Annotated in this window: 31 protein-coding genes; 6 read left to right on the plus strand and 25 right to left on the minus strand. The window is 62.5% G+C overall.

Annotated features, from left to right (window positions below):
• Positions 1–249, plus strand: a 249-nt coding sequence (locus tag JW929_14855) for a hypothetical protein (GenBank protein ID MBN1440683.1), incomplete at its 5' end; no start/stop codon positions are given.
• A gap of 289 nt (positions 250–538) precedes the next feature.
• Here the strand turns inward: JW929_14855 and JW929_14860 are convergent.
• The 5 genes from JW929_14860 to JW929_14880 form a co-directional block, all read right to left on the minus strand.
• On the minus strand, positions 539–1813 hold the full coding sequence (locus JW929_14860) for a sigma-70 family RNA polymerase sigma factor (protein MBN1440684.1): 1275 nt from the start codon (positions 1811–1813) through the stop codon (positions 539–541).
• 309 nt (positions 1814–2122) lie between these two features.
• The gene (locus JW929_14865; protein ID MBN1440685.1) at positions 2123–2836 is read right to left on the minus strand and encodes a DUF4340 domain-containing protein; all 714 of its coding nucleotides are present in this window, start codon (positions 2834–2836) and stop codon (positions 2123–2125) included.
• A gap of 48 nt (positions 2837–2884) precedes the next feature.
• A complete protein-coding gene (locus JW929_14870) occupies positions 2885–4525 on the minus strand; it encodes a GldG family protein (GenBank protein MBN1440686.1) in 1641 nt (546 codons plus the stop codon).
• 19 nt (positions 4526–4544) lie between these two features.
• Positions 4545–5312 (minus strand): ABC transporter permease subunit, encoded by a 768-nt coding sequence (locus tag JW929_14875; protein ID MBN1440687.1) that lies wholly within the window; start codon positions 5310–5312, stop codon positions 4545–4547.
• Between the two features lie 6 nt (positions 5313–5318).
• Positions 5319–6275, minus strand: coding sequence for an ATP-binding cassette domain-containing protein (locus tag JW929_14880; protein MBN1440688.1), 957 nt, complete (start codon positions 6273–6275; stop codon positions 5319–5321).
• Positions 6276–6627: 352 nt separating this feature from the next.
• On the opposite strand from JW929_14880, the gene JW929_14885 reads away from it, so the two are divergent.
• Positions 6628–9012 carry a sodium-translocating pyrophosphatase gene (locus tag JW929_14885; protein MBN1440689.1) on the plus strand — a complete coding sequence of 795 codons (2385 nt, stop codon included), beginning with the start codon at positions 6628–6630 and terminating at the stop codon, positions 9010–9012.
• A 697-nt stretch (positions 9013–9709) separates the two neighbouring features.
• Here JW929_14885 and JW929_14890 read toward each other — a convergent pair.
• The 3 genes from JW929_14890 to mdh all read right to left on the minus strand — a co-directional run bounded on the left by JW929_14890 (position 9710) and on the right by mdh (position 12683).
• Entirely contained in the window at positions 9710–10450 is a 741-nt protein-coding gene (locus tag JW929_14890) for a nucleoside-diphosphate kinase (protein MBN1440690.1), read from the minus strand.
• Positions 10451–10526: 76 nt separating this feature from the next.
• The gene (locus JW929_14895) at positions 10527–11711 is read right to left on the minus strand and encodes a citrate synthase (protein MBN1440691.1); all 1185 of its coding nucleotides are present in this window, start codon (positions 11709–11711) and stop codon (positions 10527–10529) included.
• A gap of 36 nt (positions 11712–11747) precedes the next feature.
• Positions 11748–12683, minus strand: a complete 936-nt coding sequence (gene mdh, locus JW929_14900) for a malate dehydrogenase (GenBank protein MBN1440692.1) — start codon at positions 12681–12683, stop codon at positions 11748–11750.
• Between the two features lie 165 nt (positions 12684–12848).
• On the opposite strand from mdh, the gene JW929_14905 reads away from it, so the two are divergent.
• Both JW929_14905 and JW929_14910 read left to right on the plus strand, forming a co-directional pair.
• A complete protein-coding gene (locus JW929_14905) occupies positions 12849–15674 on the plus strand; it encodes a DEAD/DEAH box helicase (GenBank protein MBN1440693.1) in 2826 nt (941 codons plus the stop codon).
• Positions 15675–15679: 5 nt separating this feature from the next.
• Positions 15680–16636 carry an NAD(P)H-binding protein gene (locus JW929_14910; GenBank protein MBN1440694.1) on the plus strand — a complete coding sequence of 319 codons (957 nt, stop codon included), beginning with the start codon at positions 15680–15682 and terminating at the stop codon, positions 16634–16636.
• A gap of 234 nt (positions 16637–16870) precedes the next feature.
• On the opposite strand, the gene JW929_14915 is transcribed toward JW929_14910, so the two are convergent.
• From JW929_14915 to JW929_14955, 9 genes are all read right to left on the minus strand, one after another.
• On the minus strand, positions 16871–17398 hold the full coding sequence (locus JW929_14915; GenBank protein MBN1440695.1) for a VTT domain-containing protein: 528 nt from the start codon (positions 17396–17398) through the stop codon (positions 16871–16873).
• A gap of 197 nt (positions 17399–17595) precedes the next feature.
• Positions 17596–18471 (minus strand): mevalonate kinase, encoded by an 876-nt coding sequence (gene mvk / locus JW929_14920; GenBank protein ID MBN1440696.1) that lies wholly within the window; start codon positions 18469–18471, stop codon positions 17596–17598.
• Positions 18472–18521: 50 nt separating this feature from the next.
• Positions 18522–19400, minus strand: a complete 879-nt coding sequence (locus tag JW929_14925; protein ID MBN1440697.1) for a decaprenyl-phosphate phosphoribosyltransferase — start codon at positions 19398–19400, stop codon at positions 18522–18524.
• Positions 19375–20142 (minus strand): response regulator transcription factor, encoded by a 768-nt coding sequence (locus JW929_14930; protein ID MBN1440698.1) that lies wholly within the window; start codon positions 20140–20142, stop codon positions 19375–19377. The genes JW929_14925 and JW929_14930 overlap by 26 nt, the downstream gene beginning before the upstream one ends.
• 56 nt (positions 20143–20198) lie before the next feature.
• Positions 20199–20441 (minus strand): hypothetical protein, encoded by a 243-nt coding sequence (locus JW929_14935; GenBank protein ID MBN1440699.1) that lies wholly within the window; start codon positions 20439–20441, stop codon positions 20199–20201.
• Positions 20442–20445: 4 nt separating this feature from the next.
• Entirely contained in the window at positions 20446–20961 is a 516-nt protein-coding gene (locus tag JW929_14940) for an FHA domain-containing protein (protein MBN1440700.1), read from the minus strand.
• Positions 20958–22223 carry a VWA domain-containing protein gene (locus JW929_14945; GenBank protein ID MBN1440701.1) on the minus strand — a complete coding sequence of 422 codons (1266 nt, stop codon included), beginning with the start codon at positions 22221–22223 and terminating at the stop codon, positions 20958–20960. Before JW929_14945 ends, JW929_14940 begins: the two co-directional genes overlap by 4 nt.
• Positions 22220–23062: a serine/threonine-protein phosphatase gene (locus JW929_14950; GenBank protein ID MBN1440702.1), complete on the minus strand. Its 843-nt coding sequence runs from the start codon at positions 23060–23062 to the stop codon at positions 22220–22222. The genes JW929_14945 and JW929_14950 overlap by 4 nt, the downstream gene beginning before the upstream one ends.
• Before the next feature lie 21 nt (positions 23063–23083).
• Positions 23084–24967 carry a serine/threonine-protein kinase gene (locus JW929_14955; protein MBN1440703.1) on the minus strand — a complete coding sequence of 628 codons (1884 nt, stop codon included), beginning with the start codon at positions 24965–24967 and terminating at the stop codon, positions 23084–23086.
• Positions 24968–25143: 176 nt separating this feature from the next.
• Between JW929_14955 and fabF the strand changes: the two genes are divergently transcribed.
• Entirely contained in the window at positions 25144–26433 is a 1290-nt protein-coding gene (gene fabF, locus JW929_14960; protein MBN1440704.1) for a beta-ketoacyl-ACP synthase II, read from the plus strand.
• Between the two features lie 21 nt (positions 26434–26454).
• On the plus strand, positions 26455–27198 hold the full coding sequence (rnc, locus tag JW929_14965) for a ribonuclease III (GenBank protein ID MBN1440705.1): 744 nt from the start codon (positions 26455–26457) through the stop codon (positions 27196–27198).
• 465 nt (positions 27199–27663) lie between these two features.
• On the opposite strand, the gene JW929_14970 is transcribed toward rnc, so the two are convergent.
• The 8 genes from JW929_14970 to JW929_15005 form a co-directional block, all read right to left on the minus strand.
• The gene (locus JW929_14970) at positions 27664–28593 is read right to left on the minus strand and encodes a hypothetical protein (protein MBN1440706.1); all 930 of its coding nucleotides are present in this window, start codon (positions 28591–28593) and stop codon (positions 27664–27666) included.
• Positions 28590–33449: a PAS domain S-box protein gene (locus tag JW929_14975; GenBank protein ID MBN1440707.1), complete on the minus strand. Its 4860-nt coding sequence runs from the start codon at positions 33447–33449 to the stop codon at positions 28590–28592. The genes JW929_14970 and JW929_14975 overlap by 4 nt, the downstream gene beginning before the upstream one ends.
• 72 nt (positions 33450–33521) lie before the next feature.
• Positions 33522–33968: a response regulator gene (locus JW929_14980; GenBank protein ID MBN1440708.1), complete on the minus strand. Its 447-nt coding sequence runs from the start codon at positions 33966–33968 to the stop codon at positions 33522–33524.
• A gap of 43 nt (positions 33969–34011) precedes the next feature.
• Positions 34012–35835 carry a PAS domain S-box protein gene (locus tag JW929_14985; GenBank protein ID MBN1440709.1) on the minus strand — a complete coding sequence of 608 codons (1824 nt, stop codon included), beginning with the start codon at positions 35833–35835 and terminating at the stop codon, positions 34012–34014.
• A 285-nt stretch (positions 35836–36120) separates the two neighbouring features.
• On the minus strand, positions 36121–37125 hold the full coding sequence (locus tag JW929_14990; GenBank protein MBN1440710.1) for an NUDIX domain-containing protein: 1005 nt from the start codon (positions 37123–37125) through the stop codon (positions 36121–36123).
• A 499-nt stretch (positions 37126–37624) separates the two neighbouring features.
• A complete protein-coding gene (locus JW929_14995; GenBank protein ID MBN1440711.1) occupies positions 37625–39283 on the minus strand; it encodes a restriction endonuclease subunit S in 1659 nt (552 codons plus the stop codon).
• Positions 39280–40734, minus strand: a complete 1455-nt coding sequence (locus tag JW929_15000) for an SAM-dependent DNA methyltransferase (GenBank protein MBN1440712.1) — start codon at positions 40732–40734, stop codon at positions 39280–39282. Before JW929_15000 ends, JW929_14995 begins: the two co-directional genes overlap by 4 nt.
• A 6-nt stretch (positions 40735–40740) precedes the next feature.
• Entirely contained in the window at positions 40741–43089 is a 2349-nt protein-coding gene (locus tag JW929_15005) for a DEAD/DEAH box helicase family protein (GenBank protein MBN1440713.1), read from the minus strand.
• Positions 43090–43263 lie beyond the last annotated feature (174 nt).

The following is a 43263-nucleotide window of genomic DNA, read 5'->3' on the forward strand; positions in this document are numbered from 1 at the left end:
AGGCAAAAACACTTTTTCCGCGTTGTCCACAGGATCCGACAAAATCTTCACAATGTTTACCTTAATGAAAAACCGGAAAAACAAGGGTTTTTATTACCACTCAGCATGATTGATATTGAAAGGATAACCGGCCATTTTACATCCTCACCTCTATCCCCGGTCCCCTTCCCCCTCTCCTGGCATAAGCCAGGAGAGGGGGAAGGGGTGAAGGGGAAGGGGGGTGAAGATTGGGTGATGGCGGGATGCTGAGCAATTACCAAAAATCCTAAAAAACCTTACCGTCGTTCTTGGCTTTGTTCGTCATCCCGGCGCCCATCTTTACAAAGCGATGGTGCTCGAAGCCGTGATGGAGTGGTTATTGATAATTAAAAAGACGCCGGCGAAATTCACCCACGGCGAAGAACACGTCGAGGATGGTAGCCGGCGTGACGATGATTGGCTCAGCGGTAAAAATTTTGGATCATTGCCTGAACAAAATAAACCGAGTAAAGCCCGTCCAATAATGTTCGCCGCCCCGCAATTGCCCGGGGCGGCGCCGTCACTCGCTGATGTAATCCCGCAGTTTGCGGCGGTGGCTGGGGTGCCGCAGGCGGCTGAGCGCTTGGGCCTCGATCTGCCGCACGCGTTCCCGGGTGACGCCCATTTTACGGCCGACTTCCTCGAGGGTGTAGGATTGCCCGTCCAACAGGCCGTACCGCAGCTGCAGAATCCGGACTTCGCGCGGGGGCAGGGTTCCGAGCACTTCCTCCAGCTGTTCGCGCAGAAGGTTGCGCGTGGCGGCTTCGGCCGGGGCGGGGCTTTCCTCGTCCTCGATGAAATCCCCCAGAACCGAATCCTCTTCCTCGTCGGTCGGGGTTTCGAGGGAAAGCGGCCGGCGGGCAACCTGGATCATGTTCTCGACCTTCTTCGAGGTCACGCCCAGCGCGTCGCCCAACTCGTCCGGGCTGGGGTCGCGTCCGAGTTCCTGCGTCAGCTGGTGGGAGACGCGCAACAGTTTGTTGATCTGGTCGCCCATGTGGACCGGGACGCGGATCGTGCGGCCTTGGTCGGCGATCGCCCGGGTCACCGCCTGGCGGATCCACCAAGTGGCGTAGGTGCTGAACTTGTGCCCCCGGCGGTAGTCGAACTTCTTCGCCGCCCGGATCAGGCCGATGTTCCCTTCCTGGATCAGGTCCAGGAACGGGACACCGCGGCCCATGTATTTCTTGGCCACGCTGATCACCAGCCGGGAATTGGCGGTGATCAGATGCTCGCGGGCGGACCACCCGTCTTCGATCCCGGATTGCAGCTGAGCCCGCCGGCGGAGTTCCGCGACGCCCCGTGCGAGGGATTCCCGCGCCAGCTTGCCGCGTTCGATCCGCTTGGCTAGGGTCACCTCTTCGACGGCCGTCAGCAACGGCACCCGTCCGACTTCTTTGAGGTATAGCCCGATTGTGTCGTCGGCGTCGATCGCCGAGAGGTAGGTGTCGTCTTCAAGGAGTTCCCCGGACAGCGGGATTTCCTCTTCCACCTCCGCCAGCTCCTCGTCGCCCGGTTCCGGTTCGGCGGATTCGCTGGTGTCGAAGATCTCCACCCCCGCCGAGAGCAGGGCGGCGTAAGTCTCCTCCAATTGGTCGATATCCCGCTCGGCCTCCGGAAAGTAGCGCAGGATGTCGTCGATGGTGACGAATCCCTTTTCCCGGCCTTGTTCGATCAGGGCGGCGATCGAGGGATGTTCCTCGTCGATCGGAAGGGAATCGTCCACCGGGGCGACGGCCGGAGCGGCCCCGAAGTGTTTCTCGGCCGGGGAAGCGGCCAAGCGCCTGCCGAGCATCGTCACGGCCTTGTGGCGCGCCAAATCCTTCCCCTTCGGAGACGCCGTGCCGCCGGTGGTTTTCACCGGGCGGTTCCGAAGCGGAGATTTGTTGTCTTTGGGCTTGGATCGTTTGGCAGGAGAACGTGGCTTTCCCGCGTTTTTTCCTTTGGCAACCATACTCCACCAGCATACAACGGAAAATTGGGAGGTGCAATAGGCGGCGGCTTTTTCCCTGAAATTTGGGATTTTTCCGAAAAAACCGCCAGTCCATCTCCGGTTGCTTCCATGAGATGGACTGGCGGGGCAGGACGTGTAGGGTGCTGTTTCTCAGGAAGTCGGACTTGCCGTGGGCGTCGCCGGCGCCATCGACGGGGTCGGCGTCACGGTCGGGGTTTCCGTCGGCGTCGCCGTCTCGGTCGGGGTCAGCGTCGGCGTGCGCGTGATCGTCGGCGTGGTGGTGTTGGTCGGCGTGATCGTGAAGGTCGGCGTGATCGTCGGCGGCAACGGCTTATTGGAGATCCAGCCGATCACCCCGGACAGGAAGGTGGTCCGCACGGAGATGATCTTCGGCGAGCCCTCAATCCGCGCGTAGTAGCCGGTCTGGGTCGGATTCATGGCGCCGATTTCCAGCACGAACGATTTCCCTTCCGAGGTCTTCACCGTCAGTTTGTAGTTGGGCTTGTCGAGGTCGAATATCTCCAGTTCCAGGTCCGTGCCGTGTTCGCGGTATACCTCCACCTTGGCGAGCGATGTCACCACCGAGGTTACCGAAGTCTGGTTTGCCTCCGCCGAAGGAATGTCCATCACCATCCAGGTGCCTTTGGTGTTCTTCTGGACTTCCACGTGCATCCCGGCGTTGAGGTCCTCGATCCGGATGAAGTTGATGCTTGCGCCGTCAACGCTCCACAGCGGTTCGAGGGTGGCCGTGACGGAGGAGGCCGGTGTGGGGGCGGGCTGGATGATGTTCGAATCCAGCAGAGCCGCCAGGGCGATCAGTACGACGAGCAGGACCAGCAAACCGTAGGTAATTCTTCTATCCATGGAGTTCTCTCTGTTCCGGAAGGCTCAGGTCCGATTCCGGAGAAGGAATTATTTATGCTTGCGGCGGTTGTACCACACGATCCCGTACAGGGCGACGAAGCTGCCCGGCAGCAGGCAGGCGGAGGTGAGCACGATCGCGTTCATCACCCAGGCGTCCGTCGGCAGCGAGATGTAGCGGTAGGTCGAGGGCTTTTGGGAAAGGCTGATCAGGTTTTCCTGAAAGCTGGCCCAGTTCACGGCGTTCTCCATCAGTTCGCGGTTGGCGCCGGACCTCCAGTTGACGGCCTGGTTCTCGGCGAAATCCTCGTCGCCGAACACCACCACCCGAGAGGAAAGGGTCGCGTCCTCGGCCGAGACGCCGATGTTCAGCGGCGAGTCGTAGTCGACGTCCTTGTTGAAGACTGCGGACCGGTTTTCCGTCGTGAAGGAGATTTCCCCGACCGACGCCGTGTCGGTCTCGCCCCAAACCTTGTTGTTGGGGGCGTCGACTTGGACGAACCCGAGCGGCGTGAACGTCTTCCCGTCCGGCATGGCGATCTCGACGCTCATCGCGGTTGGGAACATCGTCATGGTTTCCGCGGTGGTCAGCTGCGTGATCGGGCTCGCGGAGGGATAGGTCGAGGCGATCGGCGTGAGGATATAGGTGTTGACCAGGTTGACGATGATGTCGTTGCGCAGGGTGATCCCCCACGCCTCCTTCAGGTACGCCGCCAGGATGTCCTCCGACGGGTTCATTTGGGTCACGACGTAGGGGTTCTGCAGAAGAATCAGCCCGCCGCCCGCTTCCAGGTATTCCTTGATCGCCGTGAGTTCAAAATCCAGGAGGGGCGTTTTCGGGCCGGCGAGCACGAGCACCGACGCATCCTCCGGGATTTTCTCCTCCTGGGTCAGGTTCAGAGTCTCGACGATGTAGTTCTTGCTGCGTAGGGCGGAAGCCAGCGTGCTGACGTCGGTATTCTCGCTGCTGTCGATCGAAGCTTCCCCGTGCCCTGCCAGGAAGTAGACCTTGTGCTCGCCGGGATTCATCAGCTTCACCAGGGCGGTGGTGAATTCGCTTTCGGTCGAAGAAGTCACCAGTTCTTTTTGTTCGCCCATCGCAAAGACTAGTGTGCCGTCTTGGGAGATCCCGTCCTGGTTGGCGAGCACCGGATTGGCGTCCGGGTCGATTTTGGTGTAGGTGATCAGCCCGCCCGACTCCGCCATGTACTTTTCCAAAAGCTCCATCGTGCTCTCCCAGCCGGTGTGGCTGGGGCCGTACCACGCGCGGACTTCGACCGGGTTGGCCAAGGTTTGCAGGGTCCGCAGGGTTTCCGGCGAGAGCGTGTTGGATTCATCCTCGGTCAGGTCGACCCACAGCGTGGTCTGGGTCGACGCCTGATACAGGATGTAGTTCACGGTCACGACGATCGCCACCAGCGACAGGCTGGTAATTAACATGTTGGTGCCGTATTTGGCTTGCCGGCTGCCCAGCCAGGATTGGACCCGCTCCGGGTCCAGGAACGCGAAGGCCAGGATGCCCACCGCCCCGATCAGGAGCGGGACGTAGGTGTAAACGTCCACCGCGCCCCGCACGAGGTACGCGATCAGCGCGGTGACCAGCCCGGCCACCCCGGCCAGCAAGAGCCAGGGGGCGATGGCCGCCGGATTGAAATCCCTAATGGAATCCTTTTTATCATTCTGCAAAGACATGGGACGGTTTCCTCCGGTCTTACCGCCACCGCTTGGATTCGATGACGCGGGTGGCGAAGAACAAGCTCAAGGCGATGAGGCTGAGATAGTAAACGATGTCGGTCAGGTCCAGGCGGCCGGCGTAGGCCGTGTTGTAGAAGTGGGAGGTGAAATCCAGGTATTGCAGGACGGTCCCCCACAGCGATGTGCCGCCCATCCCGCCCATATAGCTGAGGGTGCTGGTGGCCAGGCCGGAAACCCACAGACCGAGGCTGACGACCAGCGAGGCGAAGAAGGCCGCCGTCGCGTTGGCGAACAGGGACGAAACCGCCACGCCGATCGCCAACAGCGCCCCAACCAGCAGGAACAGGACGATGTAGGAGCTGACCAGCGGGCCTTGGTCGATCCCGTTCGGCTTGGTGATCGCCTGCAGGAAGATCGGATACACCCAGGTGAGGGCGAGGATCACCGAGGCGAACATCGCAGCGCCGACCCATTTGCCGACGACCAGTTCGGAATCGCGCACCGGTGCGGTCAACAGCAGTTCCAGCGTGCCGGCCCCGTTTTCCTCCGCCAACAGCTTCATGGTGATGGCCGGGGTCGCAAAAAGCAACAGGGTCAGCAACGGGCCCAGCACCGTGGTCCCGGCAAGTTCCTGCGCCGAATAGGTGTTGTTCAGGGTTTGCACCAGGTCGAGCGAGAAGACGATTCCCAGGAACAGGAAGATCACCACGGCCAGAAAATAGGCGATCGGGGAACCGAAATATTGACGGAATTCCTTCCAGGCGATGATCCAGATGTTGCGCATGAATTCCTACTCCTTCTGTTGCCGGGAGCCGCGTTTTCCCTTGGATTTGTCGTCCGTACGGGTCAGTTCCAGGAAGATCTGCTCCAGGTCCACGCCCTGGCTGTGGACTTCGACCACGTCCTGCCCGCCGCGGGTCAGCGCGCGGACGATCGCCGGCCGGATTTCCTTCCCGGGGGCGATTTCCACTTCGAAGATGCCGTTGCCCATCGGTTCGACCGTCAGGACTCCCTTGACCGCGGCGATGATGTTCTCGGCGCCTTCGGTTTCCCCGGCCAGCTCGACGGTGATGCGCTCGGCGCCCGCCAGCCGCGCCTGCAGGTTTTCCGGCCGGTCCTCGGCGACGATGTGGCCTTTGTTGATAATCAGCACGCGGTTGCAGATCTGCTGGGCTTCGGAGAGAATGTGGGTCGAAAGCAGCACCGTGTGATCGGCGCCGAGCTCCCTGATGAAGTTGCGGATTTCCACCACCTGGACCGGGTCGAGGCCGATGGTCGGTTCGTCGAGGATCAGAACCTCCGGCTTGTGGAGCACGGCCTGCGCCAAGCCGACCCGCTGGCGCATGCCTTTGGAGAGGTTGCCGATGTAGGATTCCACCCGGTCTTCCAGGTTCACGCGCTGGATGGCCTCGTCGACGCACTGGTCCGGATTTGGAAGGTGGCGCATCGCGGCCATGAAGTCGAGGTAGTCGAGCACCGTCATGTCGGAGTAGAGCGGCACGGTTTCCGGCAGGTAGCCCACCCGCCGCCGGACCTCGAGCGACTCGTCCACGACGTCGAAGCCGGCCACGATCGCGCGCCCTTCGCTGGGCGGCATGTAGGCCGTCAGGATCCGCATCGTGGTGGTTTTCCCGGCGCCGTTCGGCCCCAGAAAGCCGACGATCTCCCCCTTCTTGGCGTGGAAGTTTAACCCGTCGATGGCTTTGCGCAGGCCGTACCATTTGGTCAGGTTGGTGACTTGAATCATCCTGTCCTCGTAAAAGGGTATGGAGAGATGAGCCCGAAGGTGTTGATCGGGGGATGCTACTGTTTATTTATACTTGTTTTTCGGCTCAAATCAAGGACGGTTCGGGGCTTCTCATCAAACCTTTAGCTGGTCGCGGACCCGCTGGAAGCCCCGTTTCCACCGCCGAAGGCGCGCGCTCCGCCGCGCTTGACAAGGCGGAGGCCCCAAACTAAAATGCGTGAGCTGTTCCCGGCCGACGCGGATGCATCACCCCCGCTGCCAGCGAATGATTAAGAAGAATCCCCGGTCATCCTGCCGCGCCTAATGCGCGGCTTATCTTGTGTGTCGATCCGGACACTCCGTGGAGGACTACATGGAAAATCTTGACATTTTCGGAATGGCAACACGGCACGGCTTGAACCCTGTCGAGCAGATCTTCATCCTCAGCGTGCTGGTGGCCGCGTTCCTCAGCCTGGTCTACGCCGCCTTGTTGCGCTGGATGGTGCTCAAGAAGGACAAGGGCACCGTCAAGATGCAGGAGGTTTGGAACGCGATCCGCAAGGGAGCCGACGCCTACCTCGGGCGGCAGCTGCGGACCATCCTGCCGTTGATCGTCGTGCTGACGGTGGTGATGTTCTTCAGCGTCTATGTGGTCCCGCCCTCGCGGGAGGCGCTGGAGGAGTTCCACAACCTGACCCAGGACCAGATCGCCCTGGTGATCGCGATCGGGCGCACCGTCGCCTTCATCCTCGGCGCGAGCTTCTCGCTGATCGTCGGGCAGTGGGGCATGCGGATGGCCGTCCAGGCCAACATCCGCGTCGCCGCCGCCTCTCGGCGCGGATTCAACGAGGCGCTTTCGATCGCCTACTACGCCGGGACGATCACCGGCATGCTCACCGACGGGCTCGGCCTGCTCGGCGGGACGGCGATCTTCATCGTCTTCGGACGGGCCGCCCCCGACGCCCTGCTCGGCTTCGGCTTCGGCGGCACCCTGCTGGCGCTGTTCATGCGCGTCGGCGGCGGCATCTACACCAAGGCTGCCGATGTGGGCGCCGACCTGGTCGGCAAGGTCGAAAAAGACATTCCCGAGGACGATCCGCGCAACGCCGCGGTGATCGCCGACTTGGTCGGCGACAACGTCGGCGACTGCGCCGGCATGGCCGCCGACATCTTCGAAAGCTACGAAACGACCATCGTCTCCGGCCTGATCCTCGGCTTGGCGCTGGTGTCCTTGACCGGCGAGTTGAAGTGGATCGTCTACCCGCTGGTGATCCGCGCCGTGGGCGTGATCTCCTCCATGCTCGGGACCTTCACCGTTCCGATCTGGGAAAAGTTCCCGATCCCCTTCCTGCGGGCGCATGATGCCGAAGAGGCGATGTTCCGCTCGTACGAGGTGTCGAGCTTCTTTACCTGCACCATCTCCTTCATCCTGGCCCTGACCTACGCCCAAGACTGGCGCCTGGCGGCCCTCACCACCATCGGCGTCGGCCTGGCGGTGGCCTTCAACCCGCTGACCTCGTTCTTCACTTCCACCAAGCACGCACCGGTCAAGGAGATCGTCAAATCCACCAACACCGGACCCGCCACCACGATCCTCTCCGGCCTTTCGGTCGGGATGGAATCCAGCGTCTACGCCCTGTTCGTGATCGTCGTCGCCTTCATCCTCGGGTTGCTGCTCTACAGCGCCGACGGGGCGACCTACGTGCTGTACGCCGTGGCGATGATCGGCATCGGCATGCTCTCGCACACCGGCAACAACGTGGCGATGGACTCCTACGGCCCGATCTCCGACAACGCCAACGGGATCGGCGAGATGGCCTGGCATGACCTGAAGGACAAGGAAACCCTCAAGGCCCGCCAGATCATGGCCGACCTCGACGCGGTTGGCAACACCACCAAAGCCATCACCAAGGGCATCGCCATCGCCTCGGCCGTGATCGCCGCGGTCAGCCTGTTCGGTTCCTACATCACCGACGTCGGCCGGGTGCAGGCCCAACTCGGTCAGACGGTGATGGACGCCATCCGCGTCTCCGACACCAAGGTGTTCATCGGCTTGCTCCTGGGCGGCGCCCTGCCATGGCTGTTCGGCTCGCTCTCCATCCGCGCGGTCAGCCGCGCGGCCTGCCAGATCGTTGAGGAAGTCCGCCGCCAGTTCAAGCTTCCGGGCATCATGACCGGAAAAGTGGCTCCGGATTACGCCCGGGTGGTGAGCATCTCCACCGCCTCGGCCCAGAAGGAGCTCATCCCGCTGGCGACGATCGCCGTCCTGATGCCTCTGGCCGTCGGCTTAATCCTGCAGGTCGAAGCTTTGGGAGGCTTCCTGGCTGGCATCATCCTCTCCGGCCAGTTGCTGGCGGTGTTCATGTCGAACGCCGGCGGCGCCTGGGACAACGCCAAGAAGTCGATCGAGGACGAGCCCCGCGACCTCAAGGCCAACACCGGCAAGGGTTCCGAACGGCATAAGGCGGGCGTGGTCGGCGACACGGTCGGCGATCCGCTCAAAGACACCGCCGGTCCGGCCCTCAACCCGATGATCAAGGTCGCCAATCTGGTCAGCCTGCTGGCCGCCCCGATCATTGTCAAGTACCAATTGACCAATGCCGACGGCAGCGTGAATTTCGTCGTCCTGGCCGTGGCGGTTTTGTTGCTGGCGGCCACCGTCTGGGCGATTGCGCAAAGCAACCGCCAAGTGAAGGAAGAACCCGCGGTTGCCGCCGTTCCCGCGGCAAAGAAACCCGCCGCGAAGCGAAAAAAGTAACCCCTGTCAATCCCGAGTAGGAAAAGGAGAAGGCCTCAAGCCTTCTCCTTTTTTCTACCCGGAATCCCGTTTTTTCTTTTTCCTCACCCCGATCCCATAATTCCGAAACGGATGAAAACCTCCCTTTTTCTTTTTCCCCTTTCGCATCCTCCCGTCACTGTCCCGAGCGGAGTGCGGAACAGGCGTTGCCGGATTAATCCTCCCAGTCCTTCTCAACAACTCGGCGGCTTTACATTATCTACCTGCTTTGAATGTATATTTCCCATGCAAGAATTTAAGTATCTCCTCAGCCTCCCCCTCATCCGCCCTCCCGTCGCTTCGCTCCGGGACAGGTTCGGGCGCCTTCTCCCAGCCCTGCATCTACGGATGAACTTATACATTTATTGAAAGCCCTCCAACTTAAGCGATGGGCTGGGAGAAGGATGGGATGAGGGGAAAATGAAAACTGGTTTTTCCGGACATTTATATAATTCTTGCATCGGGGTGAGCAGACAAAAACTGAGAAGCAATTACCGTCTTTTTTTTCGGCTCAGCCGACCATCCACTGTGCGGCGAATAGGACCTATCCCCTCTTTCGTGGGAGGAGGGATGCCCCGCAACCTGTTGTGGGAGGCGGGAGATCGCCGATAGCCCCGGCAAATGGGAGACCGGGCCAATGCCTGTCAGGGCGGAAGAACCGCAAAGCCGGGGCGGCGGGTCAGTCCTCTTCTTTACAAACGTTAATAAGGTATTTCGCCGCCACCGCCTCGAGCGGGGCGGGAGCCGGGTTCCCCTGCAGGACGGCTTTAAGGATCTCCATATCCGAAGACCACACCAGGCTTCCGGGCGTGATGAAACAGAAGGCGCCCGGCTGGTAGGCGGTGGCCAGTTTTCCCCCGTGATAGTAATAATGGCTTTGGCTGGTCACCACCGGATAGGCATGCATCGACGGCGGCATATCCGCCGGCTGGAACCATAATTTGATCTCCCGCTCGGCGTCGGCGGCATTGGCCGAGGCGTGGATCAGGTTTTCCATCCGCTGGCCGATGGCGTTCCCGTTCTTGTCCAGAATCGGGACCAGGGTGCCCAGCGAGCGGATGCAGCCCGGCTGTTTTTCCCGCGCCTCGTGCGGGTTGGTCGGTCCGACCAATTCGCGGATCCGCTGCACCGCGTCAACGCCCTGATAGACGAAAGCGACAACCCGGCGCTTCCAAGGCTCGTCCGGGTAGTGGATCTTCCCCATGATGAAATCGAGCAGCCCGGGAAAGAACACTTTCCCGCGGTGCTCCGCGTAGTGTTCGTCGGCCAGCATCCGGTTGACATAAACGATCTTTGCGGCGGCGAACCGCAGGCCGGTGTGGAACTCGGAAAGTTGGGAGACGATGTAACCGGTGAGCGAGTTTTTCAGCGCGTCGGGTTTGATCAGGACCAGCGTTTGCTCGAGGGCTTCGTTGGGCATTCGGGAACTCCGATGATTTCCATGATACCGGGGATCGAGGTTTTCCGCCACCGGCGGGCGGCACTTGGGCGGCCGGTCAGCGCTCGCGGACCGGCGGATACGGTTCTTCTTCCGGGCCGACGTAGATGAAGCGCGGCCGGAAGATCCGGTTGTCGATCCATTGTTCGAGCGCGTGGGCCGTCCAGCCGGCGCTGCGTCCGACGGCGAAGATCGGGGTGAACATCGCGATTTCGATGCCCATCGAGGCCATCACGACTCCGGAGAAAAAATCCACGTTCGGCCAAATTCCGCGCTGGCCGTATTTCTCGGCCATCACCTTCTCGATCCGCTCGGCGGTTTCCAGCCAGTGTTCGGTGCCGGCCCGGCGGGTCACCTCGCGGGCTTGGTTGCGCAGGATCGTCGCGCGCGGGTCCATGATTTTGTACACGCGGTGTCCGAATCCGTGAATCCGCAGTTTCTGCGACATCGCGTCCTCCAGGAACCGCTCGACGTTCTCCAGCGAGCCGATCGCCTGGAGCATCCGCATCACCTCTTCGTTGGCGCCCCCGTGCAACGGCCCCTTCAGCGCGCAGATCCCCGCCACGACCGCCGAGTACAGGTCGGAGAGGGTCGAGCGGACGGTCACGGTGGCGAAGGTGCTGGCGTTGCACTCGTGATCGGCGTGCAGGATCAGCAGGACATCCATCACCTCCGCGTAGAAATTGTCGGGCGCGGCTCCGGTGAGCATGTAGTAAAAATTGCCGGCGTGCGTCAGGTCCGCCCGGGGGGTGAGCATCGGTTTCCCCTGCCGGGCCCGGGCGATGGCGGCCGCGATGGTGGCGATCTTTGAGACGATCCGGATGCTTTGGCGGCATTGTTCGGAGGGCGTATCGTCTTCGGTGGTCTCGTCGTAGGCCGCGAGGGCCGAAACCGCCGTGCGCAGAACCGACATCGGATGCACGCCGTAGCGCGGCGCGTGCTTCGCAATCAGGTCGTACAGCTCGGACGGAATCTCCCTGTACGAGCGCATCAACCGTTCGAGATCCTTAAGTTCGGCTTCCTTGGGCAGGCGGTCGTACAGCAAAAGGTAGAACACCTCCTCGTAGCTGGATTTTTCGCACAATTCCTCGATCGGGTGTCCGTGATAGACAAGCTTGCCCCCCATTCCGTCGACAAAGCTCTTCGCGCTCTCGCCCACGGGAATTCCTTCCAGACCCTTGGAGAAGGGAATCTCGCCCGCCTTGGCGATCAGTTTAACTTCCTCGGAGTAGGTGTTGGCCATGGTTCTCTCCTGCGTCTCCGCTCCTCTCCCCCCCGCTTACGGACCGTTCGAGGCCAAGCCGGAAACGATCTTGCGGATCCGGGCGGCGGAGGCTTCCAGCGTGGCACGCTCCTCGGCGTTGAGCGACAATTCGACGATCCGCTCCACCCCGGTGCGTCCGATCTGCACCGGCACCCCGAAATAAATGTCGTCCAGGCCGAATTCGCCCTCGCAATACGCCGAACAAGGAAACACCCGGTGCGTGTTGTTAAGGATGGATCCCACCATCGCCGTCAGGGCCGCCCCCGGCGCATACGCCGCACTGCGGGTCTTGAGCAGGTTGATCAGCTCCGTGCCGCGGTTCCGGGCTCGGTCGACGAGCGCTTCCAGCCTTTCCGCCGGGATCAGATCCGAAAGCGGAACCCCGCAGACGTTTGAATGGCGGACCATCGGCACCATGGTGTCGCCGTGTCCGCCGAGCATGAACGCATGCACGCTTTCGACGCTCACGCCCAATTCCCGGGCGATCAGGATCTGGAACCGCGACGAGTCGAGGATCCCGGCTTGGCCGATCACCCGCTGTTTGGGAAGCCCGCTCGACCGGTAGGCCAGGTAGGTCATCGCATCCACCGGGTTGGTAAGGATGATCAGGATTGCCTCCGGCGAATGCCCAACCGCGGCCGCGACCGTTTCCTTGATTACCGCGGCGTTGGTCTGCGCCAATTCGTCGCGGGTCATCCCCGGTTTCCGCGGTTTGCCGGCGGTGATGATGACCACGTCGGAATCGCGCGTGTCGGCATAATCGCTGGTCCCGTGGACGCTGGTCGATTGCTCGAGAATCGGGATGGCTTCCTGCAAATCCAGCGCCGCGCCCTGGGCCAGCCCGTCCACCGCATCCAACAGGACGATGTCGCATAAATCCTTTGCGGCCAGCCAGACGGCGGTCGCCGATCCGGTGTTGCCGGCTCCGATGATCGAGACTTTGGGGCGCATCGCTTGTCCAGGTTTGTCGGAATGCGGTTGGGACCGCGGAAGAACCGTTCCGGATCCGACCCCGGGGGATTAAGGCGTTAGTCTACCATAATCCCCCCAAGACGGATGGTATAATCTCCGCGCCCGCTCCCAAACCGGAAGCGGACCTGGAAACGCCCCCGTCCAATGTCCGAAAAAAAACACATCGTATCCCTTGATATCGAAACCACCGGGTTGTCGCCCGAACGCGATGCCGTGATCGAGGTCGGCCTGATCCGCTTTCGCGGAGACCGCGAGGAAGCCCGCTGGTCCTCCTTCGTCCATCCCGGCTGCCGGATTCCCCCGGCCATCACCCAGCTCACCGGCATCACCGATGCCATGGTTTCGGACGCCCCGCCGATTAAGGCGTTGATCCCGCAGATCCGCGAGTTCGCCGGCGGCGACCCGATCCTCGGGCACAACGTTGCCTTCGACATCGCCTTCTTCCGCAAGCACAGGCTGTTCCAGGACCAGGATGTTCTGGACTCCTTGGAGCTGGCCTCGGCGCTCCTTCCCCGCGCTCCGCGCTACAACTTGGGGGCGTTGTGCTCCCATCTGGGAATCCCCGTCTCCCCAACCCACCGCGCGTTGGACGACGCGCTCGCGGCCTATGCACTTTACCGCCGGCTGGCGGAGATCGCCTGCGGACTTCCGACCGCGTTCCTCGCCGAGATGGTGCGTTTCGGCCAGAATGTGAAGTGGGGCGGCGGCGCGCTGATGGAGGAGGCGTATGCCGCCAGGCTGAAGGAGGAGGGGGCGCTGGCCAAAACGCCCGGCGTGCGCTTCCCGATCTTCGAGTCGCAGCCGGTGTTCGGGCGGCGCGACGATTCCCAGTCCGGACCCGAACCGCCGCTCCCCCGCGAGGAACCCGAACCCCTCGATCCGGAGGCGATGGCCGCATTGCTCGACACCCGCGGTCCGTTCGGCGCCCATTTTCCCGGCTACGAACGCCGGACCCAGCAGATGGAAATGACCGCGGCCGTTTCCCAAGCCTTCTCGCAAGGTTCTCACCTCATGGTCGAGGCGGGCACCGGCACCGGGAAAAGCCTGGCTTACCTGATCCCGGCGGTCCATTGGGCGCTTAAAAACGGCGAGCGCGTGGTTGTCTCCACCAACACCATCAACCTGCAGGATCAGCTTCTGAAAAAGGATTTTCCCGACCTGGTGCGGGTGCTGAAGTTGGAAGCGCGGGCCGCCGCCCTTAAAGGCCGCTCAAATTACATCTGCCCGCGGAAATTCGAGGCCCTGCGCCGCCGCGGACCGGAAAACGCGGATGAAATGCGCGTACTGGCTAAAACCGTCCTCTGGCTGACCGAATCCGAGAGCGGCGACCGATCGGAGATCAACCTCAACGGTCCGGCGGAACGCGCGGTTTGGGCCCAGCTTTCGGCGGAGGATGAGCTCTGCTCCCCGGAAGGGTGCTATTTATTCCGGAGAAAAACCTGCCCCTTCCTCCGCGCCCGGGTTGCGGCCGAATACGCGCATGTGCTGATCGTCAACCATGCCCTGTTGGTGGCGGACGTGGCGGCTGAGAACCGGGTCCTTCCCGAATACCGCTACCTGGTGGTGGATGAAGGCCACCAGCTGGAAGCGGCCGCCACCGACGGCTTGTCGTTCCGCTGTTCCTGGCCGGATCTGGAGCGTTCGCTGCGCGAACTCGGCAACGCGCGCTCCGGCTGGCTGGGGATGCTGACGGCGCGGGCGCGGAAGGGCGGCGCGGATAAGGAGACCGCCGCCTTCCTCCGGGCCCGGATCGGCGACCTGGAAGCCGCGGTCGAATCCGCCGCCCGCACCGGAAAGGCTTTCTTCGGCGCAATTGATCAATTCGTGTTCAGCCAAATCGACGGTCCGCCGAAGGACTTCGCCCTGCAATACCGCCTGATACCCGCCGTGCGCACCCTGCCGGGGTGGGAGAACGTGGAAGAGGCCTGGGACAACATGCGCGCGGATTTCACCGAGGCTTCGCGGATCGCCGCGGCGATCGCCGAGCGGATCCACGGCGCCGGGGACGAAGAGGAAAATTCCAACGAGCTGCCGCTGCTGTTGGCCGGCTGGGCCGGACGAGTCGGACAGACCGTGGAGTCGATTCATAAGATCATCGCCAAGCCCGACCCGCAGAGGATTCATTGGGTCGAGATACCCCGCGACCGCGACGTACGAACTCTGTATTCCGCGCCTCTGCACGTCGGTCCGCTGGTGGAAAAGCACCTGTGGCACGCCAAGCATTCGGTCGTCCTCACCTCGGCCACCCTCACCGCCGCCGGCGAATTCGACTATCTCCGCGAGCGGCTCAACGCCGACGAAGCGGACACCCTCGTGGTGGGTTCGCCGTTCGATTTTGAAAACTCCGCGCTGTTGTACCTCGTCACCGACATCCCGGAGCCGGGCAACCTGCGGGCTTACCAGCATGCGCTGAACCGCGCGCTGGTGGAGCTGTGCCAGGCCACCCGCGGCCGCGCGTTGGTGCTGTTCACCTCGTATTCCCAATTGCGGCAGACGGCCCAAGTCATCCAGGGGCCGCTGAGCCGCGCCGGGATCGTCGTCTACGAGCAGGGGGAGGGCGCCTCGCGCCACGCCCTGCTCGAGACGTTTAAATCCGCGGAGCAGGCCGTATTGCTCGGCACCCGTTCGTTCTGGGAAGGTGTGGACGTCCCCGGCCAGGCGCTTTCGGTCCTGGCTCTCACCAAACTCCCGTTCGACGTGCCGAGCGATCCGATCGTCGCCGCGCGGGGGGAGACCTTCGAGGATTCGTTCCAGCAATATTCCCTGCCGGAAGCCATCCTCCGATTCCGCCAGGGGTTCGGCCGGCTGATCCGCACCAAGACCGACCGCGGCGTGGCGGTGGTTTTCGACCGGCGGATCATGACCAAATCCTACGGGCGGGCCTTCATGGATTCCCTCCCGGAGTGCACCCGGGAACAGGGACCCTTGGCAGACCTTCCGGCGCGGGCCGCTCGCTGGCTGGGGGAGTAGCCGGGATGCCGTTAAAGATCCTCGTCACCGGGTCCACCGGGTTCATCGGCCGGGTGGTCAGCCGGGTTCTGGCCGGCCGCGGGCATTCGCTGCGTTTGTTGGTCCGGCCTTCCCCGCGCCTGCCGCCGATGCCCGTCCCCCGCGCGGAGGTGGTCGTCGCTTCGTTTGAGGATGAAGGCGGGTTGCGCGCCGCCGCGGCGGGTATCGATGCGATCGTCCACTTGGCCAGCGCCGAGGGGGAGCACCGCCGGCGCGATCTGTTTGCGGTCGACGTCGAGGGAACCCGCAACCTCCTGGCATCGGCGAAGGCCGCCGGGGTGAAGCGGATCCTCTACCTCAGCCATCTGGGGGCCGATCGGAGCTCGGCCTATCCGTTTCTTCAGGCCAAGGGAATCGCCGAGAACGCGTTAATGAACAGCGGCATCCCCGCGCTCATTCTCCGCTCTTCCCTCGTTTTCGGAGCCGGCGATTCGTTCACCAACGCCGTCGCGCTTTTCGCGCACTTGCTCCCGGCGGTCTTCTTCATTCCGGAGATGGATACCTACCTCCAGCCCCTGTGGGTGGAGGATTTGGCGGCCTGCATGGAATACTGCCTGGCCGAGGACCGCTACATCGGCGAGATCCTCTCCATCGGCGGGCCGGAGCATCTTTCCTTCCAACAGATCGTGGAGACCGTGCTGGACGCGATCCGGGCGCCGCGGATGATCGTCCCGCTTTGGCCTCCGCTCGCCCGCTCGGGTTTGTGGCTGATGGATTGGGGGCTTCCCCATTCCCCGTTTACGCCGTTTTGGATGGACTACCTGGCGGTGCCGAGCACCTGCGAAGCCAACAGCCTCTCGCGGCTGTTCGGATTAAAGGCCGCCGCCCTCCGCGAATCCATCGGGTACCTGCGGCAGGGAAGGGGGATCCGCAAATTCCTGCAATATGTGATGCGGGGGAGTGAAGCCCTGCAGGGGGATTAGGATCGAACAAGAACGGGGGCAAGGGCGGCGAGCCAAAGAGATGCGAAGTCCGTCTGCGCCCGGCAATCGGTCGTGGCATCGCCGGTCAAGCCCGCGCCGGCCTTCGCCCAGCGGGGGTGTCGATAGCGGGTAGGAAAACCGGGAACCGGGGGGAGTTAACAGCCACTGGTTTCCAGGAGCGGGCGGAGCAGGGCCGGTCCCGGATGATTTCCGGCTCTTTTTGCCCGGCGGATGCTACTCCGGCGTCAGCCAGGGAATCGACAGCGATCCGGCGTAGGCGAACAACAGCATTTTTATTATCTTCCCGATCATGCAGAATACCAGGAACCGCCACATCGGCATCTTCAACATCCCGGCGACGATTCCCGCCAGATCGAAGATCGGATTGGGGATGAAGCCGAGGACGAGGATCGTCCACGGGCCGTATTTGCGCATCCACTCCGTCATCTGATCGGCGTATTTGCGGTTCCGGATGACGATGTTCCCGGAATATCCGGCCAAGTAGCCGGACAACTCGCCGATCGCCGATCCGGCGCCGGCCGCCAGAGCGACCAGCAGAGGATTGTAGACCGCGCCGAGGCCGAACACAAACGCCACGCCGGGCGCCGGCAGGATGATCGTCGCGTTGGCGAGGATCGACAGCAGAAAGATTCCGACGTACCCCAGACTCACCAGCCATCTGGCTTGATCCCGCAATACGTAAATTCCGACCGTCAGGACGATGACCAACAGCAAAAGGCCCGCCCGAGCCAGGATGGGCAAGGCCTTTCCCCAAAAAGACGGCTTGGGGACCCGCGATTCGCCGGCATCGATTGTCATCAAGGCGAGACCTGGTTTTTCTAGGGGACCGGATGTTTCGGCCGCGGGGATCCGCGTCCGGGGTTCTCCGCCGGGATTATCATAACATCGAATCGCACTGTCACGATAGCTTTAACCCGGCGGCCGCAAAGCGGACGGGGCTATCGTTCGAGGTTTGTGCGGTAGACGGCGGCCGCTCCGGACGCGGTCAGGGCGGCTTCCACCTCGGGAATCCTGGCCGGATCGACCAGCGCGATGACGTTCCCGCCCAAGCCGGCCCCGGTAAGTTTTGCGCCGAACGCGCCCGCCTGGCGCGCGGCGTCCGCCATTCGGTCCAAGAGCGGCGTACTGACCCCGAGATTCGTCAAGAGGCCGTGGCAGCGATTCATCGCGGCTCCAAGCGGCGCGGCTTGGCCGGCTTCCAGCAGCCGGCGTCCCTCCTCCGCCAGCTCCCCGATCTTCCGAAACAGTCCGTCGTAGCGCTGAGGATCCGCTTGTCGGCGTTCGCGGACGCCGCCGACGGCGTCCCGGGTCTTGCTGCGCATCCCGCTGTCGGCGATCAGCAGGTCCATCGGCGCCCCGGCGGCGACGAGTTGCGGTTCCTCCCCGCGCCGGAAAAACACCGGGCTTTCGAAGGCGATCACCGTGTTGTCCACGCCCGAAGGGGTGCCGTGGTGAATCCGCTCCACCTCGTAGACGATCTGCGAGATTTCCATGGGGGAAGAAGTCCGGCCGGCGGCGGAAGCCAGTGCCCGGACTACGGCCGTCGAGACCGCGGCGCCCGATCCAAGCCCGGAGGCGACGGGAATTTGCGAGACGACGGTCAGCCGGCCTCCGGCGAGATCCAGCTTCAAAGCCGCCGCGGCATGCCGGACGCAGAAGGCAAGGGGATTGTCTGGCGGAAGGTCGTTTAGCGCGGCGTGCAGCCCGATATCCGGAGCTTCGATCAGGCAAGGGGCAGGGCCCGCCGCCGAATACTCCGCCGCGGCGCGCAGCCCGCGGACGGGGACGGCGACGGCGGGGAAACCGTAAACCACGGCATGCTCCCCAAGGAGGATGATTTTTCCGCAAGCGGTGGCCCGGTGAGTTATGTCCACAGGTAAAGGATCATCATGGCGGCCAATCCCCAGAGCAGGATGGCGGCCTGCAGCGGGCGGTCCGTGAGGACCAGTTCTTCGGGGGCGCCGCCGATGTGTTCGATCTGGACCAGGTAGAGGTAGCGGAAGAGCCCGTACACGACGAAGGGGATGGTCAGCATCATCGCGTGGTTTTCGGGCAGGTTGGGGGCTTCGAAGGTGTAGAACGAATAGGCCACGATCGTAGCCGCGGAGACGATCTGGATGTAGCTGTCGAGCAGCGGAATCGAGTAGCCCCTCAGCACCCGCCGGTGGTTGGAGGCGCCCTCCTCCAGCAGGAGGATTTCCGACCGCCGCTTGCCGAAGGAAATGAACAACGCCAGGAGGGTCATGCAGACGTACATCCAGGGCGAGAACCGCTCGACGGTGATCAGCAGGACGCCGCCGACGACGCGCAGGACGAAGAAGAAGGCTACCATCAACGCGTCGACGACCGGAACGTGTTTGAGCCAGAAGGAGTAGGCGAAGTTCAACAGAATGTAAACGGCGGCCAGGACGGCAAAAGGCGGGGCAAGGACGTGCGCTGCCGCGAGGGTGGCGGCCATCAGGACCGCGGCGGAGGCCGCCGCGGTCGGGACGGACAGCCGGCCAGAAGCGATCGGCCGCTTGCGCTTCGAGGGATGGAGCCGGTCCTGGTTGCGGTCGGCGATGTCGTTGATGAGGTAGACCGATCCGGAGGCCAGGCACAGCAGGAGGAAGCCGGCGGCGGTGCGCAGCAGAGGCTCGGGAAGGAAGAACTGGCGGTCGAACACCAGGGCGGCGAAAAGAAATACGTTCTTCGGCCACTGCTTCGGCCGCAGGCTTTTAATCAGGTCCTTGATCCACGCCATGGGATCCCTCGGGGGACGGATTATTCGGCCCGGCGCCTTCGGACGGCTTTCCGGCGGTGGCGGCGGGCTCGCCCGCCGGGCGGGAAGCCCGGCGATAGTCTGCGAACCGGTATCCGACTCCCCGCTCGGTCAGGATGTATTTGGGATCGGCCGGATCATTTTCCAGCTTCTGCCGCAGATAGTTCACGTACAGGCGCAGGTAGTGCGTTTCCTCGCGGTATTCGTATCCCCAGACTTTGGCCAACAGCTGGTCGTGAGTAACCACCCGCCCGGCGTTCTGGACCAAGTGGTACAACAGCCGGTACTCGGTGGGGCGCAGGGCGACCGGCTTGCCTTGCACCAGAATCTCCCGCCGGTCGAAGTCGATCGTCAGCCGGTCGTCGACCACGATCGGCTGATGGGCGGCCGTGCGGGGCATCTCTTCGCGTCGGAGCACCGCCCGGATCCGGCTGGCCAGTTCCCTCGGGCTGAAGGGTTTGGTGATGTAATCGTCCGCGCCGCGCTCCAGCCCCCGCACCCGGTCGTCCTCCTCCCCTTTGGCGGTGACCATCAGGATCGGCACCTGCGAGAACTCGCGGATCATCCGCAGGGTTTCGAATCCGTCGATGTCGGGCAGCATGACATCGAGCAGCACCAGGTCCGGAATCGCATTCCGCAGCTGCTCCAGGGCTTCGGTGCCGCTTTGCGCTTCGACCACGTCGAAGCCGTCCTGCTCCAAATTCAGCCGGATGAACCGCACCATCCGCGGTTCGTCGTCGACGACCAACACCCGGCGGCGATCGGATCCGCTCACGGGGGTTACTCCCGGACGAAGGTGACCAATTTTTCTTCCGCTTCGCCCGGCATCACTTCGATGAAGGATATGCGGTGGATCGACCAGATCACCGTGCTGACGTTCGGCTGCAGGTAGGGCAGGTCCTTCCCATCCCGGCGGCGGGGGTTGGCGACGGTGATGTAGTTCGCGTCGGCCGCGGGCAGGGCCTCCACTTCCCCCATCACCGCGTCTTCGTTGGTGAGGTGGACTAGGACGGAGATGGCCATGGGATTATTGTCCTCCTATTTGGCGGGTGACTTCGATGATCAGGTTTCCCAAACGGAGGATGTCTCCGTCGGACAGGGTCGCCGGATGATCCGGCAGAACGCGCACGTCGTTGACGAACGTGCCGTTGGCGCTGCCCAGATCGATCGCCAGCAGCATGTCGCCTTCGAAGCGCAGGTGGCAATGCAGGCGGGAAACCCCCTTTTCGTGCGCCCCGAACCGGTTCAGGTCGATGTCGGGGATGACCGCCTGTCCTTTCTCCGCCCGTCCGAGGATGTATTCCTGCTGTCCGAACAGGGGGATGCCCACGTTGTTGCCGGCCACCTTCAACGCGATCGAATCGGTCGCCCTCAGCGGGGCATGGGAGGTTTCGCTTGCTTTTCGAGAGATCATTTCCGCCGCCTTCGCTGCGGGCAGTGCGTTGGTGGGCGAGGAACTGTCTTCGCTGACCCGGGCGCAGCATTCCGGGCAGAATAAGGTTCCGTAGTACACCGAGGCGTGGCAAACGTGGCAGGAGATCATTTCGGCCTGCCTCCGTGCTTGGGATCCACCAGACTGCGGGTTCCGTATTTGACCGCCTTCTTGCCCTTTTCCGAGATCGCATGGGTGCGGCGGAGCTGGGAAGATTCGCTGAGGACCGTGTTCGCCAAATCCGGTTCGCCCATTTCGAACAGCCGGGTGGCGATCCGCTCGAGGCGCGTCTTCGCCAGGTTCAAGTGGCCGGTTTGCGCGTCGGCCAGGGCCTTTTCCTGCAGGCGGGCCAGGTTGACGTTCCGCACGGCCGCCAGGAGCGTGCCGGGTATGGGCGCCGGGACCGGCTCGGACACGACCGGCAGACTCAGCGAAAGAATCGTCCGCAAGTTGGTCGCCCGTTTGGCGAGGTGCGCTCCGAGGTGCAGGCGGCTGATCTCGAACGAATCCATCGGCGTGATCGGCGGGATGAGGAATTCCATCAACAAGGTGATGTTGTTCCCGGAGAACAGCGTACCCAGCCGCAACATGTGGCCTTCGACCAGCGGCATCGGGGCCGGATTGACCCGGAAGGCCGAGTGCAGGGTGACGCCGGGCGTTGTTTCCACCTCCACGACCACCTGGTCGGCATGCACTTGGCCGAGGCCTTGAAACTTCTGCTGCAGGAACGGACCCAGCGAAGCGAGGTTGTCGATGTAGACGGCTTGCCCGCCGGTTTTGGTGGCCAGCGAATCGAGGAACAGGTCGTTCCACTCCTCGCCGATCCCCATCGCGGTGATCTCGATGCCTTCCTGCGCCATTTCTTCGGCCAGTTGCAGGCAGGCCGCCTCGTCGCCATACGTCCGTCCGTCGGTCAGCAGGAGGACGTGGTCCACGGATTTAGGATGCCGCACCTGGCGCAGCTGATTCACGCCGGCCGACAGCCCCTGGTAAATTTCCGTACCCCCGTTGGCCTGGATCAAACTCAACCGCTGGCGGGCTTCCGACATCGGCAGCGACAACTCAGTCGACAGCAGCACTTCCGCCCGGTCGCTGAAGGTGACGACGGCGATCTTGTCCTGCGGACGAAGCTGGGTGATGATGTTTTCGGCGGAGATCCTGGCGGTGTCGAGCCGTTCCCCGGCCATCGAGGTCGAACGGTCGAGAACCAGGCTCAGGTTCAGCGGCGGAGGGATCGGTTCGGATTCCTGCTGCGAGGGCTGGACGGTCGCCATCGCGTACAGCACTTGCGGCTCGTCGAGGGCCCGCAGGACGGGTCGGCTGACATGGACTTCCATGTACAGCGGTTCCTTGCTGGGGCTGGCGCTGCTCATTTTTCCCCTGTCATCTCTACGATGACCACCGATATGTTGTCCGGGCCGCCCATCGTGTTGGCCTGGCGGGCGAGGGCGACGGCGGCGTCTTGCGGCGAAGGATAATTCTTGGAAATCCGCAGGATCTCGGAATCCGACAGCACGCCCCACAATCCGTCGGTGCACAGCATCAGGCGCGAACCGTATTCCCACGGCACGGTCAGGAAGTCGGTCTCGATCCCCTCGACCTGACCGACCGCCCGCAGGAGGACGTTGCGCTGGGCGAAGCGGCCGGCTTCCTCCGTCGAGATGTGACCCTGATCCACCAACCGCTGCACCAGCGAGTGGTCGTGGGTGATCTGGCGGATTTCCTTGCCGACGAAATACGCCCGGCTGTCGCCGACGTGGGTCAGGAACACCTGGCGGCTGAAGATCAGCGCCGCGGTCAGGGTTGTCCCGGAGCCCGGAAGATTCAGCATCACCGCCTGGTTGGCCTGGACCATGGAGGATTCCAGGATCTCCTGGATCGACTCGGTTTGCTCCGCCGCGCCGCCCATCCATTGGGCGCCGAATTTTCCGACAACCTCGCGGGCGAAGGTTTGGGCCGCCAGCAGGCTGGCCCGCTCGCCCAGCTCGTGGCCGCCCATGCCGTCCGCGACCAGGAACAGCCCGTAATAAGGGGATACCGAATCGCCTTGCTGCAGCGAGGTGTGGACGATCAGGCAGTCCTCGTTGGATTGGCGGACCCGGCCGACGTCGTAGGCGATCCCGGTGCGGAACATCGGAATGTCGTGCGGCAACTCGGCGGCGGGCTTCGATTTGGTGCTGCGGCGTGTGCGGATGCGGGTAATGGGAGCCAAACCAGTCTCCTGTCTTCCTGCCTACAGCGGCAGCGCGTAGAGTTTGTGGTCCGTGGATCCGAAGACGAGCATTTCCTCGTTGGCCGTAATTCCCCCGGTGATCGGGCCGCCGGTGGGAAATTTCCAGCGCAGTTTGCCGCTGAGGAGTTCCAGGCAATAGAGGTGGTTGTCGACCGAGCCGCAGAAGACCATGCCTTGCCAGATGAGCGGATTGCCGGTCACCTGCCCCTCGGTGTCGAAATGCCATTTTTCTTTGCTGGAATTGGCGTCGACGGCGTAGATCCGCCCGTCGGCGGAGCCGAACACGACGATGCCCTGGGCGATGGCCGGCGAGGAGATGATCGCGTGGCCGCTGCGGAACCGCCAAACCACCCAGCCGGATTTTATGTCGACGGCGTACAACAGGCAGTCGACCGACCCGAAATACAGCAGGCCGTTCGCCTCGCACGGGGAGGACGTGACGGGCCGCTTGGCGTGGAATTTCCATTTAATCTCGCCCCGCAGGTCCACGGCATACACGTCGTTGCTCTCGCACCCGAAATAAATCCTGTCGCCGCTGACCAGCGGGGTTGAGCGAATCGGCCCATCGACCTCGGTTTTCCAGGCTCCCCGCCCGTAGAGGGCGTTGACGGCATGCAGCTTGGAATCGTCGGATCCGATAAAGACGTGCCCTTCGGCGATGGCGGGGGAGGAGCGCACCGGCCCCTCGGTGTAGTAGGTCCACGCCGCTTTGCCGTTGTTGAGGCTGACGGCGTGCACCCGCTTGTCTTCCGATCCGACGAAGATCATGTCTTCCGAGATCGCCGGCCTTCCGGTCAGCCCGCCTTCCGCGGCGTATTTCCAGATGAATTCGCCGTTGGCGGGCTTGATCGCATACAGGTTGTTGTCGTAGGCCCCGGCCAGCACCATGCCTTTGTGGATCACGGGCGTGCCGCGGATTTCGTCCTCGCAGGAAAAAACCCATTTGGGTCGGATCTCGTTTCCCGACGGGGCGGGCCCGGCTTCGGATGCGCCGGGCATCCCGGCCGGCGTCTGGAAGATGACCGGGCGTCCGCCCTCCTGGAATTGGGCGAGGACGGCGCCGAAAGTTTTCATGTCCGGGAACCGCTGCGAGGGCTCGTAGGCCAAAGCTTTCATGATCGCTTGGTCCAGCCCTTCCGGAACCGCCGGGTTGATCTGGCGCAGGGGGCGGTCGTGCCAGGAGAAGGGCGGTTCGATCCGCGGATCCCGGCGCGAGAGGAGGTGGTGCAGAGTCGCCCCGAGGGCGTAGATGTCGGACAGCGGCCCGGCTTCGCCCCGGTATTGCTCGGGCGGAGAATAGCCCTCGGTGCCGATCATCGTTCCCTTGCGGTCCGGTTCGAAAAGCTTGGCGATGCCGAAATCCACCAGACGGATGTTCTCGTGCTCGTCGGACATGATGTTCGACGGTTTGATGTCGCGGAAGATAACCGGCGGCTGGTGGTGATGAAGGTAGTGGATCACGTTGCACAGATCGGCGCCCCAGTGGGCGATCTGGCTGACGGGCAGGAAGTCGCTGCTTTCGGTGAGAATCGCCTCCAGGTCCTTCCCGTTGACGAATTCCATAACCAAAAAGGACCGCTCGCTGATGGTGAAATAATCGTAGATGCGGGGGATCGCCGGATGGTTCAGCGTGGCCAGCAAATTGGCTTCGCGCTCGAAACTCTGGACGGCCGTGGCGCGGACCGCGGCGTCCTTGCTGGGATTGAGCATCTCCTTGATGGCCACCAGTCGGGTGACGCTCGGGAACCGCATGTCCCGGCCTTGATACACCCAACTCATGCCGCCGCTGCCGATGACCCGGATGACCAGGTAACGGTTCTCCAGGGTGGTGCCGACGACCAAGGAAGCGGTCTGACCCGTGTGCTGGCGCAGGGAGTTGGTCATGCGCTGAGTGTTCAGAGGAGGTCTCCTGGGGGAAATCCCGTATTCCTTTCGATTATATCAGGGTGCCGCCGGGCCGCAACCGAAGCCTATCCAGGGTAGTAAGGTGCAGGATTTTGTCCTATAATCGCGGATTAATCGGAGGTTTCCGAAATCAAAGAAGCGCCGGCGAAAACCGTATGGGATGCCGCAGGTTCGGAATCGCCTGCGGCGAGGCGCAGGAGCAAAGCGAGGTGCCGATGGAACGCGTAGTCATCACCGGGGCCGGAACGGTCAATCCCCTGGGATTGGATCCGGAGAGGTCATGGAACAACGCCCTGGCCGGCCTGTCCGCCGCCGGTGTTATCCAGCAGTTTGATCCGTCGAATCTTCCGGTGAAGATCGCCTGCGAGGTGAAGGGATTCGACCCCGCGGATTTTATGGACGCCCGCACCGCCCGGCGGATCGAACGCTTCCAGCAATTCGCCCTCGCCGCCGCCCGCCAGGCGGTCGGCCAATCCGGTTTAGACGTCCGCTCCCACGGCGAGCGGGTGGGGGTGGTGATCGCCACCACGATCGGGGGCATGATCACCATCCAGGAAGCCGCCCGCCAGCTGATCACCCAGGGCCCGCGCAAGCTTTCCCCGTTCACCATTCCGATGCTGATGCCCAACGGCGCCGCGGGCTTGGTGGGGATCGAATTCGGAGCCCGCGGCCCCGGATATTCGATCGCCTCCGCCTGTGCCTCCGGCGCGGACGGCATCGGCGCCGCATGGCGCCTGATCCGTTCCGGCGAGGCGGACGCCATGATCGCCGGATCGACCGACGCGACGATCTGTGAGCTGGGGATGGGCGCCTTCGTGCGCTTGGGAGCCATGACCAGCGGAGAATCCCTGGAGATCCCGAAGCCTTTCGACAAGAACCGCGACGGCTTAGTGATGGGCGAGGGGGCGGCGGTGCTGGTGATGGAAAGCCTGGCCTTCGCCCGCCGGCGCGGCGCGAAGATCCTCGCCGAACTCGCCGGGTACGGCGCCACCATGGATTCGTTCCACATCACCGCGCCTGCCGAAGACGGCTCGGGAAGCGCCCGCGCCATCGAACTCGCCCTGGCGTCGGCCAACGTGAAGCCGCAGGACGTCGATTACATCAATGCCCATGGCACCGGGACGGTGTTGAACGACCGTGCGGAGACCCGGGCCATCAAGCGCGCCTTCGGCCAGCGCGCGTACAAGATCCCCGTCTCCTCCACCAAATCGATGACCGGGCACATGATGGGGACCACCGGCGCGCTGGAAGCCGTCTTCTGCATGCTGGCGATCCGCGACGGGAGGATCCCCCCGACCATCCATTATTCAACTCCGGATCCGGATTGCGACCTGGACTACGTCCCGAACACCGGCCGCGAAATGCCGGTCAGGGTGGCGGTCAGCAACGCCTTCGGTTTCGGCGGGCACAACGCCGTACTGGTCATCCGCGCCTTCGAAGGGTAGCGGTCACACCGCAGATTGCCCGTGGACGATTCGCCGCATCCGGCTGCTTCCTCTTTGTCCGGCGCCCGCCATCCCACGGCGGCCGCCGTGGAAGAAATCACCGGGCTGACCTTTGCCAATCCCGGGTTGGTTGTCCGCGCCCTCACCCACAGCTCATTCACCAACGAGAGTCCCGGGGCGGGCGAGAATTACGAGCGCCTGGAATTCCTCGGCGACGCCGTCCTGGATTATTTGGCCGCGTATTGGCTGTACCAGCACTTCCCCGAACTGCCGGAGGGCGATCTGACGCGCATGCGCTCCGCCCTGGTGCGGACGGAGACGCTGGCGGCGTTCGCGCACCGTCTCGGGTTAAACCGGATCCTGCGCATCGGGAAAGGGGAGCGGCTTTCCGGCGGACAGGACCGGACGACAATCCTGTGCGGCGCCTTTGAAGCGCTGATCGGCGCGGTCGCCCTCGACCAGGGGGTGGAAACGGCGTATGTCTTCCTCACCCCCTTTTTCAATCGGGAATCCGACCGCTTCTTCGAGGAATTCGCCACCAGCGACGCGAAAAGCCTTTTCCAGGAGAAAGCCCAAGCCCTCTTTGGGATCACGCCGGGCTACCGGGTCGTCAACATGAACGGACCCGACCACGACCGCACGTACACGATCGAAGTTTTGGTGGGCGAAGAGATTTTCGGAGTGGGCACCGGAAACAGCAAACAGATCGCGGCGCAGGAAGCCGCCCGCCAAGCGTTGCAGAAGATCGAAGCCGCCGGCCAGTAGCGGCCGTACCCTGTCCCGCCTTCCCTTTTTTCTAACACATCCTTTGCGAAGATAACCCGCAAGGGGTGTAGGCCTGGCAGGGTTCCGGAGGACTGGTTTCCCGCCGGGGGATCATGTAATGCCGGAGGACAGGCAGCCGCCGCTGCCGCGCCAACGGCGGATCGACGGTTGCCCATTCCTCCGATTCCTACCCCTCCCTGCCGCCCGCAAACATCCGTACAGCCCTCCGGGATATGATCTCCGGGCATTCGCCGAAGGTGATGGTTGCCGCATGAAGCACAAAGGGCCCATAGGCTTCCACAGGGTTGTCGTTGTGCGCTTTGCGGCTGTGAGCGTTCTCCCCGCGTATCGGACTCCGCGAACGGGCGTTTCGCCGGGATTGGCGGATTTCTATGCCGGGGAATGGCCGGAGGTTGCTCTTCGTTTCGTTTGATTCTTGCGGATGATTGGGAGAGGGGACCCGCATTATTCCTCGAGCAAGTACTTCTTCACCGAAGGCGCGAAACCGGTCAGGTCCTTGACCGGTTCGACCAAGCGGCGCCGGGCCTCCTCCGGCCCGACCGCCAGCAAGGGAACGGGGTTGCGCGAATGGCCCGGATCGGAAAGGTCCTCCAGGTTGCCGTGGTCTGAGGTGACGAGCAAGACCAAATTCGTGCCCTCCATGGCTTGAACCATCCCCCGAATCGCGCGGTCGAGGATTTTCAACAGCCGGACGGCGCCCGCCATTTCCCCGTAGTGGCCCGCGTAGTCCGTAAGCCAATGGTCGAAGACGGTGAAGTCGAATCGCAGGGCCAGGCCGACGATTCGCTTCCCGGCTTCTTCCGGATCCAAGACGGGGGTGTGCTTCCGGGCCAGACGCGTGCGCCAGCCGCGTCCGGTGAAATCGGCCGAGACGGCTTCTCCGCGGTCGAGATCCGCCTCGGTGGCGAGCGGGATCCGCGCCAGGTCGAAGGCCATCGGGATCGCGGCGTGCAGACGCCGGCCGCTGCGAACCGCCGCGAAATAGGAATCCGGGTAGGCGTTCAACAAGCGGGCCCGCTTTCCGGATTCCCTCAGCCGCGCAAGCAGGTTGTGCTTCTCCAGAATGGGACGGATGCGGGCGTCCGGCTTGGGGCCGTAATGTTCGCCGATGGCCCGGGGAACGTTTCTGCCGGTGAACAGGGCGGATTGTCCGGTGGCGGATTGCGGATTCCCTTCCACGCCCAACGTTGCGTCGATCGGCCGGAACGAAGCCTGCCTGCCGTGGAAAGGCTCCAACCCCAAATCCAGGGGCCTTTCGCCAAGCAGGCGCCTGAGGTTCGGCATCTCCGCCGCCCGCAGGGGATTAATCCCCGAATCGGGGGGGCCCAAACCGACTCCGTCCAGGAACAGGAAGAAGACCGGCCGGCGGTTCATTCGCGGTCCCGGATTTCCTCGTCGATGATGGTGAAGAAAGCCTCCACCACCGCCGGATCGAATTGCTTTCCGCTCTGGTCGCGGAGGAACCGGCGCACCTTCTCCTCCGGCCAGGCGGCGCTGTAGGGGCGGTCCGAGCGCAGCGTATCCCACACGTCGACGACCGCGAACACCCTGGCCGCCAGCGGAATTTGTTCCTTCTCCAGCCCGCGCGGATATCCCGAGCCGTCCCAGCGTTCATGGTGGCAGTAGGGGATGGCCAGCGCCGGCCGCAGATATTGGATCGGGGACAGCAACTCGTGGGCGAACGCCGGATGGCGGCGCATGACGGCCGCTTCCTCGTCCGCCAGCGGGCCGGCTTTCAACAGCAGGGTGTCGGAGATGGCCATCTTGCCGATGTCGTGCAGCAGGGCGCCGCGCCGGACGTGCACCAACTCCTCCTCCGGCATCCCCATGATCCGCCCCAGGCGGATGGTGACGTCGGTCACCCGCAGGGTGTGGCCCCGGGGTTCGCGGTCGCGGAGTTCCAAGGCCCGCGACCAGCCTTCGATGGTGGCGTCGTACGCGGCGATGAGCTCGGTGTTCGTTTTCTCCACGTCTTCGAACAGCGAGGCGTTGTCGATGGCGATGGCCGCCTGGGTGGCCATCGCCTCCAGGTATTCGATCCATTCCTCGTCGGGCTGGAAAGCGCGCCGGTGGAACAACTCCAGCACGCCCTTGATCCGGCCTTTGGCCAGCAGGGGGGCAACGAAGTAGGAGACGAAGCGATCGTCGCTTTCCAGCAACAGGCGCATATAGGTGTTTTCCGTTTCGAAGGGCAGGGAAACGGAGACGACCCGGCGCTCCAGCGCCGCGGTGCCCGCGTACCCCTGGCCGAGTAGGACGGGAGTCTGCGGGATGACGGTGGATTGCACGCCGCGCCCGGCGAGATAGGTCAGAGTCTGGGAGTGCGGGTTTAACAAGCGGATGGCCGCCGCATCCACTTGCAGTTGGGAGGTCACCTGGTCGAGCAGAACGGAGAGGGTCACGCGCAGATCGATGCTGGCGCTGATGGCCATGTCCACAGCCCGCAGCGCCGAGAGGCGCCGCAGGCGCTGTTCGGTCTGCTCGTGCAGCTCGGCCCGGTGCAGGGTGTTGCCTGCCAGCTCGGCGATCGTCCCCATCAGCCGCAGATCCTCGCCGTGGAATCCCCCGGCGCCGCCGTGGGGAGTCCGTCCGGCCCAAAGCACGCCGATCAGGGACCCCCGCGAGGTCATCGGAGCGCAAGCCGCCGTTTGCAGGCCGCTCATCCATTCGGCGCACTCCGGTTTTCCGGCGTCGAACTCGGCCGCGTTCCAACGGAGGGGCGTTCCCGCCTCGACCGCCTCGCCGCTCAGGCTGTCCTTAAGCGGAATGCTGACGCCCTCCAGTCTGGAATGGGCCTCGCTGGTTTTCTCGACGGCAAGCCTTCCCCGGCTCGGATCCGCGATCAACAGCGCGGCAAAATCGCAATCCAAACCTTTTTGGAGGTGGCGGATCACGATCTGCGGCATCCCGGCCCGTTCGGAGATCAGCCGCAGGTCCCGGTTAAGGGCCGCAGCCGCCTCCAGCTCGAACGTGTGGCGGCGCACTTGGCGTAACAGGCGGCTTTGTTGGATCGCCACGGTCACCGAGTCGGCAACTTCTTTGGCGATCTCCGCATGTTCCCGGGTGAATGCGCCGGAGATCCCCGAGGTGATGACCAACGCACCGATGAGCTCGCCCCGCGACCGCAACGGGATGCTGAGGTAAGCCCGAAGACCCTGCGCCAGCAGAAGCCGTTCGGTGGCGGAGGGCGATTCCTCCGCCAGCAGATCGTCCACGGCGACAAGTTCGCCGGCTTTTAATTTCGAGATCTCTTGAGTGAATTCAGCCAGGGGAATGAAGCGTCGGTTCCCCGAGCCGCCGTCCGCCCCGGCCGGCGATTCGAGGGCCTCGGCCGTGCCCCGTTCAAAATCGAACAGGATTAAGCTGCCGCGTTGGATGGGCAGCAACCGATGGATCCGCTCCAGAGCCGCGCGGGCGATGTCTTCCGGGGTGCGGGCTTCGAGGATCGCGCGGTCGATTGCGTGAAGGGTTTCGAGCCGATCGGTGTAGCGCCGCAGGGCCTCGGAAGCTTGGCGGCTAGCCTGTTCGGCTTCCCGCTCTTTGGAGATGTCTTCCGCCATCGCGATCACGAATTGCAGTTCGTTGCGGAAATCCGTCACGGCGGAAACCGTCAACCGGCACCAAATCGGTTTGCCGGTGTTTGTCCGGAGGCGGATTTCCTGCTGGTAGTGGTCCCTCCGGTTCCCCAGGACTTCCTCAATCAGGGCCTCCGCCGCGGCGAGGTCCTCGGGATGCACGAGTTCCTCCGGTGAACGCTCCAGAAGTTCGTCGCGAGTCGTTTCCAGCATCTCGCAGATGGCCGGATTGCCGGTAATCAGCCTTTTGTCTAATCCGATCAGGATGATTCCGACGGCCGTTTTTTCGAACATCGCACGGAAGCGCGCTTCGCTGTCGATCAGCGCCCGCTCCCGCGTCCGCCGTGCGGTGATGTCGCGCAGAATGCAGGTGATTCCCTTCATCCGCCCGTCTAAATCCCGGATGCAGGAGGCGTTGATCTCCATCGGGGCGGCGGCTCCGTCTTTGCGCCGGAGGGACAGTTCGGCGTTTCGCAGGCTCCCGCTCTGCATCAAAACCTGAAGCTGGGCTTCGGCCTGCCGGCGTTCGTCCGGGTGCGCCAGATCCGGCAGAGTGGTCCCGCGCAGATCCTCCATCGACGCGCATCCGAGCATTTCGAGCGCCCTTTGGTTGGCGAAGGTCAAGGCGCCGTATGGACCGTGCAGGGTAATCGCGTCGGGGGAGGTTTGCACCAGGGAGCGGTATTGTTCTTCGCTTTCCCTGAGGGCTTTCTCGGACAGCACCCGTTCGCTGATGTCGCGAGCCACGCCTAGAACCGAATAAATCCGGCCGTTCGGATCCCGCATCGGGACGAGCCAGGTTCCCATCCAGATTTCCCGGCTGCCGATCCAAGACGGGTTTTCGCTGTACACGGATTCCCCGCTATCGAACACCTGCCCGATGAATTCCGCTTGGCGCCGGGCGATGGCCGGCGGAAACAGTTCCCTCATCGAGCGGCCGACGATCTCCGACACCGGGCGGTTGAACATCCGGCTGGAGAAGAGGTTGACGTACTCCACGGTCAGATCGCGGTCGAGGATGAAGACCATGTCGGGCGCCGCTTCGGCCAGGGCGCGGTAGCGGCGCTCGCTTTCCCGCAAAGCATGCAGCGTGTGCCGGGTCTTCCGTTCGTTTTGAATCCGATCGGTGATGTTCCTCGCCACCACCAGGATGTGGCCGGGGAGGCCGTCGCGGTCGGCGATTGGATTCAGCCGGACTTCCATGCAGATCCGCGGACGCCCGAGCGGGCGCGTGCTGAGGACGTAGTCGAGGGGCCGGCCGGATTGCACAACCTCCCTGAACTTTTCGGCGTTCCAGCGGATGACCGATTCCCCCAGGAAATCCTGAAGGGTTTTTCCGACCAGGGATTCGGCGGAACGGCCGGTGTTTTCCGTCACCGCCCGATTAACCGAAATCACGCGGAAGGTTTCCTCCCCTTCCACGCTGAGCAACATCAACATGTCGGAAACGGAGTTGGTGATCAACTCCAACCGGGCTTCGTTCAGGCGCAGCGTGTCCTCGGCGTCCTTCCGGGCGGTGACGTCGGTGAGCACGAGGATTTGTCCGGCTTGTGCGCCGGATACGGGGCGCAGGGGCGAGACGGAGGCGTTGAGGTGGAGGGCGGGCCGCCCGGGCAGCCTACAGGAAACCGTCAGGCGGCGAACTGCGGATGTTTTGTCCGCGCCCGCCAGCGGCGTTTTTAGATGCTCGGCCAATTCCGGGATCAGCTCGAGCAGACTGCGTCCGAACGCGTTTTCCCGGGGGATCCCCAACAGCGCTTCCGCCGCTTGATTCCAAACAAAGCCGATCCGTCCTTGCGAGTCGATTCCCAGGATGGGGTTGGGCGCGGCCTCCAGGATCGCGCGGAGGCTGTCGCTGACGCGTTTTATCTCCAGCTCTTTTTCGGAGTGCGCCAGCTCGGCCTCCTTGCGGGCTTGGATGTCCTCCACGACCGCTTCGTAGTATTGCGTTTTGCCGTCGTCGCCGGCCACCGGATGCGCGAAGAAACTGCACCACAACAGGGAGCCGTCCCTGCGCCGCAGGCGGGTTTCGTAGCCTTTCAGAACCGGGGATTCCCGCAGGCGCCGGTGGAAATCCTTTTCAATCTCCCCGTTCTCGAAGAAGCCCACCCGTTTAAGCGAGAGCAGGCTTTCCCGGTCCGAATACCCCAGCATGGATACCATCCGCGGATTGACGTCCAGCAGATTTCCGCCGGGGTCGATGAACAGCAAACCGATCGGAAGGGTTTGGAATAGGAATTGGAAGCGGGTTTCGGCTTTTCCGGCGGCCTGTTGTTCGTTCCGGCGGTCGAGCGCCATGCGCGCCGCCATGATTAATTGCGGCAGGTGGTCGATCGACTTGACGACGAAATCATCCACCCCGGCTTCCAGGGCGCGCGCCATGACCTCGCTGCCGCTGGAGCCCGTGTACAGGATCACCGGACAGGAGGGATCCTGCGTCCGGATCCGCCGGAACAGGGTTATTCCGTCGGACCAGGGGAGCTGCAGATCGGTGATCGCCAAGTGGAAGGGTTTGTTTTTCAGCGCCCGGGCGAACTCCCTCTGGGTGGAAACGCTGGTGACTTCGCACTCCGGAAATTGGCGCTGCAATTCCCGGGCGGTGATGGCGCGGTCCTGATCGTTGTCGTCGACCAGCAGGATCCGGGTCGCGCTCATGGCCTTTCCCTTTCCCCGGGCGGCGGAGCCGGGGGCGGAACCGGAGGGGATACCCGCCGCCTTCCGCCGGGGCTATGCCGGTTCACCCTGCTCATTCCAATCCATCCAATAATGATGAAGCGACCGCACCAATTCCTTCAATTGGTCGAAGGAAACGGGTTTGACGAGGTAGGAATTCGCTCCGGATTGGTAGGCGCGGAGGATATCCTCCCGCTCGCGTGAGGACGTGAAGGCGATCACGGGCAAGCGGCCCAGCGCCGGCTGGCGGCGGAGCCACTCCAGCACCTCCAGCCCTGAGGTGCGGGGCATTTTAATATCCAAGAGAACCATCCGCGGCCAGACGGCTTTTTCCGCCGATGGCGGATCCAGCAACTGCCGGAACCAGCGGAAAGCCGCATCGCCGTCCTCGAGGACCGTCACGTCGGCATCGCAGCCGGATTTGCGCAGGGCGCGGCGGAAGAGGGTCGCATCGTTCGGATCGTCTTCGATCAATACGATCAGGCTGCGTTGATTCTGCATTCCCGGCATCCGTGCGGCTCTCCCGGCTCCGTTGATCCGGCTGCTATCGATACAACTCCAGGAATGTCTTTAGAATCTGCGGGTCGAAATACCTTCCCGAAAGGGATTGCAGATGCTCGATCACCCGGGAATCCCGCCAGGCCTTGCGGTAGGGACGATCCGAGCGGAGGGCGTCCCAGTTGTCCACCACGGCGAAAATCCTGGCCGAGAGGGGGATTTGTTCTCCCGCCAGGCCGCGGGGATAACCGCTGCCGTCCCAGCGCTCGTGGTGGCAATAGGGGATGTCCAGCGACGGCCGCAGGAAGGAAATCGGCGACAGCCACTCGAAGGCGGAAACCGGATGGCGGCGCATGACTTCCCATTCTCGTTCGTCGAGCGGTCCGGGCTTCAACAGGATTCCGTCCGGGATGGCCATCTTCCCGATGTCGTGGAGCAGGCAGCCGCGCCGGGCGACGACCAATTCGGATTCCGGCATGCCCAGGGCGCGGGCCAGGCGCAGGGTGGCTTCGGTCACGCGCAAGGTGTGGCCCTCGGTCTCCCGGTCGCGCAGTTCCAGGGCCCGCGACCAGCCTTCGATGGTGGCGTCGTAGGCCAGGGTGAGTTCGAGGTTCATGCGCTGCAGGTCCTCGAACAGCATGGCGTTGTCGATGGCGATCGCCGCTTGCTCGGCCATTGTCTCCAAATAGGAGATCCATGCCGGGTCGGGATCCAGCGGCCGCCGCGAAAACGTTTCCAGCACGCCCCGCACCTGCCCTTTGGCGATCAGCGGAGCGGCGATGTAGGACGTGAAGCCCTCCTCGGCGAGGCTTGCGGCCCGCGCCGGGTCCTCGCTCCGCGCGTCCCATTCCGAAAGGATCAGCACCCTGCGTTCCAGCGCGACCTGCCCCGCATGTCCGCGGTTGAGGTAGAGGGAAAGGTCCTTGGGAAGCGAAAACCGGAATCCGCGGCCGGCGACGTACCGCAGCATCTGAGAATTGGCTTGAAGCAGCAGGACGTCCGCGGCGTCCACCCGCAGTTGGTTGGTCAGCTCGTCGAGGATGACCATCAGGGTCACCCGCAGGTCCATGCTGGCGGTGATGGCCGCGTCGATCGTGCGCAGCGCGGCCAGCTTTTCCAATTGCTGGCGGATCTGCCGTTCCGCGGCCTTGCGGGAGGAGATGTCCCGCAGGACGAACAGCATCGCCTCGGGTTTGGTCCGGCGGCCGCCCAGAAGGGAAGCGGAAAACTCGGCGTAGAACGGCGGTCGATCGACGGGCGAAAGTCGGATTTCCGCCGCCTCCACGCGTTCCGTGCAGACCAGGGCGTCAAGTATCCGGCGGACCGATTCGGCTTGGTCGGGGGTGAAATCCTCCAGCAAAGGCCGGCCTTCCAATTCACCGATCGATTTCACGCCCAACAGGCGGAGCGCCTGCGGATTGGTCATGCGGATCTTGGTTTCCAGGTCGGTCACCACGATCGCGTCGGGGGAGGTCTCGATCAGCGTGCGGTAGAGGGTTTCGCTTTCCCGCAGCGCTTCCTCGGCCGACACTCGTGCCTTCCGGATCTGCGCCTCGCGGATCTCACGTTCCACGACCGGCACAAGGCGGGAAAGGTTTTCCTTGCGCAGGTAATCGTTCGCGCCGGCTTTCATTATGGCGACGGCGTGATCCTCCCCGATGCTGCCGGACACGAGGATGAAGGGAATGTCGGCGCCGCGGCTGCGGATCACCGCGAGGGCTTGCGGGGCGCTGAATTTCGGCATCGAGTGGTCCGAAAGCATCACGTCCCAGGTTTGGGAGTCCAGAGCCCGCGCCAGGGCTTCCGCCGTCTCGACCCGTTCGGATTGGACCGCATATCCTCCAAGCTCCAATTCGCGGACCATCAACACGGCGTCGTCATCCAGGTCCTCAACGATCAGAACCCGCAGGGGAGGGAGCTGGGTTTTTGGTCTTGCTTGCGGATAGGTTGGTGGGGGGGCAGGGGGGACCCGGACTTGAGGCGTTTTCCTCCGATCCTTCCGCTCGGGCGCACGGGATTTTCGACTCAAGCGGACTTGCTTTTCCCGCCGAGCAGGCGATGGGGAGGCTTCGCGTCGGGCGCCCTTGGTCATGGCTTTCTCCGGGCTTTCCGTACAATGCGGATTATGTCGATTCTACCCCAAGTCGCTGTGCCGTCATTGGAACACCGCGGCATTGGGCGAGGCGCAGACCTTCTCCAGCCGCTCCCGCACACCGGGAACGGTTTCGGGAAGCGAATCGATATCGCAGAACTCCACCCGGTCGATTTCCTGCCCGTCCGGGCGCATTTGCCCGGAACGGATCCGGCTTTCGAACAGGGTGGCCACCGGATACAGAATGTCCCCGCCGGGAAAGACGACGTGATGTCCGCCGAACACGCCGCGGATCCGAAGCGGTTCTATCCGCAGCCCCGTTTCCTCTTCGGTTTCGCGGATGACCGTTTCGGCCAGGTTTTCTCCAAGCTCCAGAAGGCCTCCGGGGAAGGCCCAGCGGCCGCTGTCGGAGCGGCGCACCAAAAGGATCCCGCCGCGTTCGTTGCGAACCAGCGCGGCGGCTCCCGGCAATACCAGCGGGGCGGAGCCGATCCGGCTTCTCAGGAAAGACCAGGTCGGGATGCGGCTCGGCGGGGTTCCGCCGGCGGCTTTTTCCGGCACGCCGCCCTCTGCGGAATCCGGTGGGTCGAAAAAGGGGGCTTCCGCGCCGCCGACGGACAGCGCCAGCAAATACCACGGCAGGGTCTTCGGCGGAGAATCCGCGCCGAAGAATTGGACGCGCGATGATTCATCCCGCGGCTGCAGCGATCCGCCGACGATGTGGCTTTCGAAGTAGAAGGTGGTCTGCTGGACCCGGTCGCCGTTGGGGTAGAGGATGTTGTGCGCCGGTCCGGAGAGTACGGCGGTCAGGCGCACCGGCTCCACCCGCAGTCCCGTCTCCTCGAAGGCCTCCCGCCGCGCGCATTCGGCGGGGCTTTCGCCCGCCTCCAGGATTCCCCCCGGCAACCCCCAGAGGTTGAAGTCGGGCCGGTGATGAAACAGAATCCGGCCGTCTTTGTCGCGCAAAATCACGGTGCTGTAGACCAGTGGAATCAACGCCGGACCGACTTTTTGGCGCAGGGAGGATAGGTAGTCCGCGGCGACTCGGCGACTCAGCCCGTCTTCCATCCTTTGGATGTCCTTTTCTTATAATACCAATCTTTGGGATTTCCGCCGCCCGCCGGGGGAGCGGCGCCGGCGAGCCCGGCGGGGTTTGACGGGAGACTCTCCGGCGGCTTGACAACCGATCATTTGATATGAGATACTCAATCCGCAACGGTTGCTCCTCCTTCCGTCTGCTATTCTACAGAAAGGAGGAGGTGATGCCCAAGATGAGTACTTATGGCAAATCTTGCGCTGCGGCATCCCTCCTCTCGTGAAATTCTGAGAATCGGTGCCGCAGCGCAGCGAAGGCCGCCCGCAAGGGCGGCCTTTTGCGTTAAAACTCAAAAGCACACGAAGAATACCTGAAGGGACACGAAATGAAAGGCTGCCTTCGAGTATCTTCAGGTTCTCCCCGGCCTACCCCAACCGGGACAGGCTTCGTGTTTTTTCGTGGACTCAATACCCGAAGCAGATCCCCAATCCGCGCGCGGTCGTCACGCCCTCGTCGGCCGGGCAGAAACATTTACTTCGCGGATGTCAGCTCCGCCACCATCGCCTCCAGCAGCTTTTCCGCCAGCTCGCGCGAAGCGTTGAGTTGCGTTTCGTATTGATCCACCAGCGCCATGAGCTGATCCAGCTTGGAGATAATCCGGTGCTGTTCGGCGAGAGGTGGAAGAGGAAATGGTAATTCACGGAGAACACTAAGGCTAATAAAGGGTTGTGCCCCACCTTTTGTTCGTTCAGAAAATAGTTGGTCTTTAATCAATAGCAAGTAGAAAAATAAATACCGTGAAGTAATATCAACGGGCCTATTCAATATCGCCACATTTTTAAATGCAAACTCATATTCAACATCAATTATCGCAGGAGTTCCGCTTCCCGCACCGATATTAACGATGAGGATGTCCCCCTTTTTAGCGCGTGTTTTTGAGGCTATTTCAGTATAATTCTCTCTGGAGACAAATAGTGATGAATTGAAATCAATTCCTTCTGGTTTGACATGTGTTGCTAAAATATAGGGTATTCCATTCTCTGTCGTTTTTGGCGTACTGTGGAAGCCGTCTGTTATATTCAACATTGCATTCCCCAAGCTTGTCCATACCCAGGATGTCGGTATACCAAAGCTTTTTTCAATTATCTGCGGCGTGAGATTTACCTTTCGAAAGACTTTATTTTCTTCTAATAGATTTCTTTGATTCTTAATACGCAAAAGTGCCGAATTAGCCGGCTCATCCTCCGGATCCTGCCTCACCAGCTTACCCCGCACCGCCAAATCCAGGATCGCCTTGCGCAAATCAGACGGTTCGACGGTGAAGAACTCGTGGAACAGCAGGCCGAGGTTTTCCGGGGTGGGCGCTTCGGCGAAGCGGGCCAGCGCCGCACGGGCCAGCGCCGCCTGCAACGTGTCCCGCTCCTTGAGCTGCGCCTCTAGCTTGTCGCACAGCGCCATAAGCTCGTCCACCTTGGCTACGATGCGCTTCTGCTCGGCGAGGGGAGGAATGGGAATAGGTAGCGAAAGGAATTCACTGCGCGGAATCCCCCCGATGATCCCAGTCATTCTAGCTGCAAACTCCTCATAAAAAGTCGGGGCCTGATAAACATAAAAGATGTATCGGTAATCAATGCCATCCCAGACCTCATTTGCCAAGAGCTTATTACCAAAGCAAATATCTCGGTCGGTGATGCCTACCTTTCGTCCAGCGCTGCCACCTTCGGCGCAAATTAAGACAGCATTCGCATGTGCTATTTTAAATCTAGCGTCACGAGGGGCAACCTTGAGTCCATTGTCGTAAATCAATGATTCTCGGCCATAACCGACATCTTTAGTCGCAATAAAGGGAAGTCCGTCGTTAACCTTAGCGAGCTCGGCTTTACCGCTCTCATTAACACTATTGCCATTGAATATCCGACCAGTATTGCCAAGCCTTGTCCAAGCCCACCTCGGCGGAATCTGAAAGTAGGCATCATCGTTAACCGGAGGAAGGAGCATGTAGTTCCGAACCTGCCTGGCTTGAACACTTGAAATTCGCTTAAGCAATTCGCTTGCATGTTCGTCGTTATCGTTCTGCGAAACTATCTTGCCGCGGATTGCCGAATCGAAGATGAGCTTCCGCATCTTCGCCACCGCATCCGGCGTATCGGCAAGCTGTTCGAAATTATCAAAGAATTTTGATAATTTCATTCTACTTTTCCGTACACGGGTTCCAGCGACTTGTGCAATTCTTTCTTCAATGCGGCACGCGTTGCCGTTATTTGTATCAGTACACTCTCATATTTCTGCAGTATATGATCCACGTCCCCCGGCCCGTCGTCCGGATTGTTCGGGTTCTTGATATCCAGGTTGTAGTTGTTGGCCTTGATCTGCTCGGCCGGCACACGCCAGGCATGCTCGTTTTCGATCCGGTTTTCCCACCAGGCCTTTTCGGGATCGAACTCCTCGATGCGGATCGGCTTGGTTTTGTTGTAGCTCTTCGCGCCGGGCGGATACGGATGATCGTAATACCAGACCTCGGTGGTTGGCGCGCCCTTGGTGAAGAACAGCAGGTTGGTTCGGATGCCAGTGTAAGGGTTGAACACGCCGTTCGGCAGGCGCACGATGGTGTGCAGGTTGCACTCGGCCAGCAGCGCTTCCTTGATCCGGGTTTTTACCCCTTCGCCGAACAGCGTGCCGTCCGGCAGCACCAGCCCGGCTCGCCCGCCCGGCTTGAGCAGCCGCATCAGCAACACCAAAAACAGGTCCGCCGTCTCGCGCGTGCGGAATTCGGCCGGGAAGTTGCTCTCGATCCCGTCCTCCTCCATTCCCCCAAAAGGGGGATTGGTGACGATCACGTCCACCCGCTCCTGCGGAGTCCAAGATGTATAGGGCCGGGCGAGGGTATTGTCATGGCGCACGTTGGAGGGCACGTCGATCTTGTGCAGCATCAGGTTGGTCATGCACAGCACGTAGGGCAGGTGCTTTTTCTCGATCCCGAAAAAGCACTCCTGGATCCTGCGCTCCTGCGCCGCGGTTTTTGCCTGCTTGCGCAGGTGCTCGATCGCACACACCAGAAAGCCGCCGGTCCCGCAGGCAGGATCCAGGATGCTTTCGCCCGGGCGCGGGTTCACCTGCTCGACGATGAACTGCGTCACCGCGCGCGGCGTGTAGAACTCGCCCGCGTTCCCCGCCGATTGCAGGTCCTTGAGAATTTTCTCGTAGATGTCGCCGAACATGTGGCGGTCGTCGGAGGCGTTGAAGTCGATGCCGTTGATCTTGTTGACCACCTGGCGCATCAGCGTGCCGTTCTTCATGTAGTTGTTGGCGTCGTCGAAGGTCATGCGGATCAGCCCGGACATCTTATCCGCGCCGCCCGGCAGCTCCTTAAGCTTGGGCAGTAGCGTGTCGTCGACGAAATCCAGCAGCGCCTTGCCGGTCATGCCCTCTTCGTCCGCCGCCCAGGAGGACCAGCGTAAATATTTCGGCAGCGGCGATTTGTAATCGCCGCGGATTTCCTTAAGCTCCTTTTCGCGGTCGTCGAGGATCTTGAGGAAGAACATCCAGCCGAGCTGCTCCAGGCGCTGCGCGTCGCCGTAGGTGCCGGCGTCCTTGCGCATGATGTCCTGGATGGATTTGATGAGGTTGGAGACGTTGGGCATAGGGGATCAGGCCGCTTCCGGATAGAGTTGGAGTTCGAGCTCGCGCACCGCGGCCAGGTACTTCTGCCGCCCGCCGAACCAGCCGAGGATTTCCAGCGGCGTGCCGAGCCGGCTGAAGGGTACCACATTCAGGATCTCGGGCGATTCCAGGTCCGCGACGCCCGTATCCGCGTATTTTTCTAGCAGTGCGCCGAGCACCGCCCGCGCCTGCTCGCCGTATTTGGCGAATAGATTGCGCTTGCGCACCTTCTCGGCCCGCTCGCGGCGGGTGAGCGGCTTGCCGTCGTAGGCCACATGGCAGACCAGGTCGAAGGCGTCGTACTCCACCCCGAACTCGGCCGCCAGCTCCTCCCAGAACACTCCGCGCCGGTTCAACTCCTCCAGGATCGTTTGCTTGCGGTCGGTCGCGCTCCAGGCGGTGAGAAACGCGCCTAGCGAAGCGTACCCGCTGAGAATCTGCTTGCGGGTGTAATCCTTCAGGGATTCGGTGATCAACCGGCCGTCGGAATCCAGGTATTGCACGCGCTCGGTGGCCACATGCACTTCCACGTCGTCCACGTAATACTTCGTCGGCCGTTCTCTCATCGTCCGGCCGCGTTCCTCGCGCGGAATCACCAATCCCTCCACCACGGCCGCCGGCTCCTCTTCAGGCAAATCCTCCGGCGGTACCGGCGGCTCGCCCTCCTTCGGTTCGTAGATCTGCACCGGGTCGCCGTCGAAAGCCGGGTCCGCGAACAGCGCGGTGGCGCGCTTGAAATCCATGATGGTGAAGAACATCTTCCCGTAATCCTCGCGTACGCGCGTGCCGCGCCCGATGATCTGCTTGAACTCGGTCATCGAGTTGATCCGCTTGTCGAGCACGATCAGTTTGCAGGTTTGCGCGTCCACGCCGGTGGACATCAACTCGGAGGTGACCGCGATCACCGGATAGGTCTTTTCCGGGTCGATGAAGTTATCGAGCTGGGCTTTGCCCTCGGGGTTGTCGCCGGTGATGCGCATCACATAACGCGGGTTGGCGGCCGCCAGGTCCGCGTTGGCGTTCACCAGCTCCTGGCGCAGCCTCTCGGCGTGGTCGATGTTCTCGCAGAAGACGATCGTTTTGGCGAAGCGGTCGGTGGCTTTCAGGAACTCGGTGATCTTGGCGGCCACCGTCTCGGTACGCTTTTTAAGGATCAGCGTGCGGTCGAAGTCGGTCTCGTTGTATTCGCGGTCTTCGACCGGTTGGCCGTAGCGGTCCACTTTGCCGATTTCCGGGCGCCACCCGTCCAGGTCTTTATCGAGCCCGATGCGCACTACTTTGTACGGGGCGAGGAAGCCGTCTTCGATCCCCTGGCGCAGCGAATAGGTGAAGATCGGCTCGCCGAAGTAATCGATGTTCGAGATGTCGCGGGTTTCCTTGGGCGTGGCGGTCAGCCCGATCTGCGTGGCGGAGGAGAAATATTCCAGGATCCGCCGCCAGTTGGCGTCCGCGGCGGCGCTGCCGCGGTGGCATTCGTCCACGATTACCAGATCGAAGAACCCGGGCGAGAAATCCCGGTAGATGTTCTGCTCCTCCTCGGTCCCGGATACCGCCTGATACAGCGCCAGGTAAATCTCGTAGGCTTTATCGGCGTTGCGGTTGGTGATTTTGGTCATCGCCCGGCCGAAGGGTTTGAAGTCGTTGGTCTTGGTCTGATCGGCGAGGATGTTGCGGTCCACCAGGAAGAGGATCCGCTTTTTGGCTTTGGATTTCCACAGCCGCCAGATGATTTGGAAAGCGGCAAGAGTTTTGCCGGTGCCGGTGGCCATCACGATCAGCACGCGCTTTCGGCCCTGGGCGATCGCGTCGACCGCGCGGTTGACGGCCACCTGCTGGTAATAGCGCGGCGATTTGGCCGGGTCCGCGAAATACTCCTGGGCTGCGATGGCCGTCTCGGCGGGGGAATGCCCCTTGGCGGCCTGCCAGCGCGCCCACAGTTCATCGGGCGAAGGAAAGGCGTCGAGCGGGATTTCGCGCTCCACGGGGTCGGATTTTCCGGTGCGGTCGTGTTCAAGAAAAGCGTCGCCATTAGAAGAATAGACAAACGGCACATCGAGCGCCTCGGCGTAGGCGAGCGCCTGCTGCATCCCGTCGCCCAGCGCGCAGGTGTTGTCTTTGGCTTCGATAACCGCGATCGGGATGCTTGGTTTGTAATACAGGACGTAATCGGCCTTTTTGGCCTCGCCGCGCTTCACCGTCCGGCCGCGCACAATGATCCGGCCTTTTGTGAACTGCAGCTCCTCGCGCAACTGAGTCATCCGGTCCCACTTGCCGGTGAGCGCCGGAGTGATGAACTTGGTGCGGATATCGGCTTCGGTCAGCGACTTTTTATCCATTTAAGGCTAATAAATCGGATGGGCATTCCGCAGGTTCCGTGCGGAGTTACTATTACCCAGGCGGGGTGATTGTTGCCATAGACATTCTGATTATATTCTTTTTTCGTATCTCCTCAGCCCCCCGTCCCTGCCCTTTCCTCACCCCCAACCCCACAACCCCTTCCCCCTCTCCTG

The sequence above is a fragment of the Anaerolineales bacterium genome, from assembly GCA_016928575.1.
In the GTDB taxonomy this organism is placed as follows: domain Bacteria; phylum Chloroflexota; class Anaerolineae; order Anaerolineales; family RBG-16-64-43; genus JAFGKK01.

Bases quoted from the DNA above. Each gene is read 5' to 3' on its own strand.
- JW929_14975 (MBN1440707.1), bottom strand. From the start codon at position 33,449: ATGAGCGCGACCCGGATCCTGCTGGTCGACGACAACGATCAGGACCGC.
- JW929_14875 (MBN1440687.1), bottom strand. From the start codon at position 5,312: ATGCGCAACATCTGGATCATCGCCTGGAAGGAATTCCGTCAATATTTC.
- JW929_14925 (MBN1440697.1), bottom strand. From the start codon at position 19,400: ATGGCGTGGATCAAGGACCTGATTAAAAGCCTGCGGCCGAAGCAGTGG.
- JW929_14860 (MBN1440684.1), bottom strand. From the start codon at position 1,813: ATGCTCGGCAGGCGCTTGGCCGCTTCCCCGGCCGAGAAACACTTCGGG.
- JW929_14970 (MBN1440706.1), bottom strand. From the start codon at position 28,593: ATGAACCGCCGGCCGGTCTTCTTCCTGTTCCTGGACGGAGTCGGTTTG.
- JW929_14995 (MBN1440711.1), bottom strand. From the start codon at position 39,283: ATGAAATTATCAAAATTCTTTGATAATTTCGAACAGCTTGCCGATACG.
- JW929_14885 (MBN1440689.1), top strand. From the start codon at position 6,628: ATGGAAAATCTTGACATTTTCGGAATGGCAACACGGCACGGCTTGAAC.
- fabF (MBN1440704.1), top strand. From the start codon at position 25,144: ATGGGATGCCGCAGGTTCGGAATCGCCTGCGGCGAGGCGCAGGAGCAA.
- JW929_14955 (MBN1440703.1), bottom strand. From the start codon at position 24,967: ATGACCAACTCCCTGCGCCAGCACACGGGTCAGACCGCTTCCTTGGTC.
- JW929_14895 (MBN1440691.1), bottom strand. From the start codon at position 11,711: ATGGCCAACACCTACTCCGAGGAAGTTAAACTGATCGCCAAGGCGGGC.
- JW929_14910 (MBN1440694.1), top strand. From the start codon at position 15,680: ATGCCGTTAAAGATCCTCGTCACCGGGTCCACCGGGTTCATCGGCCGG.
- JW929_14865 (MBN1440685.1), bottom strand. From the start codon at position 2,836: ATGGATAGAAGAATTACCTACGGTTTGCTGGTCCTGCTCGTCGTACTG.
- JW929_14935 (MBN1440699.1), bottom strand. From the start codon at position 20,441: ATGGCCATCTCCGTCCTAGTCCACCTCACCAACGAAGACGCGGTGATG.
- JW929_14890 (MBN1440690.1), bottom strand. From the start codon at position 10,450: ATGCCCAACGAAGCCCTCGAGCAAACGCTGGTCCTGATCAAACCCGAC.
- JW929_14880 (MBN1440688.1), bottom strand. From the start codon at position 6,275: ATGATTCAAGTCACCAACCTGACCAAATGGTACGGCCTGCGCAAAGCC.
- JW929_14990 (MBN1440710.1), bottom strand. From the start codon at position 37,125: ATGGAAGACGGGCTGAGTCGCCGAGTCGCCGCGGACTACCTATCCTCC.
- JW929_15000 (MBN1440712.1), bottom strand. From the start codon at position 40,734: ATGCCCAACGTCTCCAACCTCATCAAATCCATCCAGGACATCATGCGC.
- JW929_14905 (MBN1440693.1), top strand. From the start codon at position 12,849: ATGTCCGAAAAAAAACACATCGTATCCCTTGATATCGAAACCACCGGG.
- JW929_15005 (MBN1440713.1), bottom strand. From the start codon at position 43,089: ATGGATAAAAAGTCGCTGACCGAAGCCGATATCCGCACCAAGTTCATC.
- JW929_14930 (MBN1440698.1), bottom strand. From the start codon at position 20,142: ATGGTGCGGTTCATCCGGCTGAATTTGGAGCAGGACGGCTTCGACGTG.
- JW929_14980 (MBN1440708.1), bottom strand. From the start codon at position 33,968: ATGCAGAATCAACGCAGCCTGATCGTATTGATCGAAGACGATCCGAAC.
- JW929_14870 (MBN1440686.1), bottom strand. From the start codon at position 4,525: ATGTCTTTGCAGAATGATAAAAAGGATTCCATTAGGGATTTCAATCCG.
- JW929_14945 (MBN1440701.1), bottom strand. From the start codon at position 22,223: ATGAGCAGCGCCAGCCCCAGCAAGGAACCGCTGTACATGGAAGTCCAT.
- mdh (MBN1440692.1), bottom strand. From the start codon at position 12,683: ATGCGCCCCAAAGTCTCGATCATCGGAGCCGGCAACACCGGATCGGCG.
- JW929_14940 (MBN1440700.1), bottom strand. From the start codon at position 20,961: ATGATCTCCTGCCACGTTTGCCACGCCTCGGTGTACTACGGAACCTTA.